General features: G+C 65.9%; 58 protein-coding genes and 8 pseudogenes (2 of these 66 only partly in view). 33 read left to right on the top strand and 33 right to left on the bottom strand.

Annotation, left to right across the window (positions count from 1 at the left end):
- The 3 genes from MNOD_RS36205 to MNOD_RS36195 all read right to left on the bottom strand — a co-directional run.
- A protein-coding gene (locus tag MNOD_RS36205) for a chromosome segregation SMC family protein (protein ID WP_015933938.1) crosses the window boundary here: on the bottom strand, window positions 1–3,109 show its 5' portion. 338 nt of this gene lie to the left of the window's left edge; 3,109 of the gene's 3,447 nt are visible here — the first part of the coding sequence; it begins with the start codon at window positions 3,107–3,109; its stop codon lies off the left edge, out of view.
- 97 nt (window positions 3,110–3,206) lie between these two features.
- Complete coding sequence (locus MNOD_RS36200; protein ID WP_015933937.1) at window positions 3,207–3,851, bottom strand: DsbA family protein; 645 nt, start codon at window positions 3,849–3,851, stop codon at window positions 3,207–3,209.
- A gap of 129 nt (window positions 3,852–3,980) precedes the next feature.
- The gene (locus MNOD_RS36195; RefSeq protein WP_015933936.1) at window positions 3,981–4,469 is read right to left on the bottom strand and encodes a DUF721 domain-containing protein; all 489 of its coding nucleotides are present in this window, start codon (window positions 4,467–4,469) and stop codon (window positions 3,981–3,983) included.
- A gap of 148 nt (window positions 4,470–4,617) precedes the next feature.
- On the opposite strand from MNOD_RS36195, the gene mutY reads away from it, so the two are divergent.
- Complete coding sequence (gene mutY / locus MNOD_RS36190) at window positions 4,618–5,835, top strand: A/G-specific adenine glycosylase (RefSeq protein ID WP_015933935.1); 1,218 nt, start codon at window positions 4,618–4,620, stop codon at window positions 5,833–5,835.
- A gap of 173 nt (window positions 5,836–6,008) precedes the next feature.
- Here mutY and MNOD_RS47460 read toward each other — a convergent pair whose 3' ends face one another.
- The 4 genes and pseudogenes from MNOD_RS47460 to MNOD_RS49635 all read right to left on the bottom strand — a co-directional run bounded on the left by MNOD_RS47460 (window position 6,009) and on the right by MNOD_RS49635 (window position 7,932).
- Entirely contained in the window at window positions 6,009–6,179 is a 171-nt protein-coding gene (locus tag MNOD_RS47460) for a hypothetical protein (protein ID WP_157091641.1), read from the bottom strand.
- A gap of 409 nt (window positions 6,180–6,588) precedes the next feature.
- Window positions 6,589–7,017, bottom strand: a complete 429-nt coding sequence (locus MNOD_RS36185; protein WP_015933934.1) for a DUF4267 domain-containing protein — start codon at window positions 7,015–7,017, stop codon at window positions 6,589–6,591.
- 229 nt (window positions 7,018–7,246) lie between these two features.
- A pseudogene (locus MNOD_RS47455) lies at window positions 7,247–7,399 on the bottom strand (DUF4113 domain-containing protein); the annotation flags it as partial.
- Between the two features lie 110 nt (window positions 7,400–7,509).
- Window positions 7,510–7,932 (bottom strand): HlyD family secretion protein, encoded by a 423-nt coding sequence (locus MNOD_RS49635; RefSeq protein WP_244424630.1) that lies wholly within the window; start codon window positions 7,930–7,932, stop codon window positions 7,510–7,512.
- Between the two features lie 85 nt (window positions 7,933–8,017).
- On the opposite strand from MNOD_RS49635, the gene MNOD_RS49630 reads away from it, so the two are divergent.
- Window positions 8,018–8,647, top strand: coding sequence for a hypothetical protein (locus MNOD_RS49630; RefSeq protein ID WP_050783473.1), 630 nt, complete (start codon window positions 8,018–8,020; stop codon window positions 8,645–8,647).
- Window positions 8,648–8,816: 169 nt separating this feature from the next.
- Here MNOD_RS49630 and MNOD_RS36170 read toward each other — a convergent pair whose 3' ends face one another.
- Entirely contained in the window at window positions 8,817–9,101 is a 285-nt protein-coding gene (locus MNOD_RS36170; protein ID WP_015933932.1) for a hypothetical protein, read from the bottom strand.
- Between the two features lie 505 nt (window positions 9,102–9,606).
- Between MNOD_RS36170 and MNOD_RS50825 the strand changes: the two are divergent.
- From MNOD_RS50825 to MNOD_RS44645, 6 genes and pseudogenes are all read left to right on the top strand, one after another.
- Window positions 9,607–10,182: pseudogene (locus MNOD_RS50825) on the top strand (DNA polymerase ligase N-terminal domain-containing protein); the annotation flags it as partial.
- 48 nt (window positions 10,183–10,230) lie between these two features.
- Window positions 10,231–11,241 carry a non-homologous end-joining DNA ligase gene (gene ligD, locus MNOD_RS50820; protein WP_425277524.1) on the top strand — a complete coding sequence of 337 codons (1,011 nt, stop codon included), beginning with the start codon at window positions 10,231–10,233 and terminating at the stop codon, window positions 11,239–11,241.
- 73 nt (window positions 11,242–11,314) lie between these two features.
- Window positions 11,315–11,794: pseudogene (locus MNOD_RS36160) on the top strand (Ros/MucR family transcriptional regulator).
- Between the two features lie 305 nt (window positions 11,795–12,099).
- Window positions 12,100–12,393 carry a hypothetical protein gene (locus tag MNOD_RS36155; protein ID WP_015933930.1) on the top strand — a complete coding sequence of 98 codons (294 nt, stop codon included), beginning with the start codon at window positions 12,100–12,102 and terminating at the stop codon, window positions 12,391–12,393.
- Between the two features lie 488 nt (window positions 12,394–12,881).
- Window positions 12,882–13,094, top strand: coding sequence for a hypothetical protein (locus MNOD_RS36150; protein ID WP_015933929.1), 213 nt, complete (start codon window positions 12,882–12,884; stop codon window positions 13,092–13,094).
- A 70-nt stretch (window positions 13,095–13,164) separates the two neighbouring features.
- A pseudogene (locus MNOD_RS44645) lies at window positions 13,165–13,696 on the top strand (SDR family NAD(P)-dependent oxidoreductase); the annotation flags it as partial.
- Between the two features lie 246 nt (window positions 13,697–13,942).
- Here the strand turns inward: MNOD_RS44645 and MNOD_RS36145 are convergent.
- The 4 genes from MNOD_RS36145 to MNOD_RS36130 form a co-directional block, all read right to left on the bottom strand.
- The gene (locus MNOD_RS36145) at window positions 13,943–14,359 is read right to left on the bottom strand and encodes a cupin domain-containing protein (RefSeq protein WP_015933928.1); all 417 of its coding nucleotides are present in this window, start codon (window positions 14,357–14,359) and stop codon (window positions 13,943–13,945) included.
- Window positions 14,360–14,392: 33 nt separating this feature from the next.
- Window positions 14,393–15,148, bottom strand: a complete 756-nt coding sequence (locus MNOD_RS36140) for an SDR family oxidoreductase (protein WP_015933927.1) — start codon at window positions 15,146–15,148, stop codon at window positions 14,393–14,395.
- 1,050 nt (window positions 15,149–16,198) lie between these two features.
- Window positions 16,199–17,278, bottom strand: coding sequence for an O-methyltransferase family 2 (locus MNOD_RS36135; protein ID WP_015933925.1), 1,080 nt, complete (start codon window positions 17,276–17,278; stop codon window positions 16,199–16,201).
- Window positions 17,279–17,937: 659 nt separating this feature from the next.
- Entirely contained in the window at window positions 17,938–18,687 is a 750-nt protein-coding gene (locus MNOD_RS36130) for a hypothetical protein (RefSeq protein ID WP_050783472.1), read from the bottom strand.
- A gap of 472 nt (window positions 18,688–19,159) precedes the next feature.
- Here MNOD_RS36130 and MNOD_RS36125 point away from each other — a divergent pair, with 472 nt between their 5' ends.
- From MNOD_RS36125 to MNOD_RS44630, 4 genes are all read left to right on the top strand, one after another.
- Window positions 19,160–20,437: a tyrosine-type recombinase/integrase gene (locus tag MNOD_RS36125; protein ID WP_015933923.1), complete on the top strand. Its 1,278-nt coding sequence runs from the start codon at window positions 19,160–19,162 to the stop codon at window positions 20,435–20,437.
- A gap of 113 nt (window positions 20,438–20,550) precedes the next feature.
- Complete coding sequence (locus MNOD_RS49625) at window positions 20,551–20,949, top strand: hypothetical protein (RefSeq protein WP_015933922.1); 399 nt, start codon at window positions 20,551–20,553, stop codon at window positions 20,947–20,949.
- 95 nt (window positions 20,950–21,044) lie between these two features.
- Complete coding sequence (locus tag MNOD_RS36120) at window positions 21,045–21,302, top strand: hypothetical protein (RefSeq protein WP_015933921.1); 258 nt, start codon at window positions 21,045–21,047, stop codon at window positions 21,300–21,302.
- A 40-nt stretch (window positions 21,303–21,342) separates the two neighbouring features.
- Complete coding sequence (locus MNOD_RS44630) at window positions 21,343–22,410, top strand: DUF4238 domain-containing protein (protein ID WP_244424837.1); 1,068 nt, start codon at window positions 21,343–21,345, stop codon at window positions 22,408–22,410.
- Window positions 22,411–23,380: 970 nt separating this feature from the next.
- Here the strand turns inward: MNOD_RS44630 and MNOD_RS36115 are convergent.
- Window positions 23,381–23,695 (bottom strand): helix-turn-helix domain-containing protein, encoded by a 315-nt coding sequence (locus tag MNOD_RS36115; protein ID WP_244424629.1) that lies wholly within the window; start codon window positions 23,693–23,695, stop codon window positions 23,381–23,383.
- A gap of 131 nt (window positions 23,696–23,826) precedes the next feature.
- On the opposite strand from MNOD_RS36115, the gene MNOD_RS36110 reads away from it, so the two are divergent.
- Window positions 23,827–24,108 carry a hypothetical protein gene (locus MNOD_RS36110; protein WP_050783471.1) on the top strand — a complete coding sequence of 94 codons (282 nt, stop codon included), beginning with the start codon at window positions 23,827–23,829 and terminating at the stop codon, window positions 24,106–24,108.
- A 511-nt stretch (window positions 24,109–24,619) separates the two neighbouring features.
- Here MNOD_RS36110 and MNOD_RS36105 read toward each other — a convergent pair.
- Window positions 24,620–24,829 (bottom strand): hypothetical protein, encoded by a 210-nt coding sequence (locus tag MNOD_RS36105; RefSeq protein WP_015933916.1) that lies wholly within the window; start codon window positions 24,827–24,829, stop codon window positions 24,620–24,622.
- 661 nt (window positions 24,830–25,490) lie between these two features.
- Between MNOD_RS36105 and MNOD_RS36100 the strand changes: the two genes are divergently transcribed.
- Together MNOD_RS36100 and MNOD_RS36095 are read left to right on the top strand one after the other, a co-directional pair.
- Entirely contained in the window at window positions 25,491–25,748 is a 258-nt protein-coding gene (locus tag MNOD_RS36100; protein WP_015933915.1) for a hypothetical protein, read from the top strand.
- Between the two features lie 201 nt (window positions 25,749–25,949).
- Window positions 25,950–26,129, top strand: coding sequence for a hypothetical protein (locus MNOD_RS36095; protein WP_043750023.1), 180 nt, complete (start codon window positions 25,950–25,952; stop codon window positions 26,127–26,129).
- 601 nt (window positions 26,130–26,730) lie between these two features.
- Here the strand turns inward: MNOD_RS36095 and MNOD_RS36090 are convergent.
- Window positions 26,731–27,084, bottom strand: coding sequence for a hypothetical protein (locus tag MNOD_RS36090; RefSeq protein ID WP_015933913.1), 354 nt, complete (start codon window positions 27,082–27,084; stop codon window positions 26,731–26,733).
- Between the two features lie 117 nt (window positions 27,085–27,201).
- On the opposite strand from MNOD_RS36090, the gene MNOD_RS36085 reads away from it, so the two are divergent.
- The 3 genes from MNOD_RS36085 to MNOD_RS36075 all read left to right on the top strand — a co-directional run bounded on the left by MNOD_RS36085 (window position 27,202) and on the right by MNOD_RS36075 (window position 29,649).
- Complete coding sequence (locus MNOD_RS36085) at window positions 27,202–28,095, top strand: IS5 family transposase (RefSeq protein ID WP_083786710.1); 894 nt, start codon at window positions 27,202–27,204, stop codon at window positions 28,093–28,095.
- Between the two features lie 401 nt (window positions 28,096–28,496).
- A complete protein-coding gene (locus MNOD_RS36080; protein ID WP_015933911.1) occupies window positions 28,497–28,997 on the top strand; it encodes a Ros/MucR family transcriptional regulator in 501 nt (166 codons plus the stop codon).
- A 265-nt stretch (window positions 28,998–29,262) separates the two neighbouring features.
- Entirely contained in the window at window positions 29,263–29,649 is a 387-nt protein-coding gene (locus MNOD_RS36075) for a hypothetical protein (protein WP_015933910.1), read from the top strand.
- Between the two features lie 371 nt (window positions 29,650–30,020).
- Here MNOD_RS36075 and MNOD_RS36065 read toward each other — a convergent pair whose 3' ends face one another.
- A complete protein-coding gene (locus tag MNOD_RS36065) occupies window positions 30,021–30,548 on the bottom strand; it encodes an SOS response-associated peptidase family protein (RefSeq protein WP_425277489.1) in 528 nt (175 codons plus the stop codon).
- Here MNOD_RS36065 and MNOD_RS36060 point away from each other — a divergent pair.
- Window positions 30,448–30,828, top strand: a complete 381-nt coding sequence (locus MNOD_RS36060) for a hypothetical protein (RefSeq protein ID WP_198157683.1) — start codon at window positions 30,448–30,450, stop codon at window positions 30,826–30,828. The genes MNOD_RS36065 and MNOD_RS36060 overlap by 101 nt on opposite strands.
- Before the next feature lie 119 nt (window positions 30,829–30,947).
- Here MNOD_RS36060 and MNOD_RS47450 read toward each other — a convergent pair whose 3' ends face one another.
- A complete protein-coding gene (locus MNOD_RS47450; RefSeq protein WP_015933907.1) occupies window positions 30,948–31,361 on the bottom strand; it encodes a hypothetical protein in 414 nt (137 codons plus the stop codon).
- Window positions 31,362–31,491: 130 nt separating this feature from the next.
- Here MNOD_RS47450 and MNOD_RS47445 point away from each other — a divergent pair, with 130 nt between their 5' ends.
- Entirely contained in the window at window positions 31,492–31,641 is a 150-nt protein-coding gene (locus MNOD_RS47445; protein ID WP_015933906.1) for a hypothetical protein, read from the top strand.
- A gap of 21 nt (window positions 31,642–31,662) precedes the next feature.
- Here MNOD_RS47445 and MNOD_RS36050 read toward each other — a convergent pair whose 3' ends face one another.
- The 4 genes from MNOD_RS36050 to MNOD_RS47440 all read right to left on the bottom strand — a co-directional run bounded on the left by MNOD_RS36050 (window position 31,663) and on the right by MNOD_RS47440 (window position 34,522).
- A complete protein-coding gene (locus MNOD_RS36050) occupies window positions 31,663–32,685 on the bottom strand; it encodes a LysR family transcriptional regulator (protein ID WP_015933905.1) in 1,023 nt (340 codons plus the stop codon).
- 206 nt (window positions 32,686–32,891) lie between these two features.
- On the bottom strand, window positions 32,892–33,707 hold the full coding sequence (locus MNOD_RS36045) for an acetoacetate decarboxylase family protein (RefSeq protein WP_015933904.1): 816 nt from the start codon (window positions 33,705–33,707) through the stop codon (window positions 32,892–32,894).
- Window positions 33,704–34,207 carry an ABC transporter substrate-binding protein gene (locus MNOD_RS36040; protein WP_050783469.1) on the bottom strand — a complete coding sequence of 168 codons (504 nt, stop codon included), beginning with the start codon at window positions 34,205–34,207 and terminating at the stop codon, window positions 33,704–33,706. Before MNOD_RS36040 ends, MNOD_RS36045 begins: the two co-directional genes overlap by 4 nt.
- A 171-nt stretch (window positions 34,208–34,378) precedes the next feature.
- A complete protein-coding gene (locus MNOD_RS47440; protein ID WP_157091638.1) occupies window positions 34,379–34,522 on the bottom strand; it encodes a hypothetical protein in 144 nt (47 codons plus the stop codon).
- Between the two features lie 211 nt (window positions 34,523–34,733).
- Here MNOD_RS47440 and MNOD_RS36035 point away from each other — a divergent pair, with 211 nt between their 5' ends.
- Window positions 34,734–36,044, top strand: coding sequence for a hemolysin family protein (locus MNOD_RS36035; RefSeq protein ID WP_043750011.1), 1,311 nt, complete (start codon window positions 34,734–34,736; stop codon window positions 36,042–36,044).
- 109 nt (window positions 36,045–36,153) lie between these two features.
- On the opposite strand, the pseudogene MNOD_RS44625 reads toward MNOD_RS36035, so the two are convergent.
- Window positions 36,154–36,228: pseudogene (locus tag MNOD_RS44625) on the bottom strand (DUF2934 domain-containing protein); the annotation flags it as partial.
- Between the two features lie 190 nt (window positions 36,229–36,418).
- Between MNOD_RS44625 and MNOD_RS36030 the strand changes: the two are divergent.
- Window positions 36,419–37,015 (top strand): phasin family protein, encoded by a 597-nt coding sequence (locus MNOD_RS36030; RefSeq protein ID WP_015933902.1) that lies wholly within the window; start codon window positions 36,419–36,421, stop codon window positions 37,013–37,015.
- A 205-nt stretch (window positions 37,016–37,220) separates the two neighbouring features.
- Window positions 37,221–38,408: a YsnF/AvaK domain-containing protein gene (locus MNOD_RS36025; protein WP_015933901.1), complete on the top strand. Its 1,188-nt coding sequence runs from the start codon at window positions 37,221–37,223 to the stop codon at window positions 38,406–38,408.
- A gap of 514 nt (window positions 38,409–38,922) precedes the next feature.
- On the opposite strand, the pseudogene MNOD_RS49620 reads toward MNOD_RS36025, so the two are convergent.
- Window positions 38,923–39,162: pseudogene (locus MNOD_RS49620) on the bottom strand (transposase family protein); the annotation flags it as partial.
- A gap of 95 nt (window positions 39,163–39,257) precedes the next feature.
- Between MNOD_RS49620 and MNOD_RS36020 the strand changes: the two are divergent.
- Window positions 39,258–39,611, top strand: coding sequence for a hypothetical protein (locus tag MNOD_RS36020; protein ID WP_157091637.1), 354 nt, complete (start codon window positions 39,258–39,260; stop codon window positions 39,609–39,611).
- Window positions 39,612–39,617: 6 nt separating this feature from the next.
- Here the strand turns inward: MNOD_RS36020 and MNOD_RS36015 are convergent, their stop codons facing one another.
- Together MNOD_RS36015 and MNOD_RS36010 are read right to left on the bottom strand one after the other, a co-directional pair.
- Window positions 39,618–39,857 (bottom strand): hypothetical protein, encoded by a 240-nt coding sequence (locus MNOD_RS36015; protein WP_015933899.1) that lies wholly within the window; start codon window positions 39,855–39,857, stop codon window positions 39,618–39,620.
- A 3-nt stretch (window positions 39,858–39,860) separates the two neighbouring features.
- Window positions 39,861–40,049 carry a hypothetical protein gene (locus tag MNOD_RS36010; RefSeq protein ID WP_157091636.1) on the bottom strand — a complete coding sequence of 63 codons (189 nt, stop codon included), beginning with the start codon at window positions 40,047–40,049 and terminating at the stop codon, window positions 39,861–39,863.
- Between the two features lie 654 nt (window positions 40,050–40,703).
- Between MNOD_RS36010 and MNOD_RS36005 the strand changes: the two genes are divergently transcribed.
- Both MNOD_RS36005 and MNOD_RS50815 read left to right on the top strand, forming a co-directional pair.
- A complete protein-coding gene (locus MNOD_RS36005; protein ID WP_015933897.1) occupies window positions 40,704–40,919 on the top strand; it encodes a hypothetical protein in 216 nt (71 codons plus the stop codon).
- Between the two features lie 407 nt (window positions 40,920–41,326).
- Window positions 41,327–41,563, top strand: a pseudogene (locus MNOD_RS50815) (MucR family transcriptional regulator); the annotation flags it as partial.
- A gap of 198 nt (window positions 41,564–41,761) precedes the next feature.
- On the opposite strand, the gene MNOD_RS35995 reads toward MNOD_RS50815, so the two are convergent.
- From MNOD_RS35995 to MNOD_RS35990, 3 genes and pseudogenes are all read right to left on the bottom strand, one after another.
- Entirely contained in the window at window positions 41,762–41,992 is a 231-nt protein-coding gene (locus tag MNOD_RS35995) for a hypothetical protein (RefSeq protein WP_015933895.1), read from the bottom strand.
- Between the two features lie 218 nt (window positions 41,993–42,210).
- On the bottom strand, window positions 42,211–42,765 hold the full coding sequence (locus tag MNOD_RS44615; protein WP_015933894.1) for a hypothetical protein: 555 nt from the start codon (window positions 42,763–42,765) through the stop codon (window positions 42,211–42,213).
- 142 nt (window positions 42,766–42,907) lie between these two features.
- A pseudogene (locus MNOD_RS35990) lies at window positions 42,908–43,344 on the bottom strand (hypothetical protein).
- 83 nt (window positions 43,345–43,427) lie between these two features.
- Here MNOD_RS35990 and MNOD_RS35985 point away from each other — a divergent pair.
- From MNOD_RS35985 to MNOD_RS35960, 7 genes are all read left to right on the top strand, one after another.
- Window positions 43,428–43,682 (top strand): hypothetical protein, encoded by a 255-nt coding sequence (locus MNOD_RS35985; RefSeq protein WP_015933893.1) that lies wholly within the window; start codon window positions 43,428–43,430, stop codon window positions 43,680–43,682.
- A gap of 167 nt (window positions 43,683–43,849) precedes the next feature.
- Entirely contained in the window at window positions 43,850–45,151 is a 1,302-nt protein-coding gene (locus MNOD_RS35980; protein ID WP_015933892.1) for an IS701 family transposase, read from the top strand.
- Window positions 45,152–45,259: 108 nt separating this feature from the next.
- A complete protein-coding gene (locus MNOD_RS35975; protein WP_015933891.1) occupies window positions 45,260–46,072 on the top strand; it encodes an IS5 family transposase in 813 nt (270 codons plus the stop codon).
- Window positions 46,073–46,982: 910 nt separating this feature from the next.
- On the top strand, window positions 46,983–47,474 hold the full coding sequence (locus MNOD_RS47425) for a hypothetical protein (protein WP_157091635.1): 492 nt from the start codon (window positions 46,983–46,985) through the stop codon (window positions 47,472–47,474).
- 40 nt (window positions 47,475–47,514) lie between these two features.
- Window positions 47,515–48,360, top strand: a complete 846-nt coding sequence (locus MNOD_RS35970; protein WP_015933889.1) for a 3'-5' exonuclease — start codon at window positions 47,515–47,517, stop codon at window positions 48,358–48,360.
- Between the two features lie 178 nt (window positions 48,361–48,538).
- Window positions 48,539–48,904 (top strand): phage holin family protein, encoded by a 366-nt coding sequence (locus tag MNOD_RS35965; protein WP_015933888.1) that lies wholly within the window; start codon window positions 48,539–48,541, stop codon window positions 48,902–48,904.
- 139 nt (window positions 48,905–49,043) lie between these two features.
- Complete coding sequence (locus MNOD_RS35960) at window positions 49,044–49,238, top strand: hypothetical protein (RefSeq protein ID WP_198157571.1); 195 nt, start codon at window positions 49,044–49,046, stop codon at window positions 49,236–49,238.
- A 3-nt stretch (window positions 49,239–49,241) separates the two neighbouring features.
- Here MNOD_RS35960 and MNOD_RS47420 read toward each other — a convergent pair whose 3' ends face one another.
- From MNOD_RS47420 to MNOD_RS42075, 5 genes are all read right to left on the bottom strand, one after another.
- Entirely contained in the window at window positions 49,242–49,802 is a 561-nt protein-coding gene (locus tag MNOD_RS47420) for a hypothetical protein (protein WP_157091634.1), read from the bottom strand.
- Between the two features lie 292 nt (window positions 49,803–50,094).
- Window positions 50,095–51,429, bottom strand: coding sequence for an IS1182-like element ISMno38 family transposase (locus MNOD_RS35950; protein WP_012631034.1), 1,335 nt, complete (start codon window positions 51,427–51,429; stop codon window positions 50,095–50,097).
- A gap of 277 nt (window positions 51,430–51,706) precedes the next feature.
- The gene (locus tag MNOD_RS48475; RefSeq protein WP_015933885.1) at window positions 51,707–51,874 is read right to left on the bottom strand and encodes a hypothetical protein; all 168 of its coding nucleotides are present in this window, start codon (window positions 51,872–51,874) and stop codon (window positions 51,707–51,709) included.
- A gap of 57 nt (window positions 51,875–51,931) precedes the next feature.
- Window positions 51,932–52,828, bottom strand: coding sequence for a hypothetical protein (locus tag MNOD_RS35945; protein WP_043749998.1), 897 nt, complete (start codon window positions 52,826–52,828; stop codon window positions 51,932–51,934).
- 251 nt (window positions 52,829–53,079) lie between these two features.
- On the bottom strand, window positions 53,080–53,695 hold the end of the coding sequence (locus tag MNOD_RS42075) for an AAA family ATPase (protein ID WP_050783468.1). It continues 716 nt past the right edge of the window; only the last 616 of its 1,332 coding nucleotides appear in the window; its start codon lies beyond the right edge, outside the window; the stop codon is at window positions 53,080–53,082.

The raw sequence follows: 53,695 nt of genomic DNA, 5'->3' as shown, positions 1-53,695 counted from the left end.
GCGGCCGGGCCAGGACCTCCAGGCCGGCCTCGAGCGGGTCCTCGGAATCGACCAGCGTCAGCTCGGCGGTGCCGCCGCCGAAAAGCGTGGTGAACAGGCGCTCGAAATGCCCGTTCACGGCCGTGAAGGCCGCAAGCAGCCGCTCGCGCCCCTCCCGGTTGAGGGAGGCGATGGCGCCGCGCAGGCGCCGGATCGCCTCCAGGAGGTCGTCGCGCTCCCGCCCGAGGTCGTCGCGCCGTCCCTCGGCCTCCGCGAGCTCGGTCTCGGCCCGCAGGTTCACGGCGCCGAGCCGCTCCCGGTCGGCCTTGAGGCCGGCCAGGCGCGCCTCGACGGCGGCGGCGGCGGGCAGGGGCTCCCCCGGCGCGAGTCCGGCCGCCGGCCGCAATCCCTCAGGGTTCGTGTCGAGGGTGTCCGCGATGCTGCGGGTGACCTCCGCCACCCGGCGCGCCAGGGCCTCGTGGGCGGCGATGGCCGCGGCGCGGCCCTCGCGGGCGGCCGACAAGGCATCGAGCGCATCCCGCGCGCGCCGGTCCGCTTCGGCGAGACCGGCCTCCGCCGCGGCGAGGCGGTCGGCGCTAGCGCGCCGCGTGCCCTCGGCCTCCTGCGTCGCGGCCGCGAGGCGGCGGCGTTCGAGCACGAAGCCGTCGGGCGCCTCCGCGAGCTCCGCCTGTTCCTCCTCGGCGGCGGCCAGCCGCTCGGACAGCTCGTCGAGGGCCGCCTCAGAGCGCGCGGCGCGCTCGCGCCAGCGGACCTGCTCGGCCGCGACGGCCTCCCGCCGACGGCGGCGCTCCTCGGCCGCGCGGGCGAGCGTCAGGCTCGCGGCGCGGGCCTCGGCGGCCGCTTGCCGCCTGGCTTCGGCCTCCTGGCGCGCAGCGGCGAGCACCGCCAGGGACGCCGCAGCATCGGGAAGGGCCGCCAGGGCCTCCTCGGCCGCCTCGACCCGCGCTGCGGCCTCTTCCGCCTCCTCGGCGAGGCGCGCCTCCGCCTGGGCGAGCGCCGTGCGCCGGGCCGCCGCCTCGGCTTCCTGCCGCTCGGCCGCGGCGAGCGCCTCGCGCGCGGCGTCGAGGGCCCGGCGGGCCAGCCGCGCGCCGTCGAGGGAACGCGTCTCGGCGGCGGCGGCCTCGCGGGCCCGCGCCTGCAGCCCCTCGAAACTCCCGCGCGCCGCCTCGGCCGCTTCCCGGGCCAGGGCCGCCTCCGCGCGGAGCTCCTCCAGCCGGTTGCGCTCGGCGAGCCGGCGCGCGGCGGGCGAGGGCGCCTCGGCAGCCGCCGTGAAGCCGTCCCAGCGGTGAAGGTCGCCCTCGCGGGTGACGAGACGCTGGCCCGGATGCAGGGCCGTCCGGAGGGAGGCGGCCTCCGTGCGGGAGACGATGCCCACCTGCCGCAGGCGCCGGGCGACGCGATCCGGCCCCGCGACGACGCTGGCGAGCGGCGCGGCGCCGGCCGGAAGCGCGGGGTCGCCGGGCCCGTCCGGGGCTCCCGCCCAATGCGCGGGAGCGGCCGGGTCGAGGGCGGCGTCGAGGTCGTCGCCGAGGGCGGCGGCAAGCGCCGCCTCGTAGCCCGGCGCGACGGAGAGCGCATCGAGGAGGGAGGGGAAGCGGGTACCGGCCGCCGGCGCCACGAGCTTGGCCAGGGTGCGCGCCTCGGTGTCGAGCCGGGCCGCTTCGCGCTCGGCCGCCGCAAGGGCGGGACGCCCGCTTGCCTCCGCGTCGCGGGCCGCCATCAGGCTCTCTCGCGCGGCGGCCGCCGCCTCCTCGGCGGCCTCGGCCGTCGCCTCCGCCTCGGCGAAGGCGGCCCGCAGCGTCGCGAGGCCGGGCGCCCCGGCCGGGAGCGCTGCGCGGTCGCGGGCGAGCCGGGCGCGATCCGCGGCCAGACGGTCGGCCCGCGCCCGCTCGTCGCGTAAGCGAAGTACCAGGGCGGCCTGCCGCGCCTGCTGCTCGGCCGCCTCCTGCTGGGCCGCCGCCAGCGCGGCCTCCGCCGCGGCGAGTTCCGCCTCGGCCGCGGCGGCGCGGGCCTCCACCGCCTCGCGGGAATCGAAGCCCTCCGGGTCGGTCGCGAGCGCGCCCGCCTCCTCATCGAGACGGGCGAGGCTCGCCTGCGCGTCGACGCGGGAGGCGGCCTCGCGGGTAGCGTCGCGGCGCAGGTCGGCGATCTGCCGGGTGATGTCCCGCAGGCGCTCGGCGGCCCGGCGTTCCTGCGCCTCCAGGGAAGCCGCCGCATGGGTCAGGCGCTGAAGGGCGGCGGCGGCCTCGGCCTCGTCCCGGCGCAGGCCCGGCAGGGATGCGGCGGCCAGCGCCTGGGCGGTCGCCGCGGCACTCTGCTCGGCCTGGGCGGCGGCGGCGCGATCGAGGGCCTCGGCCACGGCGCGCTCGGCGCGCATCGCCTCGTCCCGCGCGGCCGCATGGGCGATGAGGAGGAGCAGCGCCTCGTGGCGGCGGATCTCGGCCGCGAGCGCCCGGTAGCGCTGGGCGGCCTTCGCCTGCCGGCGCAGGGATTCGACGCCCGCCGTGATCGCGCCGAGCACGTCCTCCACCCGGGCGAGGTTCTCCTCCGCTGCCGCCAAGCGCAGCTCCGCCTCGTGGCGGCGGGCGTGCAGCCCGGCGATCCCGGCCGCGTCCTCCAGGATGCGGCGCCGCGCCTGCGGCTTGGCGGCGATCATCTCCGCCACCTGCCCCTGGCGCACCATGGCGGGGGAGCGCGCTCCGGTGGCCGCATCCGCGAAGAGGAGCTGCACGTCGCGGGCGCGCACCTCGCGGCCGTTGATCCGATAGGTCGAGCCGGCGCCCCGGTCGATGCGGCGCATGACTTCGAGGACGTCCGCGCCGTTGAAGGCCGCTGGCGCGGTCCGGGCGCTGTTGTCGAGGCTCAAGGTGACTTCGGCGTGGCTGCGGCCCGGCCGGCTGCCCGAGCCGGAGAAGATCACGTCGTCCATGCCGGACGCGCGCAGGCTCTTGTGCGAGTTCTCGCCCATGACCCAGCGCAGGGCCTCGACGAGGTTCGACTTGCCGCAGCCGTTCGGGCCGATGATGCCGGTGAGCCCCGGCTCGATCAGGAACTCGCTCGGCTCCACGAAGGTCTTGAAGCCGACGATGCGCAGGCGGGTGAGCTTCATGGGGTTAAGGCGCCGCGGGCTCCGGGGGCCGGCCTCCGGGGATGCCTCCCGCTCCGGCTCCGGAGCGGGAGGGCCGCGACGACTTCAAGCGCGGTGTTTACGCTCCGACGATCGGCTTGATCACCTTCTCCATGCCCTCGATCGACAGCTCGCCCTGGAATTTCTGGCCGTTGATGAAGAAGGTCGGCGTGGCGCTGACCTTGAATACATTCATACCGCGCTCCTTGACCGCGTTGATGCCGTCGTAGAGCTTCTGGTCCTTGAGCGTCGCCTCGAATTTTTCGCGGGAGAAGCCGGCCTGCCGCATCATCTGCTCCAGGGCGTCGAGGGGCTTCTGCACGAAGGCCCAGGCGGGCTGCTGGTCGAAGAGCAGGTCGGTGATCGGGTAGTAGCGGGCCGAGTTGTCCGCCCGCGCCAGCATGAAGGCCGCGGTGGCGAGCGGGTCGAGCGGGAACTCGCGCAGCGTGAAGCGCACCTTGTTGGTGTCGATCCAGCGCTCCTTCAGCGCCGGCCAGGTGGTCTTGTGGAAGGCGGCGCAATGCGAGCAGGTCATCGAGGCGTATTCGATGATTGTGCACTTGGCATCCGCCGGCCCGAGCCAGACATCGCCGAGGGGGCCGGGCTGGAGCAGGGCATCCACGGACGGGCTCTGGGCGAGCGACCGCAGGGAGAGGCCGGGCAGAAGGACAGCCGCGCCGAGAGCCGATCCGGTGAGCGTCAATGCGTCGCGCCGGGTGATCATGGGACGTTCTCCGAGACGAGCCGAACGGGAATGCGTGAGCGTGAGCGGTAGAATCCCGGCCGTTCCGTGGCAAGGCGCCGGGGTGTCGCCTCCCGGGCAACGCTTCGACGCGATTGCCCTGCCGCTGCCTCAGCCGCGCGCCGTCGTCATCACGGCCACGCCGAGCCGGTCGAGGGCGTCCCGCAGGCCCTCCTCGCCGATGCCCGCCACGGCGCTTGCCACCTCGCCGCGACGCGCGGGGTCGAGGACGGGCTTGGGCGGCGCCCGCTTGGCCCCGCGCCCGACCCGGTCCTGGCGCAGGCTGAGCCGGCCGACGCAGGCCCAGCCGTAATGGCGGTTGATACGCTCGATGACGAGGGGCGCGAGGTGCTGGAGTTCGAGGGCGAAGGCACCCTCCACCCGCACCACCAGGGTTCCGGGCGCGGGCCGCGCCTCAGGCCCACGGCCGGCGCGCCGCCGCGGCCACTCGAACTTCTCCGGCTGGCAGAACCCGGCGAGCCGCTCGCCCACGATCTCGGGCCAGGAGGCCAGGATGTCCGTTGAGGCGAAGCCCTGCGCGGCGAAGACCGGGCCGAGGGACCGCTCGATGAGTTCGCTCAAGGGCTTCGGGCGGGCCATCGGGGCTCTGGTCCTCGCGGGGATCACGGTGCGCGATGCGCACGACACGCTGCACGAGAACAGCGCAAGCTAGCTTAACGTCCCGTTCACCGGGAACGCCGTCGGAAGGCCGCTCCCCAGCAGCCGGAAAACCGGATAAGCGAAAAGCATGGTAGCGCCCGCCGCGTCGCACTCAAGGCCGGACGCAGCCGACCTCCTGGTCTGGTACGACCGCCACCGCCGCGCGCTGCCCTGGCGCGCCGAGGCCGGCGCCGTGCCGGATCCCTACCGGGTCTGGCTCTCCGAGATCATGCTGCAGCAGACGACCGTCGCTGCGGTGAAGCCGTATTTCGCCCGCTTCCTCGACCGTTTCCCGACCATCGCGGCGCTCGCCGCGGCGCCGGAGGAGGCGGTCATGAGCGCCTGGGCCGGCCTCGGCTACTATTCGCGCGCGCGCAACCTGCATGCCTGCGCCAAGGCGGTGGTCGCCGCAGGCGGCTTCCCGGACACGGTGGAGGGCCTGCGCAAGCTCCCCGGCATCGGCGCTTACACGGCGGGCGCGATCGCGGCGATCGCCTTCGACCGGCGGGAAGCGGCGGTCGACGGCAACGTGGAGCGGGTGATCTCGCGCCTCTTCGCCATCGAGACGCCGCTTCCGGCGGCGAAGCCGGAGATCCGCACTCTCGCCGAATCGCTGGTGCCGGCGCGGCGGCCCGGCGACTTCGCGCAAGCCGTGATGGATCTTGGGGCCACGATCTGCACCCCGAAGCGCCCGGCCTGTGCGCTCTGCCCCTGGATGCCACCCTGCCGAGCCCGCGCCGAGGGCCTCCAGGAGACCTTCCCGCGCAAGCTGCGCAAGGAGCCCGGATTGCTGCGCAAGGGAGCGGCCTTCGTGGCGGTGCGGGCGGGCGATGAGGCGATCCTGCTGCGGACGCGGCCGCCGGAGGGGCTGCTCGGCAGCATGGCGGAGCCGCCGACGAGCGCCTGGACGCCCGACTACGACCCGGCCCGCGGCCTCCTCGACGCGCCGCTCGACGCGCGCTGGAAGCGCCTGCCGGGGGTGGTGCGCCACACCTTCACGCATTTCCCGCTCGAGCTGACGGTGTTTCTCGCCCGGGTCTCGGCCGCGACAGTGGCACCCGAGGGCATGCGCTTCACGCCGCGCGCCGAACTCGACGGGGAACCTCTGCCCGGCGCGATGAAGAAGGTGCTGGCCCATGCCCTCGCGCCGGCCGCTCCGGTCGCCCCGCCCCAGCCCGCACCGCCGCCGGATCTGGCCACGCCTCCGGAGCCGGAGCCGGAGCCGCGGCGTGCACCGCTGCCGAAGGTGCTGTCGCGCCGCCCCGCCTCGGCCGCCCCGATCCGCAAGGGCGGCCCCCGCCGCTGATCCTGTCGACCCTTCTGCCGGGCATCACGTTGTCGCCGCCCATCCCTATGCCCGCGAGGTGCTCGCACGGGAGAATGCGCCCCGGGGCGCAGCGGCGCATGGCCGTGCGGACCACGATCCTGCTAGGGAGGCCGGCGTGAGCGCCACCTATGTATTCCTCGCCCCTGTGCTGATCACGGCAGCGGCTGCCTTGGCTGCCGTTTGCAGGCGATCAGCACGACGCCTGCGCGCTCGTAAACTGGCCGCCAGGGCTCGGACGTGATCGAGCCGCCTGCCACACCCAACGAGTTCACTTCGCCCGACTTGCTCGCCCGCGAGATCCACACGATCGCCCGGTTGAGCATCCAGGGCTGCCCGGCATGGGAGGATCTGGACCCAAGCGACCCGATTGTAGTGTTGTAGTGGCGCACGCGTGAGCGAATTGGATCGCGACCGACCCGGCAATGGGCGAGGGGGCGCGGCGCATGGCGGTGAGAACCGCGATCCTGCTGGCGAGGCCGGCATAGCCGCGCCTGCACGCAAGCATGGAGCAACGCGCGGCGCATCTCTCTGCTCATGAGACAGCGCTGCAATCCCCGTCGCGCCCACGACGAGCACGGCCGCGAGATCCCGTCCATCCCAGACCAAGCGGGGCTCCGTAGGCGACTGTCCCGCCCTCCAGGCTGCTGCAGTCAAACTCCTCGGCTAACCGCTCGCGGAGTTCCTGAGCGGATAGCCGCGGTCGATCTCACCAGCGGGCCAGGATCTCGCCTCCTACGATGCGCTGAGTGACACCCAGGCCGTCACGGCACTCAAGCAGATTGCGCTCACGGCATGGAGTGCGATCTGCCACCAAGCTGCCGTACCTGAAGTTACGACGAGGGCGACGTCACAGACCGGGATGAGGACACTCGCCCCCAGGACGATGCACACCGCGCGATGGGATGAGAAGCAGACAAGCCCAGCCAAGTATAGAGCCAACGCAGCATCTCGGAAGCCAATGGCACGCAGGTACGCGTCAGCGATGTTGCCTGGAGCTGGGATGCCGAAGATCAAAGCTCCTGTGGTCGGGGCCGCGATGAACAGCCCGCCCAGGCACAGGAACACAGCGCAGAGGCCAAGGACAGCCCAGAAGCTCAGCTCCGCGGCAGTCAGACGGCGATCGGTGGAAGCCACGCTGCTCCTCCGGTAGATGGTGCTCATCCCCCGTGGCTCGGCCGGGGGCATCTTCTCTAACCCGGGTGAACGACGGCCGATGCCGCCGATGCGACAGGTAACGGGTGGTGCTGCTCACGGGGTCCGAGCCCACGCCTGCAGCGCTATCGACGGGCCGGGGTTTCCAGCTTCTCCATCTCGGCTCCGGCCCGCTGTCATTGCTTGCCGAGCCGTGGCGCTACGCAGATGCGGCGCATCAGGGGAACGACACGCTCGCTCACACTGGCACGGCATTGACCACCGGCAGCTCATCGGGCCGGGTCGTATAGCGCGGCGTGCGCATCTCGAACCTTGTTGACCAGGTGCGCTTGTCCACCAGGCCCGCTCGGGCCGGCACGACAGCGCCCCGCCCGAAACGGGCGTTGCAGGCGACTGCGAGCCCGATGGCGCAGGTGATCGCCCGCGGCCACGTGGCCTCGCGGCGCCAATTGAGCGTGAAGACGAGGAAGAAGGCGCTGACGACGAGCGTCGGCGCCAGCGCTACGAGATGCTGAACCACAGGCTCTTGACCCAGCTCACGACGGGAAGGCCATTGCCAGGGCGCGCGATGCGAACCTGGACGGTGCGGCCAACCCGACAGAAATTCGCGAAGTCGGTCTGCATCCGGTTGGGTTCGAGGGCGATGCGGAGGTGCGCGTGCTTGCCGGTTCTCTCGGGCAGCAGCGCCGCGAGCACCACCTCCTCCGCGGCGGAATGCGACCCGAGCACCGAGACCACCGTGCCGCGGATGACCAGCGCGCTGCCAAGGAGCCGCACCTCGGCCGCGCTGCCGGGATGGATGTCGTCGTAGTCGGCCTCATCGACGGTGACGTCGACGAACAGGTCCCGGCAGTCGAGGAGCCGGACCAGTTCGTTGCCGACCACCGCGTTCGAGCCCGCCACCACGTTGTTGCGCCAGATCACGCCCTGGAACGGCACATGGACCGCGGCGGTCGAGAGCTTGTGGTTGCGCGCGCGCTCGACCTCGCTCTGAAGCTCCAGGTGCTGGATGCGCGCGCTCGGTCCGGGCCTGGGCCTGCAGGTTGGTGAGGTGGATCGCGACCTCGTCCTGGCGCTGCTGCGAGTAGGGGAGGTCGTTGCGCCCCCCGCCCACGAAGGTGCCGCGCCGGAGGGCGTCCAGCTGCCGGTTGAGGCGCTCCAGCTCGGCCCTGGCGATGGCCTGCTCGCTGACCGCCGCGACCGAGGCGGCCCGGGCCTGCGCGACCGAGCTTCCGGCGACGATGCCGATCGCCCCGAGTGTGGTCTTGCGCGCGAGATCCGCCGCAGCGGAGGTTTGGTTCGCCTGGGCGGCGGCGATCCGCTGCTGGCGGACGACGATCTCCTGCTGAATGTTCGCGAGGCTCGCCTGCCGGTACTCGTTGAGCCGGGCGGCGAGATCGCTCTGGATCGCGGTGAGTTGGCTGATCTGCGCTTCCAGCGCGCGCAGGCGCTCGCGGGAGGCGGCGAGGTCAGTCTCCAATGGCGCTTCCGCCGTGCGGGCGATGCGGTCGTTCTGGATGGCGAGCAGGCGCTGACGGGGATCGCGGTCCTCGCGGCGCTCACCCTGACCTTCTGCGCGAGGCCGCGCAGGCGCAGACCTGCTCCGGCTGCGACCCTAAGAGAGCCCCTGCAGGCTTGATCGGTTGACCTGATCGGCGCCGTGCCCTCGCTGGAGAACGGCGCCTCAGCTTTCGGACGACCCCGCACGCCGGCACGTAGGCAATCAGCAAAGGCAAGCGTGACGCAGCCCGCACGCTCGCCCATTGCGGACCAGACCGCGTCGAGCATCTGGCTGGCTTCGCGGTGCTTCAGGTCAGCGGCAGACCGACAGCTGAGGGCAGCAGCACAGCGGCCTCAGGCATCGCCGGGACGCCTAGTGGAGTGGCATCATTGTAGGGACGGTTGTAGCAAAGCCGAACTGCGCTCCAGTACGCATCGCGCTTGTCGGGATCGAAACGGCTGAGTCGTTGGTTGAGCAGCGCCTCACCAGCCTCCGCATATGCATCTCTCTGACTGACCGTGAGGTGCTCGATGGGCACGGGAACGCTGGTGAACCGCCCGCCATCCGTTACGTGTTCATTAAACTCCTGCATTGCGCCGCTCCACGCTGTCGGAGAACGCTTTCACAACGCACAAAGCCCAGCCGTGATCCCGCAGTGTGATGCCGTGAGCCAACGCTGTACGCGGCTGTGAAAGGGTGGTATTTGCGGGATGTATCGTTCTGTGGGCCAGAGCCGCGCAATAGTGCCCTGCGCGGGCTTCCGCCTGGCTTCGATCTGCGGGTGCCGCTCTTAACGATCCGCGGGCAATTCAGTTGGTCTCACCGTAACGCTCGTTCCTGCGCCTCAAGCGGCCATTTATCGGATGCATTCGGAAGGACCGTTCAGGTCATCCTCTCCCGTTCCGCAGCTTGCCTGTAGGATTGGGGTATTCAGCCAGCGCGGCATGTGTCGGCAATCACCTTGATGTTCGCCTGCTGACATGGCCAGGGGAACCGCCTCGGAAGCTGCAGCCGGCCCTCAAGGCGCCGCACATTGCAGTCCATGGAACTTCCCGCAGCGGATCGGCGTGTTCAGCGATGGACAGCGAGGCTGCGGTATGAGCACAGCACCAGGCCAGACAGAAGACACTCTCGCCTCCTACAACAGGAAGCGAGACTTCACACAGACGGCAGAGCCGAAGGGGCGCGTGACAAGCGGGGGTGGCCACCGCTTTGTCGTCCAGAAGCATGCGGCGAGGCGCCTGCACTACGACTTCCGCCTGGAGCTCGACGGTGTTCTGCTCAGTTGGGCCGTCGCGCGCGGGCCGAGTCTCGACCCCGCTGACAAGCGGCTCGCGGTCCGCACGGAGGATCATCCCGTAGCCTATGCCGACTTCGAAGGAACCATCCCGCAGGGCAACTACGGCGCAGGGACGGTGATGCTGTGGGATCGCGGAACGTGGTCGCCTGACGGAGATCCACACGAGGCAATCAAAAACGGCAGGCTGCGCTTCACTCTTCATGGAGAGCGCATGCGCGGCGCTTGGCTGCTGATCCGAATGAAGGGTAGCAAGCGCGAGAACTGGCTCCTGCGCAAGCTTGAGGACGACGAGGCGAACAGGGACAGCGATCTCACTCAGAGCCATACATCGAGCATCACGACGGGCCGCTCTTTGGAGCAGATCGCTGCGGGAGAGCGCACCTCGACACGACGCTCGTCAAACCTTGCCGCATCGCGGCCCATGCCGCTCGAGCATCGCGCCGAGCCACCAATTCCTGTCAGCTTGCGCGATGACAAGCCCGCGGACGAGGTGAGGGCTGAGCACGCGCAGCCAGTCGTGCAGGCCACCAAGCGTGCAAGAGCGAGAGCAGCCGAAAGGGCGATGATCTCGCACGGCGTGCGGATCACCAGCCCCGACCGTCAGCCGTACCCGCAGGCCAAGGTCAGCAAGCGCGATCTCGTGGCCTACTACGAGCAGGTCTCTGTGGTGATGCTGCCGCACATCTCAGGCCGGCCGCTCACGCTGATCCGCTGCCCGCGCGGCGTTGATGCACGCTGCTTCGTCCAGCAGCACGCCGCCCCTGGGTTCCCGGAGGCCGTTCGGACGGTGAGCATCACCGAGGCGTCTGGCGAGACGCAGAACCACATCTACGTCGAAGACTTGGCGGGCATCTTGGCCTGCGTGCAGATCGGAGCCCTCGAGTTTCACGGCTGGGGAGCGCGTGCCGGCGCGCTTGAGGTGCCGGATCGTCTCGTCCTCGACCTCGATCCCGATCCGGCCGTGGCGTTCGGCGCAGTGGTGGATGCCGCTCTGTTCATTCGCGACCGTCTGCTGGAGGACGGCCTGAGCTCATGGCCGATGCTGTCGGGTGGCAAAGGCGTACACGTGATCGTGCCGCTGACCGGGGCGACGTGGCCGGCGGTCAGTGCTTATGCAAAGCAGCTGGCGCAGGCGATGGAGAAACAGGCGCCCGAGCGGTTCACGGCGGAGATGGCGAAGACCGATCGGTCCGGACGGATCTTCATCGACTACCTGCGCAACCAGCGTGGAGCGACCGCCGTGATGCCCTACTCGACGCGAGCGAAGGCCAGCGCGTCGATTGCGATGCCGCTCGACTGGGACCGGCTCGGGCAGACCACGTCCGCTCAAGCCTACACAGTCCATGATGTTCTCGAGAAAGGGCTGCCCGAGGTGGCCGAGCAGGCAAGTGCGCCGCAGCGACTGCCGAGGAGTTCCCCAGGCGGAGAGTAGCAGTCTGTACCTGTGCGTTGAACCGGCGGGCACTTTGCTTCAGACGGCGGGCGCCAAGGAATTGGGATCTGCCATGGAAGTCAAAGCCGTACCGGAACAGAACCTGATCGATTTAGCTACAGGCATCGTTTCGGCCCAGGTGTCCCACAACTGCTTACCGATGGGTGAGCTGCCGACCGTGATCCAAAGAGTATACGATCAGCTCGGCAAGCTCGGAGAGCCAGCCAGGCCGGAACCCGAGAAGCCGGTTCCGCCGATCCCGATCAAGAAGACCGTCACGCCGAACCACATCATCAGTCTAGAGGACGGGAAGCCCTACAAGACGCTTAGGTGACACCTTGCCGGGCGCAGGCCGACGCCCGTGCAGTACCGCCAGAAGTGGGGGCTCCCGCCGGACTATCCGATGACGACGGCGAACTACGCTGCGCAGCGCTCCGAGCTTGCGAAGAGCCTTGGCCTGGGTCGAAAAGCTGCGGCTCCGAAGCGTGCGGCCACTGGTGCCAAGGTGAACGGGCCGAAGAAGGGTCCGGGGCGGCCGAAGAAGGGGCGGTAAGCTACTGGCCAGGCTTGCGATTGATCCAGCAGCTCCGTGTTGCATGGCACATCCGCCGGGGCTGTGAACTGCCATAGGAGGCTGGTAGCAGGAGGATGCGGCCATGAAGCGGTCGTCAGAAGCTGTCGCCAAATGTCGGGTTCTTCGCGACCTGGACCGCATTCTGGCTGAGCACAATGCGAGCCGGACTGCAAGACTGACCACGGATCAACTCAGCAGGTAGAAGAGCTGCGGCTTCGGCCGCGATCTTCAGCCTCGATGGCGCGGTTTCGGTCCCACATAGTCCGCCCTCCGCCACCGCCGCGTTGCACGCGACCGGCGTCACGACAGTCGAGGTCTGCTGCCGGCGCATCGGCTTCGGGCACCGCGCCGTCATCGCGACAGATCGATTCCCGGATGATCTGCCCTCGGATCGCTTCGCCTTCCGCCTGCGCTGCTCCCGCTGCGGGGCGCGCCGGCCAGAGGTCCGCCGGGACATGCTCGCCCACTCTGCTCAGATCCACGCCGAGACTGGCCGGCGCGCGACCGGATTCGCGGCCCGTCCGGCGCAATACAAGCTGGTCGGACGGGACGTGCCGTGGCCGGATGAGAAGACCTGAAACGCGGAGAGAGCCCCGATCGGCCATAGGCCGTCGAGGCTTGGTCCTGAAGAAATCGCAAGCGTGAACATCGCTACGGGCGAGATCCTGATCTGCCGCCTGGGCAAGCGGGGCTGTATCGTCAGCAAAACAGCCAGGTACTATTGGCGAATTCGATCAGGCCCGCCGCGGAGCCCGTGACGGGACCGGCCTCACGCCCGTGCAACGGCCGCGCCAGACACCCGGCCGAAGAGTCACCCGAATTCGCCAACAGTTCCGGCCGTGCTTGCAGCGCCCCTTCATTGGAAGCCTTTCATATTGATGGGATCAATAACCGTTATTGATAAAATCTGTTTGACCCATGCTGCAGCGATCTGCATATGGGCACAGTTGCGAAGCCGGAAGTGGCATCGCTCAGCTTAAATGACCCAGAATCATGGCTTTCCGCACGGCGCTCCCCGCGGCCGCTGCGCCTCTGGAAAACTCGCGAACCCGACGAACCCGCCGTCATGGACCGGGCCCTCACTGAACTTGAACTCGCGGAACTGAGCACCGCCGATTGGGAGGCGCGGTGCCAGCGCCAGAAAGCGGTCGTCGCGGATCTCAAGGCAAAAGGGCTCAATGCGTGCTACGCTGAGGCCGTGCTCTTGCAGTGGAAGCGTACGCTAACCTTGATGCGCGAGCATCTCGCCCGGCTCCGGGAGGAGCAAGAGGCGCGGTGATCCCTGACCGTCGCGCTTAAAGCCGCGATGCTCGGCCCGGCAGCCCAGGCAGTCACCATCGACGTCTCCAGCGAGAGTGCAGACGCTGTCCCAGCTCGGTGGCATCGACGTGCTGGTGAACAACGCCGGCATCTCGGGGCCCAACATGACGCCATGGGAGTACCGGTCGAGGACTGGCGGCGGGTGCTCGACGTCAATCTGACTGGCGTCTTTCTTTGCTGTTGGGCGGTCGTCCCGCATATGGTTGCGAGCGGCCAGGGCCGCTTCGTCAATGTCGCCTCGGTCGCTGGCAAGGAGGCTAATCCGAATGCACCCGCCTACAGCGCGAGCAAGGCGGAGGTCATCGGGCTGACCAAGTCCCTCGGCAAGGAGCTTGCGCGCGCCAGGGTGGTCGTGAACTGCGTGACGCCGGCCGCGGTGAGGACGGCGGTCTTCGACCAGATGAGTGAGGAGCACGTGCAGCTCATGCTCTCGAAGATCCCGATGGGCGCTTCGGCCAGGTCGAGGGGGTGGCGGCGCTCGTGGGATGGCTGTGCACGGAGGAGTGCTCGTTCTCGACCGGCGCCGTGTTCGACCTCTCCGGAGGACGGGCGACCTGCTAAGCGCGGATCTGCGCAACCGATATCAGGCGAGAGCCCGATCGTGCCACCGCCGCGCAAGCCCGTTCAGCTCTGCCAGCAAAGCCGTGGTCAGGTCCACCCCACCGCTTGCTGCCGAGCGCGGCTCAGGTGAGATGGCAGAAGCGTTCTGACCGGACCCGCCGCTACGTCTTTGTCTGGGCCGACGGCGTCTACCTGCAGGCTCGGATGCCGCCAGCCCGCGTGAGTCTCGCTCACCGAGAGCTGGTATCAGTTCCCGAATGGGATCGTCAGTTCCGTCTCGTTCGTGTCCACCACGAACACCGCGAGGAGCTTGGCCGGCTTCGTCTTGCTGGCATTGGCGCTGACGCCGTGGCGGTCGCCGGGCAGCTCGGAGAAGCTCTGTCCGGCCTTGTAGGTCGTCACCGGTCTGTCGTTGACCTGACTGCGGATCGCCCCCTCAAGCACGGTCGCGTAGATGAAGGCGGATTTGGCATGCGTGTGACCAGGCGAGTAGCCGCCCGGGCCGTATTCGACGAGCACGCCCTTGATGCTCTTGCCGGGAACATTCGGCAGCTCGTGCTGGTAGACGAGGGTCACCTTGGCGTTCTTCGACTTCGGCGCATCCGCGAGGACGCTGCCGAACGGCAGGGTGGCGACAAGCAGCGACCAGAGGATGCGTTTCATGGAACTCCTTTCCGTCGGTTGGCGGATGCGGGATCAGGCTCCTGCCTGTGAGCGGCGGAGCCATTCGTCGAAACCGATGCGGCCGAGGCGCGCTTCGCCCAACGGCACGAGCGAGCGCTCCTCGACCCGGCCGCCGAAGTATCGGGACTCGGGGTCGCTCACGACCTCACGCGGGTCGCCGACCGCCTTCAGATAGCGGGCGACGATCTCGTTGAACGGCGCTCGTTCCGGGCCCGCGATCTCGACGATGCCGCTTTTCGGCGCCGCGAGCGCCACATCGGCAACGATGGCAGCAACGTCATCCGCCGCGATGGGCTGGAACAGGCCGGGCGAAAGCCTGACGATGTTTCCATCCGCACTTGAAGCGGCGATACCGCCGAGGAATTCCAGGAACTGAGTCGAGCGGATGATGGTGTAAGGGATTCCGGAGGTCTCGATCAGTTTCTCTTGGGCGACCTTGGCGCGGAAATAGCCATTGTCGGGCATCCGGTCGGTTCCGACGATGGATAGCGCGACATGGTGCCGGACGCCCGCTGCAGCCTCCGCCGCGAGAAGGTTGCGGCTGGACGTCTCGAAGAATTCCAGCACCGCCTTGTCTTCAAACGAGGGCGAATTGGCGAGGTCGATCACCACCTGCGCGCCGGCCATGGCCTCTTTGAGCCCCTCGCCGGTGATGCTGTTGATACCGCTTTTGGGCGAGGCGGCGACGACCTCGTGGCCGCCCTGGCGCAGAATGGCGACGGCCTTCGAGCCGATCAGTCCACTTCCGCCGATGACCACGATCTTCATGGGTTTCGTCCTTTGGTCGAGCACGGACCAGGGTCATGGCCGCGTGGGTTCGAGCCTATGACGAGGCGGCATCCTGCCAAGTGACATGGCCCACGAAATTTTTTCGCTGATCGCGGCGGAGGCAATCGGCGGCGTCGCGCCGGGCCCGTTGCAACCGCGAACACGCCGGCGTTCCCGGATGGTTAGCCATACCCGCCCAGCTTGCCGGCGCCGTCCCGGAGCCGGCCCACGAACCTCGACGCCCTCGCCCTCAAGCTGAAGCGCCAAGCTCGGGGCGCGACCTATTGCCTGTCCGTAGACTGGAAAACCAGAGCGTCTCACGTTTCGGACGAGAAAAGCCCGCCACAGCAGGGCCGGGCGGGCTTGGTTGGCCAGGATCAATGGCTGGTCAGCGGTGATGCTGCTCGCGGCGGGAACTGCGATGCTGGCCGTGATGCGGCCCGCGGCTGCCTACTCCTACTCCTCGAACCGCTCCATGAGGCGGGTCACCGGAATGCTCAGCTCCGCACCGACCGAAAGGGGCGTCAGCTGTAAAATGAGCTCACAGCTGGCAGAGGCTCGGCCATCTTCGCAGGGCGACCGACATCGAGGCGCACGCGCGGGATCTTGGCCATAATCTCAGCGTAGCGGGCGTGGATCTCGGGTGGGACGAGCGGGGGGCTTAGCGAATTGGGGGTGAGAACGCGGGCGGCGGAGCGCTTGTGCAGACTGGACATGCCTGGACAACGATCAGCCCCGGGTTTTGTTGCGATGCGATCGTCTGGCGTGTGCGCTGCAGCACATGCATGTCGGCGCTCTACCCGAGAGCATCGGCCGGGCTCCTCTCGGCGACCAAGCCTCCAGGCGCGATGCCGCCCGTCGGCTCAGCGTCCGCAGAGGGCCGAAATCGGACCGCTTGACGCGTTCCGCCCAAAAGAGAAGCCCGCCGCGGCGCGGCGGGGCGGGGCGGGGCGCGGCGGGGCGGGGCGGGCTTGCCAGGCCCTGTTTTCAAACCCGCTCCCTGGATGCAAGTCCGCGGGACAGGTGCGATGGAGCGCCGCTGGCGGACGCTCAGGTGGGGGCGGCCTCGACCAAGCTCACCGGCGCCCCCGTCGGGAGGACCCGCTCCAGCCGCAGGCCTGCCGCGGCAAGGAAGGCGCGGTACTCCGCCTCCGTGCGCTCGCGCCCGCCGGTGCGCACCAGCATGTTGAGGTCCATCAGCATGTTCTCCTGGACATCCGGGGCCGCAACCGCCCCGACCCTGTCGGGCAGCACCGGCTCGACCAGCAGCAAGCGCCCGTGCCCACCGACCATCGCCCGGCGGCAGTTCGCCAGGACGGCGATCGCGCGAGCGTCGTCGAAGCTGTCGATTACGCGCGACAGGACGTAGAGGTCCCCGCCCTCCGGCACGCCGGTGAACATGTCCCCGCCCACCACCTCGCAGCGCTCGGCCACGCCCGCCTCCGCAAGCAGCCCGGGCGCGCCCGCGACCACGCTCGGCAGGTCCAGCAGGACGCCTTGCAGGCCGGGCCTCGCCCGCAGGACCGCCGCGATCAGCCGCCCCTGGCCGCCGCCGACATCCACCACCAGCCCGGCGGCCGGGAAGTCGTAGGCCGCCACGACGGCCACCGCGGTGGCGGCCGAGAGCACGGTCATGCCCGCGTTGAACACCGCCCCAAAGCGAGCATCGGCGGCGTAGCGCCGGAACGCATCCTCGGCCCCGAAGAGATGCTCCGCCGCGGTCCGCCCCGTGCACACGCAGCGCTCCAGCTCGGCCCAGGTGATCCAGTAATCCTCGTCGCCCCACATCAGCGCCAAATCCCGCACGGATCCCGGCGCACCGGCCCGCAGGGCGGCGCCGAGCGGCCCGAGCGCAAAGCGGCCATCCGCGGCCTCGGAGAAGACGCCGTAGGATGCGAGTGCGCGCAGGAGGCGCCGGAGCGAAGGCGCGTGCGCGCCTGTCTCGCGGGCGAGGTCCTCGACCGATCGCGGGCTGTCTGCCAGCAGGTCCGGGAGGTGCATCCGGATCGCCACGTGGAGCGCCCGCGAGGCCTGGTAGGCCGTGGCCAGGCGCAGGGCTTCGACGGCCGCGGGCTGTGGCGGCTCAGCGGGCGCGGGCATGCTGCAAGATGGGCCGACGGTGTCAGGCATCTGCCATCCTTCCGGCCGGCGAGACCCGGCCCCACCGTGCGGGCTCGGCGGCTCCATGCTCCCGGCGCCCCCATCTCACCCGCGACGGCGGGCGGCCGTCAAGGAAACTCACGGGCCGCCCTCGGGGGACGGTTGCCGAGGCCGCCGCAGCGGAACGCCTCGCCCGGAGCGTTGGCCGACATCGTGGAAGGGAGAGGGAGAGGGCGGGCTGGGCATGGGTCCGGCTGGCCACTGCCGGCTCACTACAAGCTGGTCGGGCGGGACGTGCCGTGGCCGTATAAGGAATAGGCTGAAACAAAATGAGCCCGCGCAGCCGAAGCTGGCGGGCTCAGTCGTTGGGGCTTCAATGATGAATGAAGCTCAACACTGTCAGCACATTGGTTGCGGCTGGACATTAACTTTCGTTTAACGCGCAACAAATGAGGCTGCGTGTCGCAAAAAGCCCCGCCGCGGCGGGGCTGGGCGGACTTTCTGGCTGTGGGCGCCGGGCGCATCAGGGTCAAAACCCAATCAGCTTGGCTATGAAGAGGCTGCAAGGGGTGGGAAGCAACCCTCTACGCCTGCGCCTGCAATGACGGGTGCCGACCCGAAGCGCCCCCTCGCGGCGCGCGAGGCGAACGTCTGGATGTGACCATTATCGTCCCCTCCCTGTGCGGGCATTAGGTAGCCGTGCTCCCACTCGCCCGCGCACCGCGGGCGCGCAGCGCGAAGGCGGTCTTGAGCAGCAGCGGTAGGCTCAGGATCGGGATGGCGCAGGCGGCGATGTAGGCCTCGCCCTCCGGCGCCAGCGTCGCGCCGGCCGCCGCCCAGGCGAGCGTCACGTTCCGGTTCCCGCTCACGAGGCCGACCGTCATCGCGTCCCAGCTGCCCCAGGGCCAGAACAGCGCCGTCCCGGCAGGGCCCGCTGCGAGGTTCACGCCGACCGCGGCCGTGACGAAGGGGGCGAAGGTGTCGGGCGCTACGGCGATCTGCGCGCGCACCCCGTCCGTCACCGCGAGCCCCACGATGACGAGACCGATCACCGCGACGCCGGCCGCCGCCAGCGCGTCGGGCAGGACAGCAGTGAGCCGGGCGCGCCAGCGGCGCGCCATCGCGGCGATGAGCGCGGCCGATCCGACGACGGCGATGAGCCGCCACGCCAGGTGCCCGGTGTCGAGGGAGACATCGGCTCGCAGCAGCATCGCGAGGAGCGGCATCAAGGCGGGTGAGGCGACGGTCAGCGCGATCGAGGTCAGCAGTGCGAGGCGCGGCCGCAGGCCGAGCGTCGTCGCGAGCGCCGCCGCGCTGCCGACCGGCGGCGCCAAGACGGACAGGATGACGCCCGAGCGCAGTACTGGATTGAGCCCCAGGAGCGCGACTGCCGCCGTCGCGAGGAGCGGCACGCCGAGCGCAATCCAAGCGAAAACCATGGCAAGCCGCGGGCGTCCGAGCCCCGGCTCCTGGGCCGAGAGGCTCGCGGTCAGGAACGAGCCGAGCGTCAGCAGGAAGGCTGATAGCGGCAGAATGCCATGCGCTGCCGCAGCCAGGTCCGGCGCGACCGCATCCGATGAGGAAGGAGGTCGAGCGCTGCACCCGCGCCGCGCGCGGGCCTCGCGATGGCACTGCTCGCGCGTCCTCAGGCAGGTCCCACCACCGACCGGGGTGAAGGTCCCACCGATGCCGAAGCATTGAAGATAAAGGGCAATTTGGGGAAGGTGGCGCTCCCAAGGGGACTCGAACCCCTGTTTTCGCCGTGAGAGGGCGAAGAATGAGGGTTCTTGAGGCATCTTGAGACTGGCTGATACACTTTGATCCTCAGTGGCTTACGTCATATCGGCTCATTGTGGATCATTCGGTTTCATGGCATAGTTGTCAACGAATTCGACAACGAAAAGTCCGCCGATGCCCCGCCGCGCCAGTTCCTTCAAAAGCCGAACCAGCCGAGCCAGCCTTCCGGCTACCGATGCGCCCGAGTGGGAGCTGATCGGTCCCGGCATCCGGCTTGGCTATCGCAGCGGACGTGGAACGAGAGGGCAGGGGGGAACGTGGCTTGCCGCGTCGCGCCTGCCTGATGGCAAGCGGGTTCAGGTCCGCCTTGGTCGCGCCGACGACGTCGCCCAGGCGGACGGCTCAACCGTCCTCACGCACGAACAAGCCAAGGAAGCCACCCGGGCCTGGGTCCGATCACTTCAGGCAGCGCCGGATGCGCAACCTACTTTGACCGTGGCCGACGCTTTGGAGCGCTACCTGGAGGCGCGCACGGCCGAAGGCATGAAGGCCGTCTATGACGCGCGCTCCCGCGCCCGGACGCATATCCTGCCGAAGCTCGGCGCCACGCGAGTGAGCGACCTCACCCTCGATAAGTTGCGACGCTGGCGCGACGCCATGGTGCACGCGCCGAAGCGAGTCCGAACCGGAAAGCTCGCCAAGCAGGTGAACACTCGGCCAGTCGATCTATCCGACCCGGAAGCGCTGCGCCGTCGCCGCGATACCGCGAATCGGACATTGACGCTCCTTAAGGCCGCGCTGAATTGGGCCTACCAGCATCAGCTCGCGGACAATGACCGGGCGTGGCGGCTGCTGAAGCCGTTTCGGGACACCGGATCGGCCCGGGTGCGCTTTCTTGACGCAGCCGAACAGCAGCGGCTCCTGAACACCTGCGACGGGGCGCTCCGAGATCTCGTGGCCACGGCACTCATGACCGGCGCGCGATTCGGCGAGCTGTCCCGCCTGATGGTGCGCGACTTCGACCGGGCGAATGGGACGGTGTTCATCGAGCGCAGCAAGAACGGCCGAGCCCGCCACGTCCCGCTCACGCCTGGCGGTGTGGCTCTGTTCGAGCGCTTATCGGCCGGTCGTGCGCCCAAGGCGCTGCTGCTGATTCGCGAGAATGGTGAGGGCTGGGGCCCGGCCACTTATCAGCGGAGCTTCAAGACGGCGCTGGATCGGGCGAAGCTGGAGAGCATCACACTCCACGAGCTGCGGCACTCCTACGCGAGCGCGATGGTCCGCAATGGCGCTCCGCTGATCGTCGTGGCCGAAGCGCTGGGCCACTCCGGCACCCGCATGGCCGAGAAGCACTACGCGCACCTCGCTCCGTCCTACGTGGCCGACACGATCAGGCGAACGGCGCCGGATCTGGCGCTGCCCGCGGGCAATGTTGCGACTCTAAGCGCATAACTGCTGCCCTATATGGGTCAGCGGCCAAACGTGCCGCGGGACTCCTGTGGGCTCAGGAATGCAACTGTGTCAGTTCCCCTGGCAGCTCAGCAAGCTCGGCCTTAAGCCTGTGTATGCCAACCCGACGCGAGCACCGCGGGTTCTACCCCATTGACTGGCCCCAGCTCTCGGCCGTGATCCGCTTCCGACGCGCGGGCGGGCGATGCGAGGGCTGCGGGCATCCGCACCTGCAGCGCGTCCTCCACCTTGGCGACGGCCGATGGTGGGATGCAAAAGCCGAAGCTTGGCGTGACGGGCAAGGCCGCCGGCTGCGCGGCCGGATGGTTCGGGAAGACCTACTCGGGCGGGTCCGCGTCACGCGCGCAGTGCTGGCGACAGCGCACCGGGACCACGACACGAGCAACAACGCGGCCAGCAACCTCGCCGCGTTCTGCCAGCGGTGTCACATGCTGCACGACCGGCCGGATCACCAGCGGCGCCACCGCCTTCGTGTGGCTGGCCGTGATGCCTGACAACCCGGAGAAGGCGTTGCAGGACGGCGCTGGCGCTGCTGCGCTTGCCACGATTATCGTTGGCGCATCGATTCGCCGTGGTAGGGAGACGCCCGATGATCGAGGATCGTGAGATCGAGTACTCGGCGCTGTCCGGGCCCGTGACGCAGGCGGGCGTCACCGTGATTGTGAAGATCTTCCGCTTCCTCGGCACGGACGACCCCTGGACCCTTGAGGTCGTGGATCATGAGGGAGGCTCGACGGTGTGGGATGAGACGTTCCCGACCGAAAGGAGCGCCTACGAAGCTTTCCGAAACGCCCTTGCAGAGGAAGGGATCGGCTCATTCTTAGAGCCGGCTGAGACACGGCACTGACGAGGGTTTTGCGTTGCCAAGCAACAAAAATCAGCATTTTGTGCCACGCTGTCATCTCTCCCAATTCTGCGTTGATGAGAATCGATCTGCTATTCATCTATTCAATATCATACGCGATAAAGTAATTTACAACGCTCCCGTGAAAGGGCAGTGTTCGAAAACTTACTTCTATGGTATAAATTTGAACGTGGAAAAAGCTCTGCAGACCATAGAAGGTATTTACAGTCGCTGTATTCGCGATGTCTTAGCAGGCAATTTCGACGAAAGCACTGCATTCGGACTGAAAACTTTCGCTGTTCTTCAGTTCTTTAGAACTGAAGCCGCGGCGCTGCGGTCATTATCATTCATGAAAGGGTTCGTTGATCTTATAGATCCAAGCGGCAAGGACGGCCTTCAAGCTCAAGTCTGGAATCAAGAACAAGCTCTTGCAAGTTCTTTGAAGATGATGCTGGATAGTGAAAAATTTTTCGAAGATCTGAAGCCGGTGATCATTCTTAACAGGTCAGATGCCGATTTTTTAACATCCGACGACCCGGCCGTGCTTGTAAATAGATACTATGCTCAGCGCATGAAGCAGGACAATTTCGGAATTGCATCGTCTGGACTAATGTTGTGCCTACCGCTGACATCGAAACACTATTTTCTGGCTTTTGACAGGTTAGTTTACACTATCGAAGGAACGTGCAATGGCTTCTTAGAGACGTATAATCCGCGAGATATTGATTCTTTGAATGAACTGCAAGCGATCAAAGCGGCGAGCAATGTTTATTTTGCCCGTAAAAGTCAAGAGTCATATGTTAGATCCATCGTCGCCAAGTCGACAACTCGACGTAAGGGTACATGGGTAGAGCACAGTACGTTCAAGCTTCAATCCGAATGCACCAAACAAGAGATATATGTAAGAACTTCCCCAGACGATTTCTCTGGATCAGGAACTGGCTTGATTTCTATATCACCAAAATACCCGATTCCAAGCAGTTGGTTCTCCAGCCTCAAGTTTCGCCATAAGCCGATCACTTTTAACAACGGCTCAGCCGTCGGTCATGTACGGCGTAAAGAGTGGCTTACAGCCAGCGGAAGAAGTGCGAGGAGGACCAGCCGACTCTAGTTTCGAAGTGGCGCAGGCGACCCAACGGAGTTCCGGAAGTCGGGACAGCAGCGCGGCGGCCAATCGGGGCCGGCGCCAGCTGCCGCTCTTGGGCACGTTCGCTGCCTTGAAGAGGCAGTCATAAGAATTCCGGCGGGCTCAAAGGCTAAATCACCGAAGCCCTCCCTGCGCATTGCGCATGCTCATCGCGTGCACGCGCGCGAACCGAGGAAAGAGCCCGCCACGGCAGGACCGGGCGGGCTACGGCGATGACCGAGTCTCATCGGATCAAGCGGCGCATCTCGCAGCATGGCACAACGCAGATGCCCCCGCCGCATCGCACACCGCAGCGGGACATGCCTCATCGGGATCTCCTCCCGAGACTTCGAGCCGCTCCGCAAGGGCGGCTTTTCCTTTTGCCTTCTGGATTGCCCCTCGCGCGCGTGACGCCGGCCCATTCGCATAAGCGCAAGTATGGAACGAGAAGAGCCCGCCACGGCAGGACCGGATGGGCTACGGCGATAACCGAGTCTCATCGGATCAAGTGGCGCAACCGCAGCATGGCACAATGCAGATGCCCCACTGTGATGGCATCGCGGCGGAGCATCTCCTTCTGGGATTTTATCACCCTACCTTCAGGCCGCTCCGCAAGGCGGCCTTTCCTTTTGCCTCACTGGATCGCCCCTCGCGCGAGGCCATGCCGGACGCGTAATGGCGTGTATGGAACGAGAAAAGCCCGCCACAGCAGGACCGGGCGGGCGAAAGTCTCGATGCGACGGTCTGAAAGGAGCACATCTCCTCGCCTGCCCGCATCACCCATTTAGGGGGAAGGCGGGGCATGGCCTCGCACGCACGACGACAGAGGCCCATTCGCATAAGGCGCGGTATGGGACGAGAAGAGCCCGCCGCGGTAGGACCGGGCGGGCTGAGGTGGACTTGTCCCAACTAGCGTCAGGCAACCACGCCTACCGGCGCAGCGCTCTAAACTTTGCTAGCCGAGCGCCGTCTGGACGTTCCGCGCCACATGGCGACGCCGGTGTTCCTTCCGCCACGCGCTCGGTGTCGTGCCGGTCCAGCGCCGGAAGGCGTGCGTGAAGGCGGCCGGCTCCGAGAACTCCAGCGTGGTCGAGATCTGCGCCATACTCATGTCGGTGTCGGCCAACAACTGCTTCGCAATGCTAAGCCGCGTCTCGTCGGCGACCTGTATGAAGCTCGTGCCTTCGGACTTCAGCCGGCGGCTCAGCGTGCGCCGATGGATCCCCATCATCTGCGCGACCTGCTGCGCAGTGAGCGGCTTCTCAGTCATTGTGGTGCGCAAGCGCTGGTGAAGCTCGTCTGTCATGTCAACGGGAATAAGGGCCTCGGGACAATGTTCCGGAGGTCTCATTCGCCGCCGATAATTGGGGTCTATCGCCGGGAACCCGCCACAAGCGCCTGATGGGTTCGGTGGAGACGGTGGACACAAAAGACCTGGAGCACGCAATGAAGCTTTGGCTGTTGACGCTCATTGATAACGATGCGCTTCGCGCTTCTGCCCCCGTGGTGACGGGCTTTGTCGTAAGGGCCGAGGATGAAACGGCGGCCCGCAAGCTGGCGGCTGTGTTTGCGGAGAGCGAGGGGAGAGCGGCGTGGCACGACCCCACCGTGACCAAATGCGAGGAGCTGACCGCGGATGGCCCCGCACAGGTCGTGCTACTAGACTTCAGGGCCGGCAGCTAGACTGTGCTAGACTTTGTGCGCTCGCTGCATCGCACACTCCTGGCGGCGGGCTGCGGGCGGGGCTTAAGGGGGCCTTCCGGGGGGAGGCGTCCCAGAGGGCTCGGCCCGCTCCTGCCGGGCAAAAAGAGGCCGGCTCGGGAGGCCCGGCCGGCGGCGAAGGATGTGTGCTGCGTTGCAGGTCAATCGCGCGACCCCGGGCCGTGTTCCCGGCTAGCCGTTGTCAGGCAGAGCCCGCGGTTCCCTTCCCGCGCAAAGAGACGCCGGCGCGGGTGGTAAGGCCCGGCCGGCACTCAAGGTATGCGCAAGGGTGCGATGGAAAGATCGCAACCCTGCAGGTCAATCGCCGCTCGTTGCCGGCAGTTCCCCCTCGCGCAACCCGTACGTTCACTGGGGGCCTCTACGCCTCCGGCACAAAGGCGCCGGCTCGGGTGGGAAAGCTCGGCCGGCGACAGTCGCTGTGAGGTATTGTACTCTGTGTCAATCACAGTTCCTCGGAACGGTTCCGGGGGCCTCAGCAGGTCCCCCGCTTCACCACCTTGAACCGCTCCCGGCCCTCGAGGCCGTTCAGCTCCTCGGTGCAGGCCCGGGCTTGCTGCTCGACCACGAAGGAGGCGGCCAGCTCCCAGTTCGCGTCCCGGTCCCGCACGTCCCACACGCTGCCGGCCTCGAAGAGGAGCACGTCGAACTCGGCGACGATGTCGAAGCTCTCGGTGCTGGCCATCCTGCAGCTTCTCGTGGTCGAAAGCCCTGCCCCAGCTCGCAGCCGTAGCAGGCGCGCATGACAGCTAAGGCTCATTTGAACTTTAGCAGCCAATACTCGTTAAGGCGGCGATGCTCGTTTAGATCGGTGGTGCGGTGAAGCTTAATGATCACAGCATTCGCGGCTTCGGAACTGCCGCTGCGATTGCTGGCATGCTCTTGCTCACATTATTTGAGGGCAATCAGACTGCTCACGCGGCTCTCCCTGAGCGCTGTGCAGAGCAAGCAAGGACGTCAGAGATCCGATGCGAGCCGGAGCGGATCACGACGCGGCTGACGGACAAGCCACGCAGAGAAACTGAGGAAACTGAGCCGCAGCGGCAGCGTCCGCCGCCGTCGCAGAACATTCCGAACCCGTTCTAAGCCATGCCTCGCTATATCTACGACGAGAACGGCCGGGAGATCCCGCCCCTGACAAGCCCGTGAGCGCCGCGCTTTGCCGCTCCGCTCAACCTGAGTGAGAGACGGCCGGCGCGGTCTGCGCCACGCAGAGGCCGTGGCGCTGCCCGCTCTCCTGTCAGGGCCAGTGATCCACTCACAGCGCCACCAGCGGGCCGGGTACGGGATACGGGTGCCCGGCCCGCTGCCATCCCCTTGCAAGCCCACGGCCCGACATCATCAACATGGCAGAGGATCAAACCATCCGCGGCCTGATGTGCCGGAAGCTCGTAACCGACGACCAGATCGACGCCGCAGTCCTCGCTTACCTCGCAGACCCATCACCGGGCGTCCGAAAGATCGCGAAGGGCATCAGCCTGGACATTCACGCTGCCGCCGAGGCCAACCGGCTGACCAAAAACGCTGTGGCGGATGAGGGGTTGAGTGAAGCGACGCGGCGCCTAGCGGTGCGGACGGCAATCCTGCTGGCGAGGCCGGCATGAACCTCTCGATGTCGGCCATCCCGCAGCTCCTCGCGAGGAAAAGCCTCGCCCCGGCTCATATCCGTAGCGGGCGCGCATGACAGCCGGTGCGCTACCAGGGCATCCCCGTCTGGGAGTTTGGGCGCTAGATCGCCTGGAGGCGGTGAGGACCGCGACCATGCTGGCGAGGCCGGCATGCACCCACGTGAACGAGCACTGCTGGTGATCCTTTCGCAGGCCGGCGAGTGGGTGCCGCTCGCAGAGCTTCGATCACGCGGTCTCGGCGACATCGCAGTGCTGGCGTCCAATGCGGTCGCGCAGGGCTGGGTGGAGTACCGCCTGGGGACCCTTGATCTGCGCATCACGGATCAAGGGCGCACAGCCTTGGATAGGGGCTACTGATATGCCGCGCCGCAACCCGCGCCGGGCCTACGACGAGAACGGCCGGGAGATCCCGCCGCCGCCCCGGTCGCCTGCGTCGTCAGCCTGAACCTGCGTCGCGGGCACATGGACGAGAGCCAGCGGGGGATGGCGGCGGGGCAGCGTCCTGATCGGGCTGCTGAAAGGCGTGGCGCAGGCCAGCGGCCACCATGGTCTGCTGAATGCGCGGCACGTAGGCGAGCGCATTACACCTCGTCCGGGGACGCTACCAGAACAACCCCGGTGGGGGGTGATCACCAGTGAGTGCAATAAGACAGACAGCAGTCGCACCGCCAACAATCGCCATTCCTAGCAGGACCACACTGCGGCAACCTATCGCGGCAGAGCCTGTGGGCAACCAGCGGTGCCGCTGTCCGCGCCGGGCAAAGTAAGCCTATCGGGACGTCTTGCCGCCGAGATAGCTGTTTCTTGGCCATTGCGCGCCCGCTAGGCGGCTTTCGGACCCCCGGGGCTACTTACCCAGTACCCAGCCGCCGGACCGGAAATGCCGCTGGCGCCTCTCTGCCATGCTCTTGTGAAGGGGGCGGGGCCTGAGGGCCCGCCCCTGCTTCCCTGAACGTCGTCAGGCCGAAACCGCTTCCCGCCGGCCCCATGTCTGCACGAGCTGCGTCATCAGCTCTGCGTCGCTGATCCGGCCCCCGCAGGCGAGATCGTCCAGCACCCGAACCGCCAGGATGTGATGGCGATCCTCCTCATCGGCCGACGCCCAGCGGGACGAGAGCTCGTCGGCGACGCGGTCGCGTAGCAGTCCGTAGCGCGTGCCCTCGTCCTCGACGAAGCAGCCAAGCGTGCTGGTTTCACAGCGTGGCTGGCATTCGATCGCGAGCAGGACATCCTTGAGGGTCGACAGGACGTCACACAGCTCCGCGAGCTGCTTCACATCGAACACAGAGAGATTAGGCTCAGACATAGCCATAAGCGTATCCTCGGTACGCGAGTGGTCAGGGGCGCCATCGCCCGGCATGGCAGATGGCGCCCCGCCTTAGAGTCTGCTGGGAAAGGGTGGCGCAGAGAAACGATGGGGTGATAGATGATGTCCGCCCGCCTCGAATGGATTAATGGCTCTTCCGTGGTCTGGACCGATGCAAATAGGTCGCGGTACGACCGCCGCGATCAGCGATATCCCAGTGATATGACGAATGACGAGTGGCTGGAATTGGAGCCGCTGCTTCCCGTTGCGAAGGGGGTGGGGCGGCCACGGATCTATGAACTTCACGAGATCATGAACGGCATCCGTTACGTGCAACGGTACGGGATCCCGTGGGACGCGATGCCGAAGGATCTGCCGCCTGCCAGCATCTGTTACGATGATTGGCGCGTGTTGACCGATAGTGGGCAGTTGGAGCGGATCAATCATCACCTCGTGATGAGGGATCGCGAGAAGTCTGGACGAGACGCCAGCCCGACTCTTGCGATCGTCGATGCGCAATCGGTGAAGTGTGATGCGCCACAAGGCGAGCGGGGGTACGATGCCGGCAAGAACGTGATGGGCCGCAAGCGTCATCTGGCGGTCGACAGCGGCGGGCGCTTGCTTGCTGTGATGGTCACTCCTGCTGACGTTCAGGATCAGGATGGCGGTGTCCCGCTGGTGAAGCGGATGTTTCGTTTGTATCCTTGGATCAAAACCGTGGTGGTAGACGGTGGCTACAAGAGCCGTTTCATTGAAGCGGTTCAAGCTGGTCTGAATCGCTTCGTGGAAGTGGTCCTTCGACCGCAATTCGCGAAGGGCTTTGTGCTTCTGCCGAAACGGTGGCGGATTGAGCAAAGCATCGGTGCCCTCACGATGTCGCGCCGCCTTAAGCTGGACTACGATACGCTGCTTCACATCTCGGCAGCCGCCATGTTTTTCGCCTCAATAACGAGGCTTCTTGCATCAATCACTACGGAATGGCCCTTTCCCAACGGACTCTTAGATCCAAATGTATGATTCCATACAAGCAAGTCATATGGCCTAAGCCGAAAGTATATTTTCCGACCGTCGGTCGGAAAATCTGGCGCTGGATGCCGGAAATCCGACGGAAAAATTGTGAATCTCCGGCGGAGATGTCGGATTTTCTATTGGGTGCGGTGTGTGTCAACACACTGTCAGCCTGCCTGATGCCGGAAATCCGACAGCGCAGAGGTTATCCGGATGCGAGGGCGTAGGAGCGATAGTCACCTGAAGGCCGCACTTGGCGGTGCTAGGTGGCTTCCCAGTGACGCTCTATGGCTTCCGTCCTGAAGCCAGGGCGCAAATCGCGCCTTTTCCTGTCTTTGATTAAGGCATCAAGTTGACAGCCTGAAAGACAGGCTTCAACTTGGTAGCCTTTTCTAACTTAGGAAGTTTCCATGAGTGAAGAGGCCGCCTCCAGGCACATCGAGCTGGTCAGCGATATCGTCTCGGCCTACGTCTCGAACAACAACGTCCCACCCGCCGAGCTGCCGGCACTGATCCAAGGCGTCTACCAGAGCCTGGGGAGCCTCGGAAAACCTGCTGAGCCGGAGCCGGTGAAGCTCACGCCGCCCGTGCCGATCAAGAAGTCCGTCACGCCCGACCACATCATCAGCCTGGAGGACGGCAAACCTTACAAGTCGCTCAAGCGGCATCTCTCAGGGCGCGGTCTCACGCCCGAGCAGTACCGCGAGAAGTGGGGCCTGCCGCGTGATTACCCCATGGTGGCACCGAACTACGCGGCCCAGCGCTCCGAACTCGCCAAGAGCCTGGGTCTCGGGCAATCGCGCCGGAAGGCCGCTGCGGAGAAGCGCGCTGCTGCCGACGCGAAGGTGAGCGCGCCCGTCGAGCCGAAGAAGGGACGCGGGCGTCCTCGCAAGGCTGCCGCCTCAAAGTAGCCGCCGGAGGCAAGGCTTCGTCAAGGTTCCTTGCCCGGACGTTCACCGCGCTTCTTAGCTGACGGTTCAAGATTGCCCTGCATTCTGCCTTCATGACTTCGGGGCTGGGAGGCAGAACCCGAGGCGGCCGGGCAACGACCCGGATCAACAGAGACCGACGTGGAGATGGCCTCGTCCGCCCGGCAGAAGCCGGCGGCGGGGCCTTCTTTGTCTATCGTTCATCTCATGCTGTATAGGCTTCAGGTGCTCATCGAGGCCCGCAGCCATGCGCCTGATCACGTTGACCCTTCCCGTCGTCGCTCTCCTCGCCGGCCCGGCCCTGGCCCAAACGACAGCTCCCGGCGGGCGCACATCGCCTACCCCGAACCCCTTTGCCCCAGGCTCGGCCGCGAAGCCGGCTCCTGCCGCTCCCGGGAAGCCTGCACTGGCTCCGGCGCAGAAGCCGGCCGCAGTGGCGCCTTCCGGAGCGGTGTTCCCCACCGCGATCTCGCCCAAGTACGCGAACGAGCCCGCCGGCAAGGCCCGGCAGAAGACCTGCCTGGATCAGTACAACGCCAATAAGGCCGCGGGCGGCTCGGGCAACGGTGGGATGCCCTGGATCGTCAAGGGCGGCGGCTACTACTCGGAGTGCAACAAGCGCCTGAAGGGCTGACGCGCACCATCAATTGCAGCCGATGCAGATCCCCTTCGAAATCTCGTCGTTCCGGCGCTGCTGCGGTGTGCGGCGCTCGATGGTGCCCGTCGTGGCGGGGCTCGCGTCCCGGCTCGGCGGCATCGTCCGGCCCACCGCTGACGTATTGGGGGCGCGCTGGGTTGAGAGCGGGCCACCCCGTGCCGGTCTGATCGGGTTGGTCCTGAGCCTGGGCCGCGGTGGCGGCAAGCATCACGGTGACCACCACGGCAGCCGCCTGAGAGAGTCGCATCGTGATCTCCATTCTCCCGGGCCAACGCAGGACCACAGGAGGAGTTCGGCGCGATCGGCGGCGGCGAACAGCGCTCCGGGGGAGACATCGGGGCTGTCACTCACATGCCGTCCCGTCGCTCGCCGCGCGCCACCTCCATCATCCGATCGTCCGGCAGGGGACGCTGCAGCTGAAGCGCTTCATCGGCCGGCGCCTCGAGCCAAGTGCGCCACTCCTCCTCGCTCGTGAGCAGCACCGGCATGGCCTTCGGGTGCACCGGCCCAACCACTCCGTTCGCCTCGGTCGTGAGGAAGGCATACAGCCGATGCTCCTCCTCGATCGGGTCGTTCCGCTTGGGTCCGCGCAAGCCCGTCCAGGGCCGCCAGATCCCCGCAAACGCGAACAGCGGCCGCTCCTGCGAGAGCGCGAACCAGACCGGCGTCTTGCGCGGCTTGGTGTCGGCGTACTCGCTGAAGGAGGAGACCGGCACGAGGCAGCGGAACTCCGGCTTGAGCCACGGGCGCCAGTAGGGCGAGGCCACGTTGCGGATGTTGGTCACCGGCTGGGTGCCGACCTTCGGGGGCGGCGGGAAGGAGGTTTCGCGCGCGCGAGCTCGCAGCTCGGGCCCGGAAGTGACCCGCTCGCCCACCGTCCCCGCCGAGGGCGAAACGGCCTCCGTCCGCTGCACCGCGCCCGGCTGCCGCCACGGCGCGATCATCGCGACGAACCGGTTCCCGCTCGGCACACCGCTCCCGGCGATGCCGCGCCGCGTCGTCTGCTCGGTCTGCGATGCCCGCAAGCCCGACGCGATGATGGACATCCTGGCCCACTACGCCCGCATCCACGCCAACACTGGGCTCATGTCGCCGCTGACGGCGAGCTACCGCGTGGTCGGGCGGGATGTGCCGTGGCCGGACTGGAGGCCGTGAGAACCCCGAGCGCCCGCGGTGGTCTGCGATGCGCCCGGGACCATCAGCTCCCGGCGGCGGTGTGCGGCGCCGATCAAAGATCAGGAGGCCCAATCCTTCGATCAAGACGCCAGGAGGGCTCAATCCGTGAAGCGGATCAACTTTTCTTTGCAGATGTCGAAGGTGTCTGCCTCGCTTTTGCCGCCGTCTTCGAAGGTCGCCACTACAGAAACCGTACAGCCCTTCAGCTTCGGCAGTCTCACGGTCGCCCGTCCTTTGGATGCAAGCGGCTTTGAAAGCGTGGCGGTCTTATTCTCAGCCGAGATGACGACACTTGTCGCCGTGTTTGCGCTGGCGTTGATAACCGTTACCGCTTGAGGCGGGCCCTTCCGCTTGGGATCGGGCTTCCGCTTCGGCTTCGGGGTTGCGGTCTCCGGTGTGGCTGCGGCACCTCCTGGCGCGGAACCGGGCACCGCTGGTGCCTGCGCGGCAACGGCTGAAACAGCGGTAGCAAGGGCGACACAGGCAAGCCCGGCGGTAAGGTAATAGCGCATCGTGACATCCTCAACCGTGATGGCGTGCCGTGGCCCGACGGGTGGACGGGGCTAGACGGCCGTCAAGCTTCGGCCCTAAGGACGGCCTCAACGGCTCCGCGGCCGCTGATGGCCCTCCTGGTCGGTTTGCATGCGGGAGAAGGCGGCGCGCTACACGCATCGGGTGCTCGACGGCTACGACGCCATCATCAAAGCCTGCTGTGACGCTTGGAAGGCGCTGATGCCCGAACGCCTGCGCTCCCTTACCAATCAGCCCTGGATCCAGAAAGTCATTTTATAGGCACGGCGGTACGAGTCTTCGCTAAGCTTTGACAGGTCGCGGCCTGCGGGAATTCCTAAGATCGATGGAGAACGGCAACTCGTTCGGTGGGCTTGTCGGCCAAGAGCTGGGAGACTCGGTCCGAGGTTCATTCAAAGTAAGGTCGAGACCTCCCCGCTTGTTCAGGTCCTTGACAGCTGAGACAAGAATACTTGCGATCGGGGTCATCAGCTCGCCTTCTGCCCAGAACAGGCCAACGTCTTGGCTCACCACAGGCTCCACAACCTGCAGCGCTTTCGTGCCCCGGTGCAGGCCAGGCATTCGTGTGAAGTGTTCAGGTATAATTGTACAAAGGCCGCCGAACTGAACCTGAAACATCAGGTGCATAATCGACTCAGACTCGACTTGCGGCCGTGGATGGCGGCCTACCTTGTCGAAGATCGTATCGACGAAACGGCGCTCATGGATTGCTGGACGGAGCATCGCGAGAGGCAGGTCTGCAACTTCACGCCAGGTGATGCTTGCACGATTCCGAAATTCCTCCGTGTCTGGAACAAGCACGCAGAGCTTTTCAGTATAGATCTTCAGTGAGTTGCGGCGCCCGAGCTCGGCCGTATCGAGATACGTGAGCGCGGCATCGAGGGAGAAGTTGTTGAGCCCTGTCTTCATCGCATCGTTGCCGAGGAATCGGACATCCATGACGACATTCGGGTGCTGCTTACGCACGAGTTGAAGCAGGACCGGAAGGACCGGCGACATCGACGGCATGGCACCCATCCGCAAGCGCCCCGACAGGTTTCCGCGCATCTCGGCGATCTCATCGCGCATCGCTTCGCAGTGGCCGACGACGTTGCGGGCCCATTTGACGACCCTCTCGCCCTCGGGCGTAAGCCCATGAAATCGCTGGCCGCGCCCACGCAGGAAGATCGGCACGCCGATCTCGAGTTCAAGCTGCTTTATGCCCACCGATAGACTCGGCTGCGTAACGTTGCAGCGCTCGGCCGCCCTTCCGAAATGCTCCTCGTCCACTACGGCGAGAAGGTACTTGAACTGACGCAAGAACATCGGCGTTCCACCCTTAACCGTAAGCTCGTGAGTTCGCTCTCACTTTCGCTCGTGGCGGTCGAGGTTATCTCATAGATACGATTTCTCAAAATCGAAAATGCGCGATTATTGCCTATCAGCTCCACCGGATCGGTACTCCCGCATCCGGGCATGGCCACGAGGTTTGAAACGAGGGTGATCAAGGGCCGAGCGGATCCCTCGCACCTTCACGCCGAGCTACCTGCGGCTGGCGGCGTAGCCAGGTAGTCGAGCAGGATCACGCCGGGAACCAGCGTGAAGTCGGCGCGCCAATAGAAGCCGTCCAGCATCTCCAGCACCGGGAGCCGATAAACCGGGGCCTGCACGTTGGGCCGGAGCTCGACCGTGCAGGGGCCTTCCCAGCTTTCGTGGATCGTGAGGTCGGCAAAGCGCCGCGCCGTGATCTGTCGGATGGCGGGCCGCCCGTCGATATGGTCGATGACCTTCAGGTTGAGATTGAGCCCGAAATCCATATAGCGCTTGAGCGACTCGGGACCGCACCGCCGTTGCTTGTACGCCATTGTGCCGGTCACAACGTCGATGCCGTTCCGGCGCACGCGGCCGACCCAAGCATCAGTCTTGGGCCGCAGCTGAACCTTGGCGTCCTTCTTGGGCTGCCCATGGACCTCGCGGCCCTGCGACACGCCTGACGACGAGGACAAGAATAGCCACGGCGAATACGCCCCCTCCGCCCCGCCGGGAAGGCGCGCCCCCACCATGATATTCGCCTCGGTGTAGGGCCCAAGCCAATCAGTGTCGTTCAGCTTGTAGATGTGGATCAGGACGACGTCCCCAGTCGGCTCCAGCGGCTCGGGCAAAAGACGGGCGATCGCGTCCGGTGAGGTCCGGTACGCGAGCGTCAGGATCTCTGCGTTCCGGTACGAGAACGGAAAGGAAGGGACATGGGGCGAATCGGCCGGAGTGGAGAAACCAGACCGTATGATCTCTGCGCGGTTCGGGCCCGTTCCGCCCCAGCCACCGCCTTCTCCCGACGTCGCGGTCATGACTTCTTCACCAGCGGGCACTCGCTCTGCTCGAGCGGGCGTGTCGTCTCGGGAGCCGGGATCGTGCCGAGCACGTCGTAGAGGTCGTAGGGATAGCGGGCGTCCTTCGGGTCTCTGACCTGGATCAGATAGTAGTCGCGGGCGACGAGGCCGTCCGGTCGCACCCTGGCGTTCTTGGTGTAGAAGTCGTTCACGGGCATCTCGCGCATCTTGGCCATCACTGCGGTGGCTTCCTTCGTTCCGGCGGCCTGCACGGCGTTCAGGTAGTGCAGGACCGCCCCGTAGGTCCCGGCATGGACCATGCTCGGCAGTTTGCCTCCCTTCGCCTGGAAGCGCTTCGTCCAGGCGCGCATCTCGTCGTTCAGGTCCCAGTAGAACGGCTCCACGCCGATCAGCGCCCGCTCACTGGCGAAGGCGTGGAACTGGTCGCGGGCGCGCTGGGCGTCCTGCTCATCGGTGGAGGCACGGAGGTAGGCGCAGACGAACACCGGGCGCACCATCGGTTCGCTATGGATGGTGCACTGATCTCCGGTTCGCTTTGAATGGTCAAGCCAGCCTTGTTGAACCAGCTCCGAGGTGGTTCTCCAGAGGCATTACCCATCCTGAACTGACGCGGACGCATGGCTCGGCAATTATCGCGTGTGAACGCACCCGCCAGCTCCGGCTGACACTCAGGACGGATGACCGACGATCCGCTCCACGACCGCGCCGGGGCCTGTCGCAAACCTTGGATCGTGCGCCGCGCCGTTGCGATCGACTGGAAGCCGCCGACCCGCGGCATCGGCCCAGCCGCCCACCTGATCGAGGAACACCATCAGGCGGGTCTGCTCGACGTCATGCGATTTCCTGGGCTGCGTGAGGTGTGTCGGGCTCAGGAACGCCGAAGGGCCGTGTTTCGATGCGCAGCAGGTAGCCAATGTCAGATCCGTCCCAAGACCGCGGGGATGATGCCGATCACCAGGATTAGGCCGACAACCCCGCCAGGGGCTAGACAGCGTCCACGACGCGCAAACCCGGGAGACGACGATTTCGGACGACGGTTGGACAACCGGCTTAGGCCTCCTGGCCGTCATCGCCCTGGTGCTCGCCAACGGCTTCTTCGTGGCAGCCGAGTTCGCCCTCGTTGCGGTCCGCAGGAGCCGGGTCGCCGAACTCGTCAACGAGGGGCGGACGAACGCGCGGGCCCTACTTCGGGCGATCGACCATCTCGATGCCTATCTCGCCGCGACCCAGCTCGGCATTACCATTTCGTCCCTGGCGCTCGGCTGGATCGGCGAGCCGCCGCTCGCGCACCTGATCGAGCCCACCCTCGCCTGGCTGCCGGGCATCCTCTCCACCGCGGCGGCACACACGATCGCAGTGGTGGTTGCCTTCTTCATCATCACAGCCCTTCATATCGTGCTGGGCGAACTCGCCCCGAAGAGCCTCGCCCTTCAGCGCAGCGAGCGCACGGCCCTTGCGGTGATTCGGCCGCTCAGGCTGTTCCTGGTTGTCTTCCGGCCCGCCATCCTGTTCCTGAATGGGCTCGGCAACAGCGTGCTGCGCCTGTTTGGCCTGCGGTCGGGCCACGGCGAGGGGGCCCGGCACTCAACGGCCGAGTTGAACCTCCTGGTCGAGGCGAGCCGCGAGGCAGGGCTTATCCGAGCCGCGCAGCAGGAGGCAGTGGAGCGGATTTTCGGCTTAAGCGAGCGCCGTATTCGAGAGATCATGACGCCTCGGCCTGAGATCGAGTGGATCGATCTCGAGGATGATCAAGAGCGGATCCTGAGGGCGGTACGGGCCTGCAACCACGCCCAGATCGTGGTCAGCGGGGGCACTGTCGATGACGTTGTCGGCGTCGTACGCAAGCAGGACCTGCTCGACCAGCTCCTCGACGGCAATCCCCTCGACGTCGCCGCCGCCGCGCGGCCACCGATCGTGGTGCACGAGGCGATGTCGGTGCTGGCCGTGCTGGAGACCTTCCAGCGCAAGCCGGTTCAGATGGCCATCGTGGTCGACGAGTATGGCAGTCTGGAGGGCATCGTCACGCTGACGGACCTCCTGGAGGCTATCGCCGGCGATATCCCGGAACTCGGGGAAGAGCCTACCGTGGTCGAGCGGGAAGATGGCTCGTTGCTCATGGACGGCATGATGCCGACCAAGGAGGCGTTCGAGCGCCTCGGCATCACGGAGGAGCCGGAGGCGGCCGACTTCAACACGCTGGCCGGCTTCATCATCTTCCAGCTCGGCCGCATCCCGGCAGTGGGAGACAGCGTCGTGGCGGACGGCTGGCGGCTGGAAGTCGTCGACATGGACGGCCAGCGTGTCGACAAGGTGCTGGCGACACGGATGGAGTAACGTGATCGTAGTCGAGCCGTAGGCTCCATACCAATGCCGGCGGTTGGTGTGCGGCGTCGGCCTCACCGGCACTCACCTGCGCCTGCGTCCTGTCACGCTCGGCCTTGAGTTCCCGCTCGGCCACGAGCCAGAACTGCATCTCGAAGCCCTCGGGCCGGTGGTTGCGCTCCCACTCCTTGGCCATGAGATTTGACAAAATGCGTCAGAATTTAATTGGATCAAAGTCGGTGGTTAGGGGTTGAAGGGACGCGTCGCAGCACAATCTTGGTGCGGTGCGGCAATCCCGCGGACTTGCCGGGACGCAGAAGCTAAGTACACCCACAAATCCACTGAGCTTTGGCGCATGTCCAAGAAACTCCTGGAGGCAAGCCTTAATGGCGTTAGATCAGAATAATTCTCAGGACAAGCAGAACGGCCAGACTGCTCGGAACACCGAGGCGGCCACCATCAACGGAACTGCTGAGCAGGGTAGGCAGTTTGCCGATGCAGCTCGCGAGGGCCTCACCACGATCACCAATGTGCGTGAGCAGGCGACGGAGAACACCAAGCAGTTCGTGCAGAAGAGCGTCGAGACCGCTTCACAGCAAGCCCGCGAGGCCGCAGATCGGTTCACGAAGACGCTGGGCTTCTCCGGTGAAGACAGCGTGCGCTTGGCGCGCCAATCCAAGCAGAACCTCGAAGCGATCAGCCGCTGCGGCCTGGTGCTGACCCAGGCGTTCCAGGACGTGTCGCGCGGCTGGTTCGGTCTGGCCCAGAAGCAATTCCAGCATAATCTCGATGGCCTGAACCGGCTGACCCGTGCCAAGTCGCTCCAGGAGTTCACCGCGATTCAGAGCGAGCTGGTCCGTGAAGGGCTGCAGCAGATGGTTCAGGACAGCAAGGCGGTCACAGAGATCTCAGTTCGGGCCGTTGAGGAGGCCGGCAAGACCTTCTCCGGCGTGGCGCAGCAGAGCTCCACGCTCGTTCGCTGAGGCGCGCAGCACCGCAGCACGGCACTTTGAGGCATGGCAACAAACCAGAGGGGCGGGCGCATCGGCCGCCCTTCATGTGGTGACCGGGGACCAATGATGATTCCTGCCATCAGCCTCTCATAGACCTCAAATCGACACCGGTCGGCGCAGGACCATCACCCTCTTAGGTTTGCGTTGGCGCCCCTCCAAGTTGCATGAGGCAACCATGACCACCATCAGGCAATTGATTCAGACCAGCCCAACGAAAGCGAACGAGCTTTTGACGGCACTCGCTGGCACCTCGAACAACGCGGTGAAGACGCGCGAGCGCCTCTTGGAAGACCTCAAGTCCGAGCTGGAGCTCCTGGCCAAATTGGAAGAGGAGCACCTGTTCCCGGTCCTCCGAAAGCACAAGGAAACCAAAGATCTCGTCACCGCTGCGCTCGATGACAACAACCAAACCCGCAAGCTGCTGGCTGAGCTTGAGCAGATGCCGAAGAGCAGTGAGGAGTTTGCCCCGAAGCTTGCCGAGCTGCGGAAGGTCTTCCAGCAGAGTGTGCGTGATGAGCGCAAGGATCTGCTCCCGGCAGTGCTGAAGGCGGTGAGTGACGAAGAGGCACAGGCCATCGTCGCGAAGATCGAGGACGGGAAGGCCGAAGTCGAAGAAGCACAGCGCGCAGAGGCTGAGCAGCGGCGGGCCGAGCAAAGGCACGAGCGTGAGCAGGCCGAAAAGCTCCTCGCCGAGCAGAACGAAGCCGAAGAGCGCGAGCGGAAGACCCGCGAGGCCGCCCGGAGAACGGCGGACGAGGTGGTACGAACAACTGAAGTCGCCGCTGAGAGCACCCGCAAGGTGGCCCAGAGCGCTGCGGAGACGGTTCAGCGTGCCGCAACCGCACCGCTGAGCACAGGCTCGCTCTTCTTCGATGTGATGTTTGGGATGTGGGGCGTGCCGTCGGGTCGGTCCGTGGCGCGGCCCGGCAATGCCGCGGCATCCAGGATCCAGCAGTCCAGCCACGACGAGGAGGTGATCCCGCTCGCGGAAGAGACGCTGATCGTGGGCAAGCACACGGTCAACAGTGGCACGACCACAGTTCGCCGCTATGTCGTCGAGGTCCCGACCGAGCAGCAGGTGACCCTCTACGACGAGAAGGTCGTGGTTGAGCGGCGCAAGCCCGTCACCGATGCGGCAACCGGAGAAGCGCTGACCGAGTTCACCGTCGAGATGGTTGAGACCTCTGAGGTGCCGCTCGTGGCCAAGGGGGTCAAGGTGCGAGAAGAGGTGGTGGTCCGCCGGGAGCGCACGAAGCGTGTGGAGACGGTACGGGATACGATCCGGCGCGACGAGGTCGAGATCTCGAACGTGAACGAGCGCTCGGGCACCAGGCGGGCTGCACTCGCTTACAGCCGCAGATAGGCTGCTGATTTTGATGTGAGCAGATCGCGGTCAATTTGTTGACCGCGATCTCTATCTATTCTTCTCGCATCGGAAAGTTTGTGCGCGAAGCAAAGCTGTTTCCGCTATAGCGTGGTCGTGTGCCGTTAGTGTAGTCAAGTTAGGAAAAGATCTCGACTCCGGAGACGATCGCTGCGCCAAGCACCCAATGTCGTGGCCGTATCCACCTTTCGCCAGCAGGTATCGGATGTTCGCCGTGACCGCCCTCTCCGCTGAGCAATCGCCGAAAATGGGCCGAGACTAAGCAGGTCGGAACCGCGTCGTGGCCCCCGCATCGATTGTCATGCGGGCGCGCCCAGGGTTCACGCATGAGAGCTGACAGGACCGCCACGAGGGTACCAGCGACAGTGTAGGCTGGCACGCCACGAGAACCGGCGCACCAGACCGAGGACTTTGCCGAGTAATTCACGACGCTGGGCGGCCAGTATGTCAAGCGAAGGCCAAACTGCTCAGCTGACAGCAGGCCTCATGCGTGAACCCTGATGAACACCCGCCGGAAGGTGTCGTGTGAGGGGATGCCGTTCGGCAGAGCCAGAAAGGTCGCCAGCCATGCCTGCTTGCTCCGCCCATAGAGCGCGATGTCCTCCTAACTCTCGGCGCAAGCGATCACCGCCCAGATCGCGATCACGAGGATGTCAATGAGATGGTGATCGCACCGGCTCGTCTCGCGGGGATCCTCCAGCCCGGTAAAGCACGCTGCCAAACCCTGGATCATGCTGCTCGTCCCCGGTTGCACCGAACCGAGAACGGCCAGCACATTCCTCAATCAACAGCCAGGCCCAACGTGATGCGTGAACCCTGATGCGGGGGGTGATCCGCGATCCCGCCTACGCGGGCGCCTACGACGCCTACGCCTACAGCCAGGATCAAGCCGAGGCGCTGCGGACCAAGCTGATCGAGAGCGGCATCACCAAGGACGTCACCATCGTCCCCGCCGTCGAAGCGGGTCTGCTTGACATCGTGCGTCCGACAACCGCGACTCCGGGGCACGAGCGCCCCGTCGACACGCGCACGCTGGAGGAGCGCCGCGAGGACAAGAGGGTGGAGAACCGCGTGCGGCAGGAGAAAAAGCGCGCGGCAGATCGTGAGGAGAAGGCGCGGAACGGCACCCTGCGGGGTCGGGGTCGGCCGCGCAAGCAACCGGCTTCTTCACCTATGGTGTAGGCGAGTTCACGTCTCGCCGCGCCCCGCAAGGATGTCGTTCGCGAGGGCGATCAACTCTTCGTACAGGTCGATCCCGGCCTCCACCATCAACGCGTCGATGTCGCGCTCGGTCTTCAGCGCCTTCAGTTGGCGCTTGCCCCTCCGCGCCGCGCCGCGAACATACTCCGGATCGGTTGAAAGCTGCTTTTCTAATCTGAGGTAGTGGTCGAGGTGCTCGGCGAGGAGAGGTCCGAGATCAGCCGTCAAGGGTCAGTCCTTGCCGTTCAGGATGTAGTCGCTGTCCGTCCGGAGGTCGGTGTCGGCGGTCATGACCTCGTCAATCCGCGCTTCCATCTCGACCTCGGGCACACCCCGGGCGACGAGGCGCCGCCGAATAGCCAGACGGAGCCGCTCGATCGCCTCGGGCGGGAACTCCGCCGTCGACCTGCGGCCTGCCACGGTTTGCTTGTCCCTGTCCGTCCTCGGTCGTGTCAGCATGGTCGGTGTTCCATCTCCTACATGTACGCCGAGCGATGGGACGTACCAAGGGCGACAGCCAGTCCCGGGCGTGTAGGTGTCGATCCTGGGATCCGCCTGCCGCCCGTGACGTGCCGGGTTCGCGAACACCGTCTCCGCTTTCGGCGTCATCCCCGCCGACAGCCGCCTCCTGATGCTTGGCCGATAGGAGGGCGTGACTGGTGCCTCGTCGAACGACGCGGGGCTTGCCGAGATGTTCGGCGAACGGCGAAGCACCAGTCACGACGCCAGCGGGATGTCCTGGGTGGACCGCTGCACCTTCACCTCGAACTCCCTCTGCGTGCCTGACGGACGGCCACGCCCGCCCTGGAGCCGATCTCGGGACGCGTAAGTCGCTCCACGAGACGCTATTGGAGGCAAGGACCCAGGAAGATGTTCGCGCAGCCCTTCAGAGCAGCGTGACGTGCGTCGTCACGGCCGATCAGCATGCCGCCCTGGAGAAGGGGAACGGCTGGGAGCGTTACGCTGGGATCACCATCGTGCCCGGGCCCAAAGCACCGCCGGGCCTGAAGCTCCCATTCTAACCGGCCGAATATGGGCTAAATTCGTCGCGGAGCGAACGAGGTAGTGACCGAGATGGCGAACCAAGAGCCCGACCCCGAGATCCTGACGGTGCTCGTCGAGGTGCTGAAGGACTACCAGACCCGGTTCGGCGACATGGGGCCAGAGATCGTTCGCACGCTGATCACGGACCTCAAGGTCGCCAGGGACGAGAAGCCCGATGGGTGGCTGTCGCCGGAGGAGACGAAGGCGATCCTGGAGCAGAGCTTCCGGTCGATGACAGGCCCCTGAGCGCCAGGACGAATATTGCGATATTGCGCGACGTACATCAGCGGAGGAGCAGAAAGGCAGGCCGAGCGTTGCGAGCCGGAGCACAGCCGCCCCGCCCGCCAATGGTGCCTCGCGAGGGTTCATTGCGAGATACGCTGGGCGCCCTCACAGGGATACTGCGAGTTCACGAGCGGCGCCGTGCCGCTATCGTCGTTACAAGCTCATCCCTTAGCTACGGCGCAAGGCCGGAAGATGCCCTACGAGAGCCTGCTTCGTGCCTTACAAACAATTTAGTCTTAAGAAGTATTTATTAGTATTCAGAAGGGATTGTCGGACGGACTCTGGGGATCTTGTGTTCTTCCGCACATAAGGCAGGAGGAATTATCCTCATTTTTCTCCTGCCTCGCACAGAGGCAAAAGGAGCAAGGGTTACCCCTGACGAGTCCCGGAAGCAGTAGGGCCTGCCGCCCGACTACCCGATGGTGGCCGCCAACTACGCCGCCCAGCGCTCCGAGTTGGCCAAGAGCATCGGCCTCGGACAGGGACGTCGGAAGGCTGCCGCCGCGAGGACTGCGGCCCCTGATCCGGTGATCACGGCTCCCGTCGAGGAGACGAAGTCGGGTCGCGGCGGACGCCCGCGCAAGGCGAAGAGCACCGCCGAGTAGCCCGCGCCTCGTAATGAGGCTGAACAAGCCCAGGGCGTCGGCCTCATGAGATCCTCGCTCGGGCGATCAGGCGGAAGTCGTACAACGAATTCCGTTGGAGCCGCGGACGGCGCCTCAGAGTGTGACGGTGTCGGATTTCTCGGAGAACAACACAGAAGTGGATCGTGCACTCAGGGCAATAGTCTTTGTGTTTGGCCGTCAGCGCAGCGCCGCGAGGCCGCGCATCTCGTCGGCAACGCCGCGAAAGTAGGACTGGACGCGCTCGCACAGCGCCGCGTCGACGGCTTCCACCTCAAGGGTTACGGCACGTCCTGACATGAGCAGGTCGCGCAGGTGCCACTCGGCCGCGTCGACGATCTCGCTCTCGTCCCCGATGAAGGTCTTCCGGATGGGCTGCAACGTGATGGTGATGATGAGCCGCTCCGTCATGTCGCCTCTCCTGCCTGTCGCGTGTGCCGAGAGAAGGTCATGCCGAGAAACTATGGTCGGAAGTAGGTTGGGGCGGCACGATCGCCTCCCTCCGGGCGCGCCGTCCTCACGGTCAACCCGACCTGCATCGGTTGAGCGTGCGGAGCCCAATCTCGGTGAGGGCCTAACAAGGTAGACTGCCTACCCGGAGGCCCTGGCTGAGCCTCCGGGAGAAGTTCCTACCAGCAGACGCGAGGCAGGCGCCGCTTCCAGCGTTCGCCCGCCTTCAGCGTCGGTTCCACTTTGTTGCGCGCCTTCACAGCGCGCTGCTCAGGAACTGGCACTACGGCTTGTACCGCAACCAGTGCTGCTGCCCGGGCACTGACCTTCGTCGCAGGAACCGGTGCGCGAGGGGGCGCCGAACTCATCGGCGTCTCGACCGCCTCTAGCTTCGGCTTGGCCTTCTTGCGCTCCGGCACGCGACGCACCCGGGGAAGACGCGGTTCACGCGCAGGGGTGGGCTCGGGCTCGACGACGACCGGCTCGGCAACCAGGAGGCTGGGCAGGATGCGGCGCGCCTCAACCTTCTCGACCGGCTTCTCAGCGGGCGCGGGGTCGGCGATCGTTGCGGGGGCCTCGGCTAGTCGAGCCAGTCCCCGGCTCAGATCCGTGCCTGCCCAGAGAACCGAAGGCGGTGGTGAAGACGAGTTCGTGGCCTCGTGAAGGTTCGAACCGGGTCGGCCACGTGACTTGACCTCGACGGTGAACGACCGCCGCACGCGATTGCGTGTCATTTGTTGTCCTGGAAAGTTGAATAGCTAGGTCAGCCAGCACTGATTTGCGACTGGGTAGAAGGTAGGTGTGGCTGACTGGCCTGTCCAGGTCTGCTCGATGATTTTCGATGCGGTGTTCCGGACGCGAGTGCCACGACGCACCTCAGTTCGCGGGATAGGGCCCGCGAAACAGGTCACCGAGCGCCTTGCGGCGAAACAGGGTGAGCCAACGCCGCCGCTGGTGCTCGTCCCGATCGTGCAGCATGTGACAGCGTTGGCAGAACGCCGCGAGGCTGGCATCCGTATTGTTGCTCGTGTCGTGATCCCGGTGCGCGGTCGCCAGCACGACCCGCGTTGTGCGCACATGGCCGAGGAGATCCTCTACCTTCGGCCGCCTGCGAAGGCGCCGTCCCTGATCATCACGCCAGGAGCCGCTCTCGGCGTCCCACCAGTGCCCGTCGCCAAGGTGACAGACCCCCGCTGAAGGTGCGGGCGACCCCACGCCTCGCAGCGGCCTCACGCCCGCCGGAAGCGGATGACGTTAGAGAGTTGTGGCCAGTCGATGGGATAGAAGAAGCGGTGCTTTGGCCGGATCGGCATCCCGGCTCCTCGGCTTGGGGCTCGTTCGTGCCCGGGTGAGGGCGGAAGGAGAGAGGATTAGAACCAATTAAGGAGTTACCGCGATGACCACGCTTTTCTTTAACCCCCGCAAGTTGATTTCCGACCTCATTGATGCCCACGGCGAAGACCAAGATGTCGCTGAGGAGATTGCCCGCTGCGCTGAAGAAGCCCTAGAGGCGCTATGCGAAGAGAACGAGTGGACGCTGCGCAATTATGATGGGTCGCGCACCGTTGAGGTGGATGCGATGTGCGAGAACGAGGGCGAGGTTTTGGAGGTCGCCCAGCGGGTCATTCAGAGGGCGATTGAGAATGTCTAACCCGCTGATGCGTTCTGAGCTCGACTTTGGCCAATCGCGAGGGGAGAAGCAGGGCTTGGGTGACGAAGCGGGCGTGACGGATAGGGTGACGGCGTCCCTCACCAGAGACGCCCGATGCCGCGACCCTGCCTGCCCGCTTCGCCGGGATCATCCTGGCGTTCGCGCCGTTGTTCGTCCACCGCTCCTGGCGGCACGCCCAACTCCTGCTGATCGGCGCCATCCTGGCCCCGGGCCGCCGGACGGTGACGAGCCTCCTGCGGATCATGGGCCGCGCTCACGACCGCCACTTCGTCAACTTCCACCGTATTCTCAGTCGTGCCGCATGGAGCCCGCGTCGGGGCGCTCGCATCCTGCTCGGCCAGTTGCTCGACGCCTTCGTGCCGAGCGGTCCGGTGGTGCTGGCCATGGACGACACCATTGAGCGGCGATGGGGGCGGCGCATCCGGGCGCGCGGCATCGACCGTGATCCGGTGCGCTCGTCCGAGGCTCACTTCGTCAAGGCAAGCGGCCTGCGCTGGATGAGCCTGATGCTGTTGGCGCCCATTCCCTGGGCCGCGCGGGTCGGGGCGCTGCCGTTCCTCACCGCCCTCGTGCCCTCCGAGCGCGCCTGCCGCGAGCACGGGCGCCGGCACAAGCCTCTGCTGGAGGTCGGACGCCAACTCGCGCTCCAAGCGCGCCGCTGGCTGCCAGGGCGCGCCCTCGTGCTGGTGGGCGACAGCGGCTTCTCGGCGCTGCTGTTCCTCGACGCGATGCGCCGTGCCCGCCTCACGGCGATCACTCGCCTGCGTCTCGATGCAGCGCTCTATGAGCCGGCGCCACCCCGCTCGCCTCGCACGATCGGCCGTCCCCGCAGGAAAGGGGCGCGGTTGCCGACCCTGCTCGATGTGCTGGCGGACACGAGCACCGCTTGGCGGGCTGTTGTGGTCCAAGATTGGTATGGTGCAGGCGAGCGCACGATCGAGGTCGCCTCTGAGACTGCGGTCTGGTTCCACGCCGGTTTGCCAGCCGTCCCGATCCGCTGGGTGCTGATCCGCGACCCCGAGCAGCGCTTTGCGCCTCAAGCGCTGCTGTGTACCGACCTGACGCGCGATCCCGAGCAGGTCGTCGCCTGGTTCGTGCACCGCTGGAGAGGCGAGGCGACCTTCCAAGAGCTGCGAGCACATCTGGGGGTCGAGACCCAGCGACACTGGTCTGACACAGCGATCGCCCGCACCACGCCCTGCCTGTTCGCGCTGGTCTCCAGCGTCACGCTGCTGGCCAGCCGCGTTCCCGCCCGTGACCGGCGGAAGGCCGCGACGGCGGCATGGTACCTGAAGCCGCGGCCGACCTTCAGTGACGCCCTGGCGGTGGTGCGCTGGGTGCTCTGGCGCGAGCAGAGTTTGAGATCGTCACGCCGCCGCGCACACCGAACGAAACGCCGCTTCCTCCTCCCATCACCCTGGGCCTACGCTCTGTGCCACGCCGCCTGAAGGGCCAAAGTCGAGCTGAGAGCCCGTCCGATAAAGGGCGCGAGAGGGGTTGAGTGGCCGGGATGGCGGTGCTTCCAGGAGGGTGCTGAAACCTGACCTGGACCTGCCATGTGGACCCCGACCACCCGGCGGCAGCATAGCCGCGCGGGCCTGCGCTACGAAACCGATCTGACCAATGCCGAGTGGGCGGTGATTGGCCCACTCATGCCCGCGCCGTCCTCCCTCGGTCGCCCGCCGGTCTGGACGATGCGTGAGATCCTGAATGCGATCTTTTATGTTCTGCGCGGGGGCATCGCATGGCGCCTGATCCCCAAGGACCTGCCGCCGCGCTCGACGGCTTACGGTTCCTTCAGCCGCTGGCGCAATGAGGGACTGTTCGCCCGGATCAACCATCATCTCGTGATGGCCGACCGCGAGCGCGTTGGGCGGGAGGCCTCGCCCACGGTCGCTGTGCTCGACAGTCAGAGCGTGAAGACGACCGAAAGCGGTGGTCCGCGCGGCTACGATGCGGGCAAGAAGGTGAAGGGCCGCAAGCGCCAAGCCCTGGTGGACACCGACGGGCGTGCCCTCATCCTCGATCCGCAGCCCGCGGATGGGCAGGACCGCGAGGGCGCCGGGCCGGTGCTGCGCCTGTCCCGTCGCGTGTTCCCTTTCAGCGTCAAGAGCTTTGCCGATGCAGGCTACGCCGGTGACGGCCCGGCTACGGCGACGATCATCACGGTCGAGATCGTGCGCAAACCACCCGATCAGGTCGGCTTTGCCGTCCATCCGCGCAGATGGGTCGTTGAACGCTTCTTCGCCTGGATCAGCCGCAACCGCCGCCTCTGGAAGGATCCCGAAGCGACCCGCGCCTCGGCCAAGGCCTTCCTTTACGCCGCTGCGGTCATGATCCTGGTCCGGCGCCTCGGACGCGCTCTTTGACTTATCGGACGGACTCTTAGAAGCGATCGGAACGTCTTTGACTAGTTCGGGCCGGCCGTGATTAGTGATCTGTCGTGCGGGCAATCCGAGCCCGATTGCGGCTTTGCCCCAAAGTGCCCAGCCATTTCGCATACGGCGGAGGTGAATGGCCGGAGGTGATATTTCCTACCAAATTACCCGCGTGTGCCCTGTCCGGGACAAAAGGGGCACCCCGGACGGGTAACTATCTGATGGATATAGAGTTTTTATACCGATCCCTTGTAGCCTCTATGCATCACTAATTGGGTCGTTGCTACTTCTGGGCGAGAGATATCGTTCCCCACAATCTTCGCGTAGTGAAAATGCTGGGGACATCGATTGCATTGGAGGCGGGACCGGATGAACCTACCCATGACGGCTGATCCTGGTGCGCGGAGCGGCATCCTCGACGACACCGTCGAGAATCACGACCGCACCGGCCGCCGTCCGCGGCAAGGACCGGTTAATGCCGTTGGTTTATGAATGGTTAACGGCCGGGATGCCCCGAGCCGCTGAGTAGCCGAGCCCCCGGCATTGGGGCGTGGATGCAGAAGAGCCGCCAATCCCTGGCAGGGGATCAGCGGCTCGGTGGGACGAAAGCCCATGCTCTTGCAAAGCGGGCTGATCCTACCCGACGAGTTGGCTGCCGCCAATTGGCGGTGCCAGCCGTCCTGCATCGGTTGCGGATAGGAGACGGCCGATGATGGCGAACAGCACGTAGCACTGACACCTGAAGCCCTCGAGCCGATCTGATTCCGGGTAGGCAGCGGTCACTGCGCCTGCCAACGGCGCCGCTCGGCCTCGCGGGGTCTGCAAATTCAACCCGGACGACACCCAAGCTTGCCGCCGACGCGGACAGGAAACGGCTCCGTGCGTCCAAGTTCCAATCCAGGTGCTGGGCATCAAGATGCAATACGACTTGTTTCGTTCCGTATCGATGAACTCGATTATGAGGGTTAACGCGGCACGTGATTGTCAGAGGGGAGACAGTGCCGAAGCCTATGTCACGCACTTCTTCCTGAGAGAGGGCTTCGATGCGCACGGTACTCGTCGTGCCGCACCGTTCGATCACATCCTCACGTTCGAGGATGGCAGCATGCATCCAGTCCTTGTGCAGACTAAGCATCAGTTGCACCCGAACCGTGGACGGTGGCGGTTCAACTTCCGCTGTGGAAACCCCCGCACGGGATCCGGCAGCCGGCCGTATCCTCCGAATGCCTACCACATCTCTGCATGTGTAGCGCTGTCGATCGGCAAGGTTCTGTTCTGCGCGGGCGTTAAGCCGTACCTGACGTTCACGACCGCGCAGTTTATGCGTGAAAAAGCTGAGCTAGAGAGTCTTCATAGCGCGCTAGAAACCATCAGGCTTCGTAGCTGCAACTGACACATACCAGAACAAGATCGTGAGTAAGGATACGACAGCTATGACCTACTTCGACAATGCCACCACTCACGGCCATCTGGTCTCCTTCGACATTGAGACGGTGCCCGATCGGGAGCTGATTCCCAATCACCCCAAGGACAAGTTCCCCCCGCAGCCGATCACGCATCGCGTGGTCGCGATCTCCCTCGTTGAGGCCAAGATCGTGCGCCGTGCGGACCGGACGGAGCGCTACATCGTCAACTGCTGCCGGACCGGCGGCCGGGCCGACTGGGACGAGAAGCGGTTGCTCGCCGGGTTCTGGCAGTACTTCGCGAACAGCCACGCCCGCGTGGTGACCTGGAACGGGAAAGGGTTCGACCTGCCCGTCCTCCGCTCCCGCGCCATGATCCACGGGATCAGCGCGGCGCCGTGGTTCACGAGCGGCACGAGGTGGGAGAGCTACACGCAGCGCTACTCCCCGGACTGGCATTGCGACCTGATGGAGCAGCTCTCGGACTACCGCTCCTGTGCGTCGATGAGCATGGAGGACGTCGCCGTCGCGTTGGGCCTGCCCGGCAAGGTTGGCGGCCACGGCTCTCTGGTCGAGGAGATGATCGAGCAGGGTGGCACCGATCAGGTCAGGGCGTATTGTGAGAGCGATACGCTGAACCTGTTTGCGGTGTATGCGCGGTGGGCGCTGCTCACCGGCCGGACCGATGCGGACGGCTACAACGCCTCTATCGAGAGCTTGGTGCGGTGCCTCGAGGCGGAGCGCGAGACGCGACCGCACTTCGGCGAGTTCCTTGACCGCTGGCGCAGCGCCGATCGGCCCATGCCGATGTTCCTGCCGGCGGTTGAGGTGATCAGTGAGATGGGGCCGGTGATCACGTCCGGCGCGGTCGTGTAGCGCGGCGACAAAGCGCCCGAAGAGCCGGCGCGGGCTGCAAGCCCAATGCCTCGCCGGTCTCTTCGAGCGCTTCGCGCTCCATATGCGCTGGTAGCTGAAAAGGAAGCCGCAGCACCGGAACAGCATGAACCCAGAATGATTGTCATGCCGGAACTGAATAAGTTTTTGCGGCGGGGCGATGGAGCAGGCGGATCAAGCTGAGACGGAACCCCGGAAAAGCACCGGTAGGCTGCTATTGGATGCTGTACAGCAAGCGTCTGATTTGGCAACTAAGCAGTTTGCACTGCTGAAGGCTGAACTCGACGAGATCAGCCGCACGGCTAGGATCTTATGCTCTTCCTTCGGAGGAGGTGCGGTGTTTCTGTTCTGTGGCGCCTTCCTGTTGCTCGTGGCCGCCGTCAAGTTCTTGGCGTGGCTTACAGGGTCGGAGGTACTCGGGGCCGTGATTGTCGCCACGCCCTTTATCATCATCGCCGCAGGCTTGGGCTACTGGGGCCTAAGCAAGATGCATTCAGTCGGACGGCGGCACGAAATGGCTAAGTGAATAGGAGCCGAAGCGAACATGCCGCTTGATGGGATCCCAGGGCCACGAGAGGCGTTCTTCTCTCTGTCTGTACTGCGTCCAGGAGGCCCAACAGGTGTCCTCATCCTTTGGCCCTCTACTCGTCGCAACCGGAGCCTTCGTGGCCGGCTTGCTCGTCATCGCGCGGTTGGAGAAGTGGGCTGACCTGGTGAGCGGCGTGTTGGGCGTCGCGGCCCTGGCGCTCGGCATTCTGGTCGCCACATTGGCTGTAACCCCGAGAGGGATGCAGGAAGCCGTAGTGACGGGTGACCCAATCACGGGGGCCCTGATGGTTCTGCCCATCAGCGGGCCGTGAACGTCAGGCCGAACATGTGGCCGCACACTCAAAGTGAGACGTGCCCGAGTCCGACCAGACCGGCAGGCCGTTGAGGTAGGCCCTCAGGGCGGCCGGATCGCACGACACATCTGCCGCTTTCGCGAGTGCACTCCAGTCCGGTTCGATGACCTGATCGGCGGGCAGGCTCACCAGCACACCTTCCTCGTCGCCCAAGGCGAGGCGAGCCGCTTCGAGGAAGGGGCTGTGCGCGATGCGCGAGGCCGCAAAGGCGACCTCAAGCGACCCGCCCGCCTCAAGCACCGACGTGGCGACGATGCGGGCGTGGTGGCGTAGCACGGCGAGCACTGCCGCCGCGACTGGATCGTGATGTTGCATGCGTGACGGCGCAGCGCCTTTCCGTGGGCCGCCACGTGGCTGCTTGAGGTTTTCGGCTCGGGCCTTGCGGACTTCCGACAGTCGCACCTTGCCGTCGTGCGTTGGGATGTGGCCGCTGCGGATCTGGCGGCAAAGTGTCGACCTATTGAGCCCGAGTGTAGTAGCGGCGGCACTTGGCGAGATAAGAGCTTCGTCGTCGTGAGACATTGATGCAACACTGTTGTATGCAAATGATGGTCTGCACCTAGCCAAGTGTCGGGCCTCGTCCGTCACCCGTAGGGTGGGAGCTACGAGGAGGACCCGAGGGCCGAGGGGTAGGTTCTTCCCGGTGGCGGGGGTGGATGCGGTCACCGCACAACTGCAATAAGTCACCCTGTTGCAAATTTTCGGACAACATTTTTTGTTTATGCCCCTACTCAACTAGGAGCCCGTCCGAGTAACGGTTTGATGCGTTGGGACTAAGGTTGAGATCTGGGCGGATGGCTCCTGCGCCACAGGCTCAGCGCGCGGCCTGCGCCAGCTTCAGGAGGTTATGGGCGGTGCAGATCATCGCCCACTCGCCGCGGACCTGATCGAGCCCACGTAGCAGGAACTGTCGGAAGCCTCTGGCCTGCTTGATCTGCCCGAACACCGGCTCGACGACCTGCTTCCTGAGACGGTAACGGCTCCGGCGCCCAGCCCGCTTCAGGCGGACGGCCATCGCGCTCATCAGGGGCATCTTCGTCAGCCTCCGGCGACCTGCTGCATCCGCCTCGCCGTGACGGGCACGGCCCGGAGCGAGATAGGCTGTGATCCGTCGCTCCTGCAGCGCGGCCAGGTTCGCCTCGGTGGCAAAGCCGGCATCTCCGGAGACCTCCCGCGGCTTGCGCCCGAGATGGGTGCAGACGCCGTCGACGAGCGGCACGAGAGCGCGCGAGTCGGCGGGGTTCGTCACGAGCCGATGCGCGACGATCACCTGATGGGCCGCATCAACCGCAATCTGGCCGTTGTAGCCCTGCACGAACCCGTCGCGCGTGGGCAGGATGCGGCTGTCCGGGTCGGTGAAGTTGCGCTGCGCCCGGTCGGGCGGACCGCCGTCCTCGCCCCGCAAGGGCCGACCTTGCCAGCGCATGCCCGACGAGGCCCCCGGCCCGTCCTCGTCCTCCGGATCGGGCGGATCGGCAGCCTCTGCCTCCAACGCGGCCTTGGCGGCGCGGATCGTCTCCAGCCGCCGCTGCTTGTCGGCCATCCAGGCCGGTGTCTCGTCGCCACGATGGTCGGTCCCATGAGCCCGATCCTCCGCCGCGTCGGCCTCGCGCGCTTGATCCAGCCAAGCCTCGACCTCGGCGGCCAGCGTCGACTCGGCCGCCTTCATCCGGCCGTAGCTCATCGCCTTGTGGCGCGAGGCGTTGGCCTTCAGCTTGGTGCCGTCCACCGCCACGTGGGCAAAGCCGACCAGCCCGGCCGCCCGGCACAGCCGCAGCACCTGCACGAACAGGTCCGAGAGCGCCGTCAGATGCCGCTTGCGGAAGTCAGCGATGGTGCGGAAGTCGGGCCGGTTCAGGCCGGTCACGGCCATGAAGTCAACCCGCTCCTCGCAGGCGCGGGCGAGCTGACGCGACGAGTACAGACCGCGGCTGTAGCCGTAGAGGAGCAGGGCCACCATCATGCCGGGATGGTAGGGCGGGTAGCCGCGCTCCTCGGTGTAGGTGTCGAGAATGGCTGAGAGGTCGAGCGCCTCGCGCACCGTATCGCGCACGAAGTGCGCCATGTGCCCGGGCGGCACGAACTCATGCAGCGAGGGTGGCAGCAGCCAGCCCTGATCGACGTCCCAGGAGCGAAACACCTTGGCCATGAGCCGAGTGAATCATCCCAAAGCGCCGCCGTCGAGGTACTTACTCGGACGGGCTCCTAGATGCGACTGGCGTCCTCGCCGAGCCCGTGTAGGTCAAAGTCGAGCGCTTCGACGTCGCGTGCGGCGACCACATCCCGCAGCGCCAACACGTCGTCTCAGGTTAGCTAATACGCCTTTGCGGCAGCATCAAGACTAACGCACTTTTCGGGACAAAATGGCACATGATTGCAGTGGACAGATCCGCGAAGTTTGCGGATCTGCCCCGCCATTTACCGGATCAGGCGCCGCCGATCGGCTCCGTGATCTTACCGGTGCCCGCACAATCAGGACAGGGCACAGCGTTGAACTTGCCGGTACCGTGGCAGCGCGGGCAAATATTCTCGCCAGTACCAGGCGTGCCGGGCGGGGCTTTGTCACCAGGCTTGCTGAGGTCAGTGTCTGTCATGGTGCGCTCCTCCTGGCGGGGAATTGGTCTTACGCGGCGGACGGTTCCGATTTCCGCTCAGAAGGCCCGTGGCGGCCGTTTCGCTGTCTCGGGTTGGGCCCCTTGAGGTCGAGACGGCGAAACGCTCTCCATGGGCCGGCAGATCGATCTGCGGCCGTGCTGGAACCGGTCCGGTGGTTGGCGCATCATCGCGTCATACCGCCCCAAGTCGGGAGGTAGGCCATGTCGCGTCTCAAGGGTCGTCTCGCCTTCCTCGCCGCGCTCGTGGTGATCGCGCTGGTCACCCACGGCTCCGATCGCATGAGTGCGCCTCAGGCTGCACCGAACCAGGCTGTCAGCGCGGGGACGTCGCCCAAGAAGATCTGGCCGCCAAGCTTCCTGCACTGGCCCAGCCCTGCCGGCCTGAAGAGGACGTAGCGGCCCTACGGCCCGCGACACGCTGCGGTGCTGAGCAACGCCACGTCCCCGGCCGAAGGCCCCGGGCGCCTTCCTGGCCTTTGCGCTCAAGTCCACCACGTCGCCGCCACCGCCGTCGCTGATGCCGTCCCACCGGGCCGCGACGAGGGACCGGACACGCCCGGCCGGATGGTCCGCGTTCTCGGCCACACGCTCCAGCGTGGCGTGCATCAGGGCGACGCCGCCGATCGGGGCTAAGAACCGGCCGACATCGCGGATCGCGCCGTCGAGGGCGTGCCCGACCGGATCTTCGAGAAGGTCGTCGAGGCCGCGGCGGGAGAGGTCCCGGCAGTCGTCGACCGTGAGGAAGCGATAGGCCGGGCGCTCGCCTCGCGCGCGACGCGCATCGGCGACGCGGGTCTCATGGTCGATGCGCGTCGCGGCGAGGAAGTCGAGCACCCGCTCCAGGCCGGCGACGTCGTCGCGCTGCTGCGGGGTCAGGGTCGGGGGTGCGGACGATCGGCCCGGTTTGTGGGTGGGGTTCGTCGTCGTAGGCAAGGTGATCTCGTCGTGAAGATGAAGGCCAAGGGCCTGCCGGCCACCGGACCAACCAACCGACTACCCTTCTATAGGGGGTAGTCGGTTAGTCGGATCGTCCGGCGCGGGTTAGTCGGTTCTTAGTCGGATGCAGTCGGGCCAGCGCTAAGCCTTTGTTATAGTAACGTTTTAGTGCCGGCCCTCCGACAAAGCAGCTTAGTCGGGCGTAGTCGGATCCTCCGACTAAACGCCTCCGTTTTTTGGGCCTCCGACTAGTCGGAAATCGGCCCGACCAACCACCGCCCGGCGGCCGTTTTCGCGACCAAGTTCTTGGTCGCCATCCGCTTCAGAGCGCTTCGCAGGCCGTCCAGCGCCTTGTCGTCGGTGCCCCGACCACAAGCATGGGCCAGCTCCGCCACCGTCACGCCCGTATCGGGGTCGGGCCTCGTGGCGAGGATCAGCTTCAGGGCTTTCAGGATCTCGCTCTCGCGGTCGGTTGGTACGCCAACCACGACCTTGCGGCCCTCGACGAAGCACATCACGCAGGACGTGATCAGGTCACCCTCCTCGTCGTGCCCGAGGGGAATCACTTCCAGGTCGAACTGGGCCGACCAGCTCTGATCCATGTCGCGCTGCTTCTGCACCGTGATCTCGCGATCCGCGACCTCCAGCTCGGTGTCGAGCGCGGCGCGCAGGAGCGAGTGACCGCGAGCGCCCTTGGCTTGATCCTTCCCGGAGTGGTGGACGACCATGACGTGCGCCTTGGTGTGATGGCGGATCAGGTCGAGGTTCTTGACCAGCCCGCCCATATCGACGGAGCTGTTCTCGTCGCCGCCCGACATCACGCGCGAGAGCGTGTCGATGACGATGAGGCCGAGACCCGGGATC

The sequence above is a fragment of the Methylobacterium nodulans ORS 2060 genome (assembly GCF_000022085.1).
Classification (GTDB): domain Bacteria; phylum Pseudomonadota; class Alphaproteobacteria; order Rhizobiales; family Beijerinckiaceae; genus Methylobacterium; species Methylobacterium nodulans.
The sequence above is the reverse complement of the archived record's forward strand: the minus strand, read 5'-3'. Positions and strand labels throughout refer to the sequence as shown.

Coding starts and splice junctions, on each gene's coding strand:
- MNOD_RS36200 (WP_015933937.1), bottom strand. CDS start 3,851: ATGATCACCCGGCGCGACGCATTGACGCTCACCGGATCGGCTCTCGGC.
- MNOD_RS47460 (WP_157091641.1), bottom strand. CDS start 6,179: ATGCTCAACCGGGCGATCGTGTGGATCTCGCGGGCGAGCAAGTCGGGC.
- MNOD_RS35950 (WP_012631034.1), bottom strand. CDS start 51,429: ATGGCCAAGGTGTTTCGCTCCTGGGACGTCGATCAGGGCTGGCTGCTG.
- MNOD_RS44615 (WP_015933894.1), bottom strand. CDS start 42,765: ATGACACGCAATCGCGTGCGGCGGTCGTTCACCGTCGAGGTCAAGTCA.
- MNOD_RS36135 (WP_015933925.1), bottom strand. CDS start 17,278: ATGCCTGACACCGTCGGCCCATCTTGCAGCATGCCCGCGCCCGCTGAG.
- ligD (WP_425277524.1), top strand. CDS start 10,231: ATGCCGCTCGAGCATCGCGCCGAGCCACCAATTCCTGTCAGCTTGCGC.
- MNOD_RS36130 (WP_050783472.1), bottom strand. CDS start 18,687: ATGGTTTTCGCTTGGATTGCGCTCGGCGTGCCGCTCCTCGCGACGGCG.
- MNOD_RS47420 (WP_157091634.1), bottom strand. CDS start 49,802: ATGTCTCACGACGACGAAGCTCTTATCTCGCCAAGTGCCGCCGCTACT.
- MNOD_RS36030 (WP_015933902.1), top strand. CDS start 36,419: ATGGCGTTAGATCAGAATAATTCTCAGGACAAGCAGAACGGCCAGACT.
- MNOD_RS36125 (WP_015933923.1), top strand. CDS start 19,160: ATGCCCCGCCGCGCCAGTTCCTTCAAAAGCCGAACCAGCCGAGCCAGC.
- MNOD_RS36185 (WP_015933934.1), bottom strand. CDS start 7,017: ATGAGCACCATCTACCGGAGGAGCAGCGTGGCTTCCACCGATCGCCGT.
- MNOD_RS36105 (WP_015933916.1), bottom strand. CDS start 24,829: ATGGCCAGCACCGAGAGCTTCGACATCGTCGCCGAGTTCGACGTGCTC.
- MNOD_RS47445 (WP_015933906.1), top strand. CDS start 31,492: ATGCGGGAGAAGGCGGCGCGCTACACGCATCGGGTGCTCGACGGCTAC.
- MNOD_RS36120 (WP_015933921.1), top strand. CDS start 21,045: ATGATCGAGGATCGTGAGATCGAGTACTCGGCGCTGTCCGGGCCCGTG.
- MNOD_RS35970 (WP_015933889.1), top strand. CDS start 47,515: ATGACCTACTTCGACAATGCCACCACTCACGGCCATCTGGTCTCCTTC.
- MNOD_RS36195 (WP_015933936.1), bottom strand. CDS start 4,469: ATGGCCCGCCCGAAGCCCTTGAGCGAACTCATCGAGCGGTCCCTCGGC.
- MNOD_RS36140 (WP_015933927.1), bottom strand. CDS start 15,148: ATGAAGATCGTGGTCATCGGCGGAAGTGGACTGATCGGCTCGAAGGCC.
- MNOD_RS35965 (WP_015933888.1), top strand. CDS start 48,539: ATGGAGCAGGCGGATCAAGCTGAGACGGAACCCCGGAAAAGCACCGGT.
- MNOD_RS36150 (WP_015933929.1), top strand. CDS start 12,882: ATGGACCGGGCCCTCACTGAACTTGAACTCGCGGAACTGAGCACCGCC.
- MNOD_RS49625 (WP_015933922.1), top strand. CDS start 20,551: ATGCCAACCCGACGCGAGCACCGCGGGTTCTACCCCATTGACTGGCCC.
- MNOD_RS35995 (WP_015933895.1), bottom strand. CDS start 41,992: ATGACGGAGCGGCTCATCATCACCATCACGTTGCAGCCCATCCGGAAG.
- MNOD_RS49630 (WP_050783473.1), top strand. CDS start 8,018: ATGCGCGCGCTCGGTCCGGGCCTGGGCCTGCAGGTTGGTGAGGTGGAT.
- MNOD_RS36100 (WP_015933915.1), top strand. CDS start 25,491: ATGGCAGAGGATCAAACCATCCGCGGCCTGATGTGCCGGAAGCTCGTA.
- MNOD_RS36145 (WP_015933928.1), bottom strand. CDS start 14,359: ATGAAACGCATCCTCTGGTCGCTGCTTGTCGCCACCCTGCCGTTCGGC.
- MNOD_RS36040 (WP_050783469.1), bottom strand. CDS start 34,207: ATGGTGCGCCCGGTGTTCGTCTGCGCCTACCTCCGTGCCTCCACCGAT.
- MNOD_RS48475 (WP_015933885.1), bottom strand. CDS start 51,874: ATGACAGACACTGACCTCAGCAAGCCTGGTGACAAAGCCCCGCCCGGC.
- MNOD_RS36005 (WP_015933897.1), top strand. CDS start 40,704: ATGGCGAACCAAGAGCCCGACCCCGAGATCCTGACGGTGCTCGTCGAG.
- MNOD_RS36115 (WP_244424629.1), bottom strand. CDS start 23,695: ATGACTGAGAAGCCGCTCACTGCGCAGCAGGTCGCGCAGATGATGGGG.
- mutY (WP_015933935.1), top strand. CDS start 4,618: ATGGTAGCGCCCGCCGCGTCGCACTCAAGGCCGGACGCAGCCGACCTC.
- MNOD_RS36060 (WP_198157683.1), top strand. CDS start 30,448: ATGTTGGTCACCGGCTGGGTGCCGACCTTCGGGGGCGGCGGGAAGGAG.
- MNOD_RS36090 (WP_015933913.1), bottom strand. CDS start 27,084: ATGGCTATGTCTGAGCCTAATCTCTCTGTGTTCGATGTGAAGCAGCTC.
- MNOD_RS36170 (WP_015933932.1), bottom strand. CDS start 9,101: ATGCAGGAGTTTAATGAACACGTAACGGATGGCGGGCGGTTCACCAGC.
- MNOD_RS36025 (WP_015933901.1), top strand. CDS start 37,221: ATGACCACCATCAGGCAATTGATTCAGACCAGCCCAACGAAAGCGAAC.
- MNOD_RS47450 (WP_015933907.1), bottom strand. CDS start 31,361: ATGCGCTATTACCTTACCGCCGGGCTTGCCTGTGTCGCCCTTGCTACC.
- MNOD_RS36045 (WP_015933904.1), bottom strand. CDS start 33,707: ATGACCGCGACGTCGGGAGAAGGCGGTGGCTGGGGCGGAACGGGCCCG.
- MNOD_RS36085 (WP_083786710.1), top strand. CDS start 27,202: ATGTCCGCCCGCCTCGAATGGATTAATGGCTCTTCCGTGGTCTGGACC.
- MNOD_RS36110 (WP_050783471.1), top strand. CDS start 23,827: ATGGGTTCGGTGGAGACGGTGGACACAAAAGACCTGGAGCACGCAATG.
- MNOD_RS36050 (WP_015933905.1), bottom strand. CDS start 32,685: ATGTTCTTGCGTCAGTTCAAGTACCTTCTCGCCGTAGTGGACGAGGAG.
- MNOD_RS36075 (WP_015933910.1), top strand. CDS start 29,263: ATGCGCCTGATCACGTTGACCCTTCCCGTCGTCGCTCTCCTCGCCGGC.
- MNOD_RS47440 (WP_157091638.1), bottom strand. CDS start 34,522: ATGGTGTTCCTCGATCAGGTGGGCGGCTGGGCCGATGCCGCGGGTCGG.
- MNOD_RS35985 (WP_015933893.1), top strand. CDS start 43,428: ATGACCACGCTTTTCTTTAACCCCCGCAAGTTGATTTCCGACCTCATT.
- MNOD_RS35975 (WP_015933891.1), top strand. CDS start 45,260: ATGTGGACCCCGACCACCCGGCGGCAGCATAGCCGCGCGGGCCTGCGC.
- MNOD_RS36080 (WP_015933911.1), top strand. CDS start 28,497: ATGAGTGAAGAGGCCGCCTCCAGGCACATCGAGCTGGTCAGCGATATC.